Genomic DNA, 55441 nt, shown 5'->3' on the forward strand with positions numbered 1-55441 from the left:
CAAGGCGCGGATGCAGGCCTTCCCCCGTGCGACGCTCTGCGTGGACTGCAAGCAGCGCCAGGAACGCCACTGACCGCCGACCGCTGACCACTGAGCGCGGAAACGGGGAATCGCGGGGCCCGAACCCTCGCAGCCCCGCTGTTCGGACGTATGTGCCGTAACCTCGTCTGCGTCAGGATCCGGACTGGCGCAGATCAGGGCTGAAGGACTCACATGGCGAAGGCACAGGAGACCGCGGCGGACACGGCCGAGGAGCCGACCGGCGGTACGGACGAGGTCACCGGCAAGGGGCCGCGGCGCATCGCCGTGCTCCTGAGCGTCGCGGCGCTCGCGTACGTCCTCGACCTCCTCACGAAGATCTGGGTGGTGACCAGCCTCGAGGGACACGAGCCCATCGAGGTGATCGGCAGCTACCTGCGCTTCGAGGCGGTGCGCAACGCCGGCGCGGCCTTCGGCTTCGGCCAGGGCATGACCATCGTCTTCACGGTGATCGCCGTCACGGTGGTCGTGGTGATCGCCAGGATCGCCCGCAAGCTGCACAGCGTGCCGTGGGCGATCGCGCTGGGACTCCTGCTCGGGGGCGCCTTCGGCAACCTCACCGACCGGATCTTCCGCGCTCCGGGCTTCCTGCAGGGCCATGTGGTCGACTTCATCGCGCCGACCCACTTCGCGGTGTTCAACCTGGCCGACTCGGCGATCGTCTGCGGCGGCATCCTGATCGTCCTGCTCTCCTTCCGCGGTCTCGACCCGGACGGAACCGTGCACAAGGACTGAGCCGGGAGCAGGGCGGCGAGGGGCGCCCCGCGGATCCGGCATACTCGATCAGGTGAGTATGCCTGCCGAAGTTCGATCCCTCCCCGTCCCCGATGGCCTCGAGGGCGAGCGCGTCGACGCCGCCATCGCCCGTATGTTCGGTTTCTCGCGGACCAAGGCGGCCGAGCTGGCCGCCGCCGGGAAGGTGACGATCGACGGCAGCGCGGCGGGCAAGTCCGACCGGGTCTCGGGCGGTGCCTGGCTCGAGGTCGAGATGCCCGCGCCGCCGCGCCCGGTGGAGATCGTCGCCGAGCCGGTGCCGGGCATGCGCATCGTGCACGACGACGAGCACGTGGTCGTGATCGACAAGCCCGTGGGCGTGGCCGCCCACCCCAGCCCCGGCTGGACCGGCACCACGGTCATCGGCGGCCTGGCCGCCGCCGGCTACCGGATCTCCACCTCCGGGGCCGCCGAGCGCCAGGGCATCGTCCACCGGCTCGACGTCGGCACCTCGGGCCTGATGGCCGTCGCCAAGTCGGAGATCGCCTACAGCGACCTCAAGCAGCAGTTCCGGGAGCGCACCGTCGACAAGCGCTACCACGCGCTGGTCCAGGGCCACCCCGACCCGCTCAGCGGCACCATCGACGCCCCGATCGGCCGCCACCCCCAGCACGACTACAAGTGGGCCGTGACCGCGGAGGGCAAGCCCAGCGTCACGCACTACGACCTCGTCGAGGCGTTCCGCGCGGCCTCCCTGCTCGACATCAAGCTGGAGACCGGCCGCACCCACCAGATCCGGGTGCACATGGCCGCCCACCGCCACCCTTGCGTCGGCGACCTGACCTACGGGGCCGACCCCACCCTCGCCAAACGGCTGAAACTCACGCGCCAGTGGCTGCACGCCGTGCGCCTGGGCTTCTCCCACCCCGAGGACGGCCGCTGGGTGGAGTTCGAGAGCACCTACCCGGACGACCTGCAGTACGCCCTCGACACCGTGCGGGCCGACAGTGCCTGAGGACTACGAGGTCCGGGTCGCCGCCGACCCGGACGACCTGAAGGCGTACTACGCGGTCCGGCACGAGGTCTTCGTCGTCGAGCAGCAGGTCCCCGCCGACCTGGAGTACGACGCCCACGACGCCGACGCCGTGCACGTCCTGGCGACCGGCCCCCACGGCGCACTCGGCGCGGGCCGGCTGCTCCTCGGCGAGGACGGCACCGGCATCCTCGGCCGGCTCGCCGTGACCGGCGCCTCCCGCGGGCTGGGCATCGGCGTGGCCCTGGTGCGCGCCATCGAGGACGAGGCGCGGCGGCACGGTCTGTCCGCCGTCGAACTGCACGCCCAGACCCATGCCGTCGGCTTCTACGAGCGCCTTGGCTACACCTCCTTCGGCGCGGAGTACGAGGAGGCGGGCATTCCGCACCTCTCGATGAGGCGCGTGCTCTGACCGGGGCCGGGGCGGCCGACGTGCCACGCTAGGGGCGTGGATCAACTCGCGCTGTTCTTCACCCTGATGCTCGCGGCCATCGTGATGGTGCCGCTGGGCGACCGGATGGGGCTGCCGTCGCCCGTTCTGATGACGCTGCTCGGGGTCGTGCTGGCCCTCCTGCCGTTCGTGCCGAACGTCGAGATCAACCCCGGGCTCATCCTGCCGCTCGTGCTGCCGCCGCTGCTCTACGCCTCCGTACAGCGCACGTCCTGGCGGCAGTTCGCCGCCAACAAGAAGGCCATCTTCCTGCTGGCCGTCGCCCTGGTGCTGATCACCACCGCGGCGGTGGGCGCCATCGCCTCCGTCGTCGTCCCCGGCATCTCGCTGGCCGCCGCCCTCGCGCTCGGCGCGCTGGTCGCCCCGCCCGACCCGGTGGCCGCGACCGCGGTCGCCGGACGGCTGGGACTGCCGCGCCGCATGGTGTCGACCCTGGAGGGCGAGGGCCTCTTCAACGACGTCACCGCGATCGTCGTCTACAACGTGGCCGTCGCCGCGGCCGTGACCGGCTCCTTCTCGTGGCCGGAGGCGCTCGGCGAACTGCTGCTGTCGGCGGTCGTCGCGGTCGCCGTCGGCGTCGTGCTGGGCTGGACGGCCTCCAAGCTGATGGGGGTCGTCGGCGACCCGACCCTGCAGATCGGGCTCTCGCTGCTCGTCCCGTTCGCCTCCTACGCGATCGCCGACGAGGCGCACGGCTCCGGCGTCCTCGCCGTGCTCACCACCGCGCTGTTCCTCGCCGAACACGCCCGCGACGCCGACGACGTGACCGGCCGACTGGTCGGCGCCACCTTCTGGGAGGTCGTCGACACACTCGTCACCGGCGTCGCCTTCGGCCTGATCGGCCTGGAGCTGCACAACGTCTTCGGTGTCGGCGCCGGCCGCTGGGGCACCATGCTGAGCCACGCGGCGATCGTCGTCGGCGCGGTCGTCCTCGTACGGCTGGCCTATCTGATGCCGGCCTCGGCCGTGACCAGGCGACTGCACAAACGGCGCGACCTGGACGAGGACATCCCCATGTCGTGGCGCGAGACCGTCGTCATGTGGTGGGCCGGCATGCGCGGCGTGGCGTCCGTCGCCCTGGCGCTGGCCATCCCGCACACCACGGAGAGCGGCGCGCCCTTCCCGGCTCGGGACGAGATCCTCTTCATCGCCTTCTCCGTCGTCCTCACCACCCTGGTGCTGCAGGGGCTCACCCTTCCGCAGGTCGTCAAGCGGCTCGGGGTGAGCAGCGACACCCAGGTGGAGCACGACATGGAGATGCTGCTCGCGCTGCGCGCCATGGCCGCCGCCAAGCAGCGGCTGAAGGAGGTCGAGGCGACCGAGGACTTCTCCGAGGAGGTCTCCGAACTCCTGCACCGCCGCGCCTTCGACGTCGGGGCCCGCATCTGCCCCGACATCGTCGACGACGAGAAGCGCGACCGGCACACCGCCCGCGTGCGGCGCATCAAGACGGTCGAGCGTGTCCAGCGCGACATGCTCTCCGCCGCCCGGCACGAGGTCCTCGCCGCGCGCAGCGAGCCCGGCTACGACCCCGAGATCGTCGACCGGGTGCTGCGCCAGCTCGATGTGCGCAGCCTGCGCGTGTCCCGGTAGGCGGTGCGGCCCGTCCCCTACCGGGCCCCGGGACCGGGACCGATGTCCTCGGCCCCGGGGGTGGCCTGCTCCCGGTCCGGGGCCTCGGCAAGGCCGGGGGCGGTGGCGGTGTTGATGCGCGGCAGGGCGTACGGGTGCTCGCGGCGCAGCCAGTCGATCATGTGCTCCCGCACCACGCAGCGCACCGTCCAGATGTCGTCCGCGTCCTTCGCCGTGGCCAGGGCCCGCACCTCGATCGTGGACGGCGTGCTGTCCGTCACCACCAGGCCCCAGGCCCGGCCGTCCCACTGCTCGCACCCCTTGAGGACGTCGTGCAGGTGTTCGCGCATCAGGTCGACGGGTGTGGCGTGGTCCAGGTGGAAGTAGACGGTGCCGGTCATCCGGGCGTTGCCGCGGGACCAGTTCTCGAAGGGCTTGCTGGTGAAGTACGAGACCGGCATGGTGATCCGCCGCTCGTCCCAGGTGCGCACCACGAGGTAGGTGAGGGTGATCTCCTCCACCGTCCCCCATTCGCCCTCCACGACCACCGCGTCGCCGATCCGGACCATGTCCCCGAAGGCGATCTGCAGCCCCGCGAAGAGGTTGCCCAGCGTCGACTGGGCGGCGATGCCGGCGACGATGCCGATCACCCCGGCGGAGGCCAGCATGGAGGCGCCGAAGCCGCGCATCGCGGGGAAGGTCAGCAGCATGGCCGCGACCGCGACGACGCCGACGGCCGCGGTGACCACCCGCTGGATCAGCGTCACCTGCGTCCGCACCCGCCGCACCCGCGCCGCGTCCTGGGCGGCGGACGCGTACCGCGAGTAGGACGCCTCCACCACGGCGGCCGCGACCCTGACGATCAGCCAGGCACAGGCCCCGATCAGCACCAGCGTCAGTACCTGCCCGATCCCGCGGGTGTGGCCGCGTGCCAGGTGCGCCTGCTCGTACGAGCCGCGCAGCAGCGAACCGCAGATCACCAGCTGGAGCGGCAGCCGCGCGCGCCGCAGCAGGTTCCACAGCGGGGTCTCCGGGTGCCGGGCGTCCGCCCGGCGCAGAGCGTGGTCCACGGCCCAGCCCACGGCGAGCGTGACGACGAGGGAGCCGCCCACCACGCCGAGCGGTCGTATGACGGAATCCATGTCTTCGACGGTAACGGGCATGATGGAGCCCGTACCCGACCGTGCGCCGATCATGGGAAGTGAAATTGTGAGCTCCGGCATGACCATCGTGCTGTTCCACTCGGCCTACGGACTCCGTCCCGCCGTGCACGCCGCCGCGGACCGGCTGCGGGCGGCCGGCCACGAGGTGCACGTGCCCGACCTCTACGAGGGCCGCACAGCGGACACCGTCGAGGAGGGCATGGCGATCAAGGACGAGATCGGCCGCGACGAACTGCTGATGCGCGCCGTCACCGTCTCCGGACCGCTCTCCGACCGCGGCCTGGTCTACGCCGGGTTCTCGCTGGGCGGTTCCATCGCGCAGAACCTCGCCCTCGCCGACGAGAGGGCCCGCGGCCTCCTGCTTCTGCACGGCACCTCCGACATCGCCGACGACGCGGCCACCGAGCTCCCCGTCCAGCTGCACGTCGCCGAGCCCGACCCCTTCGAGCCCGACGACTGGCTGAACGCCTGGTACCTGCGCATGCGCAAGGCGGGCGCCGACGTGGAGATCCACCGCTACCGCGGCGCCGGCCACCTCTTCACCGACCCCGACCTCGACGACTACGACGAGGAGGCGGCCGAGCAGGCCTGGGCGGTCGCCCTGGACTTCCTCGCGGACCTCGCGGCGGAGGCCGGGGAGGGGTAACCCCGTTGCGCGCGAGGGCCGTTGTCAGTGCCCGCTGAGATCATCCGGGACATGGGTGTTCTCTACGGGTACTACTCCGCCACCGACGACAAGGACGCCGCCCGCGCCGTGGTCCGCGAGTTCCGCCGGGCCGAGTCCGGCGGCCGGGACCAGCACGTGACCCAGGGCATCGACCCGGTGGTGGAGTTGCTCCCCGCGGAGGTCCTCATCACCGGCCGCGCCCCCGAGGACGTACGTTCCGACCCGCGCCGCGGCGCCCTGGTGGGGGTGGCCGGTGAGGGCAGGGTCGTCGCGGTCTCGCTCACCGACAGCTTCCGCGACGCGCTCGCCGCCTTCGACGCGGATCTGCTCGACGACGTCGCCATGGGGTGGTCCCGCAGCTCCGGAGGCCTCCACGGCGTCCACGGCCCCGACGTCCTCGGGCTGTTCCTCAAGGAGCTCGCCGGGCTGGCCGGCCGCGCGTCGGCGGACGGCCGGCGCCTCTACTGCTGGATACGCCCCTGAGCGAGGGCCGCGCTGCGCGGCCCGGCGGCCGCGGCGAGCAGCAGGAGGGCGGCCGAGGGCAGGAACACGTACATCGCGATCACCGCGCCGATGACCGACCAGGAGACCAGCGCCAGCGCGATGACGACGCAGGCCTGGGCGAAGGCCTTGGGGAACCGCCCCAGGAGCGGCGGCAGCACCAACGGCACGACGGTCAGCACGAAGAAGCCGCCGTAGTAGCCGTCCAGTCCGTGGAGCAGCCCGGGCACCGCCGCGGCCGGCGCCCCCACCGCGAGCGCCCACTGACGGCGCCCGATCCCCGACCGTGCGTCCGGCCGCGTTGCCGGCCGCGCGTCCGGCCTCCCCGCCCCAGCCCCCATGACCGCCCCTTCCCCCGTGGCGAACACCGCTTTGAACGCGTTCAACCTAGCGGATCGCGGCCCGGCTCCGTGCCGGCGACCGAACGTGGCGACGGCTGTTGCCGTTCCCGGGACGGCCGGGGTGCAATGGGCGCATGGAAGACCTGACCTCGATCGCCGCCGCCCTGGCCGAGGTCGGCCCCCGTCTCAAGCGCCTGCGCACGCAGCGGGGTGTCACGCTGGCCGCGCTGTCCGAGGCCACGGGCATCTCCACGAGCACGCTGTCCCGCCTGGAGACCGGCCGGCGCCGTCCCAGCCTCGAACTCCTCCTCCCGATCGCCCAGGCCCACCGCGTGCCGCTGGACGAACTCGTCGGCGCCCCCGAGGTCGGCGACCCCCGGGTCCGCCTCAGGCCCCGCCGTGTGAACGGCCGTACCGTCCTGCCACTGACCCGGCAGCCGGGCTCCCCGCAGGCGTGGAAGGTCGTCATCCCGGCGGGCCAGTGCGAGCCCGACCTCCGCGTGCACGAGGGCTACGAGTGGCTGTACGTGCTCTCCGGACGCCTGCGCCTCCTGCTGGGCGACCGCGAGGCCGTCCTCGGCGTCGGCGAGGCCGCCGAGTTCGACACCCGGCTGCCCCACTGGTTCGGCAGCGCCGACGACCGATCCGTCGAGATCCTCAGCCTCTTCGGCAGCCAGGGCGAACGAATGCACGTCCGTGCGAGGCCCGGCCGGGGGAGTGGGGGTGACGACGGTGACGCCGCATCCGCGGGGCACACGGCACCCGGCACCTGAACGGGTGGTGCGGGCGAACGCCCCGTACGAGCGCGACTTGGAGGCGTGACCCGGGGCGTCTTCACGGCGGGGCGACGTCGCCGGACGCTCGTCCGGCGGAGCCGCTAGGATCGGCGTATGACGTCACATCAGGCGGATGCCGCGTAGGTCGCCGCGCGAGGTGCGGGCCGCCGGGTCCGCTGAGCCGGGCCATGGTGCGGTGAGCTCGCTGCTCATCGGCACATGTCCGGGGCAGCCGGTGTGCGTTGCCGTTCACACCTACCTTTTCGTCGACGGTCTCGACGTGGTCGCGCGCAGCGACAGCAGGATGGCGGGCCTCGATCCGCGACGGCTGCTCCGGCCGGGCGGGCCGCTCCACCCGGCGGACATGCCGCGTGAGGTCGAGGTGGCGGCCGAGGAGCGGCCCGAGCCGGGGCCGGACAGGCTGAGCATCCGGGTCCGGCTCCGGGGCGGAACGGTCATCTGGTCCGGTCTGCTGTACCCCGGTGACGACGGCGGGGCCGTCGAGGAGGTGCGCTTCCGCCTGGAGCAGTACCTGGGCGAGATCGAGCGGGCCTACGCGGACGTCACCGCCGACCGGCGGGGCGCCCGTGCCTGGAGGCCGGTAGCGGGGGATTCCTGAACCGCCGGCCGGCCTTCCGACGGTGCCGGTCACCGCGGCCGGGGCGCGCCTCGGCCCATGCCCGGAGCCGACGCTGTGGCCTGTGCAGGTCACCGATGGCCCGACCGGAGGTCACGCAGTCGCCCGCCCCGCTTCGGGACGAAGAAGTCGTGAGCTAAAGGCCTTCGCGCTCGATCAGTGAGCCGTCGGAGCCGAGTGTGAAGAAGCGTGGCGGAGGCATGGCTTCCACGGCTCTGCGCAGCTCCGCCTCCGATTCCGAGGGATCGGGTTCCCGCGGGTTCCGCACATGGAATCCGTACAGCTCGATGGCGTCCGCGTCGACGTCATCGGGCTCGGTACGGCCCTCCTGGATGAAGCCGCAAAGCGCGCGTAGGGCGTCTTCGCCCAGATCCAGGGGGTGAAAGGGCAGGACGTACGGCTCTGCCTCCTCCCCAGGCCACGGGAGGACGTCGGCCGGGCGGTCTCCTGCCCAGTAGGGCAGCTCAAAGGGGAGCGGTTCGCCGATGTTCTCGATGATGCCGTTGTCCGGCGACAGACTCAGGGAGCGGACAAGGTGTCCGTCTTCCCACACCGCGAACGCGAGCCAGTCGACGACGCTGTGCATGGCGTGCAGAACAAGCCGTCGGCCGGCGCTCGCCGCCACGAGGTCTTCGGTGAGCTGGGAAGGGGCGTCGATCATCACCCTCTGATCCGCGATGACCTCCACGCCCGGCCAACTGGCGGCGTACGCCGTGCCACTCGGGGGGTACACGCCGTCCGAGAGGGTCGAGCCCTCGCACTCCTCGATCTCCCGGCCTGGGTAGAGCCGACGCATCATGGCGGCCGTCCGATCCAGGTCCGCCGGCCCTACTTGTCGCAACAACCCCGGTGCATCGCCGTCTGCGTACACCAGCAGCCCTGTCTTGGCTCCCAAAACCCCTCCCTGGAGTGTTGGGCCCATGGTGGCGGACGCAACATAGCCGCACCCACTGACACGCGCCCAAAGCCGCAAGCGGACAGCACCGTTGCCTTTGGCGTGCGGGCCGCACGGGGTGGCATCAGCGGACCGGAAGGCCGGGTGTCCATCAGCGCTTGTGCCGCCGCTGACCGCGATCGAATCCTCGAGCTTGTGTCACCCCGCGAGTCCACCACCGTCGCGGAACCCGTCGGCGTCGAGCGCGGGCGGCGTCAACGCCGGTCGGCGGGGCGTGAGCTCCGGAGTCGCCGCTCAGCGGGCGGCGGCTCGGTAGACCGATTAGAGGGCCCACAAGCAGGCAAGGAGCCGGCCCGATTCGCGGCTGGCGTATGGGCCCCGATCTCTCGCCAAGGCAACTCCAGCCCAGAGCCGTTCCACCGACCTCACGCACGAGTTTCCCCCGGTGCCAGCAGCCGCTGGTAGAACACGCCCATGACGTTCAGATTTGAAGCACTCATCGCGTGCGGGTTCGACGATCCCGAGCAGGACGGCACCATGATCGCTGGGATTGCCGAGTCGGACGACGAGGAGGACTTCTCGCTTACGTTCATGTGTAACTTTGATGAGCCCGACGAACAGGACGTGCGTCTCGGCTTCGACTCGCACTGCGTTGTCACACCCGACCAGAACACCGCGTACGGGTGTGTGCGCCAGGTCGAACTGGACGCCGATGTCTTGCGGATCACCTTGGACCCTGAGTCCGTGGATGCGCTGGGGCTGGAGGCCCCGATAGTCGAAGCTGTCCTACGAGCGCCGGCTCCGGAGGTGGCTCGCATGCTAGAAGTTCTTGCGCGCATCCTGACCTACGGGCGACCCGACGCCCGTCCCTTGGTGATCTCCCTGTCGGAGACGTCGTCAGGGCCGTTCCTGGGCCGTCCGAGGTGAAGCGACGTTGACCAGCGATGACAGCCAACGAGCACGTCTACGCAGGTCAACGAGCCAGGGAGGTGGAAGTGAGCAGCTGAGGGGCTCGCTCACAACTTCCAGACGAACTGATCCGAACAGCCTTGGGAGGTAGGGATGCGCTTCCTAATCAATGCCGACCGGCGCATGGTGGTGGTCTTCGAGCCGACCGCGGCTGAGTACGTGATGGAGCCAGGGAAGCACGTCGTCGTGGAGTGGTTCAATGGCGGCGATGACGGCATGGTCTCCTTTGAGGCTGAGGACTTCGTTGTACACGCGCCGAGCGGCGGCTGCACCAGGGCTTGGGACTACGAAGGAACTGAGATCTACATAGGACCCGAGTCAGGACCAGACGCACGCTGACCGCGCGTGCCACTCTCGCCAGAACGGGCGGGGAGCCAGGGGGAATCGCGGTATGCAGAGGGACGTGTGGCCCGATCCAGCCGAGGCTGGGAACCCAGAGGTCAGGCTCGTGGTGGTCCCACCTCGCTTCTGAAGCGGTGTCGCAAGGTGATGGCCAGCGTGCGTCGACGATGTTGTGGATGCGTCGCTGCCGGGGGGTCGCTGGCCGCCGCGCAGGCTGCTGCTCAGACCGGCGATCAGGGCACCTGGTGCGCCGGCTCTCGCCTGCGCTACCGTCCGTGCCATCGCGGGGGTGAGGTAGTGGGGCGAAAGAGCAAGGTGCCAGGCATCATGCCCTGGTGGCTGTGGCTGATCTTTTGGGCGCAACTCGCGTTTGTGGCCTGGAACGTGATCCGGCCGACGGTTCACCCCAGCCTCGCCCTACTCGCCCCAGCCTTCTCCGGAACCGCACTCAAGTGGCACCAGAGCCGGACTCGGGTCACGTCCGCTGGAGTGGTGTATCGATGCGGCCGGCAGCCTGACCAGTCTTCACCCAGGGCGCGTGCCGCCGGACCCCGCCCGGGCAAGGAAACCCAGGTTGAACTCAGGACGGCCCCACCTCGCTCCTAAAGCGAGTGTCACCCTGCAAGTTGAATGCCGTCGCGGGGTCGTCCCTGGGCCGTGGAAGGTGGACCAGCGCTGACCAAGGTTGACAACCAGTGACAGCGTCAACGCTGGTCAGCGGGCCGTTCCGTCCGGAGCTGCAGCGCAGCCGGGCGGCGGCTCAGTAGACCGATATGTGCACATGGTCGAAGTGGTTCTGCGTGATGGACCCGCGGTCCTCCATCAGCTTCCACCCCTGCTGCGGGAGCCGGCTGGACCAGATGTGCTGCTCGTAGATGACGTACCAGATGCCGTATTCGCCCGCGTGCTCCCGCACCCAGGCCACGATGGCCTCGCCCAGGGCGTCGGGTTTGCCCGTGGCCTTCTCGCCGGCGGGCATCAGCATGAAGTCGCAGGCGCGGCCGAGGGGGTGTTCGCCGCCGCCGGCGATGCCGCCTTCCTCGCGGTAGCAGCCGGGGGCGCCCTCGAGGCCGCGGGGGCCGAACTCCTTGACGACGGCCTCGCGGACCGCCTCCATGCGCGCGGTGATGTGCCGGGGCCCGCGGGGTTGCTCCTTCGGCCAGTTGGCCGCGCGGACCTGCGCGGAGAGTGTGGGCCACGCTATTGCGGCCAGTACGAGGCCGCCGATCAGCAGCAGCCCGAATATGGTGCGCCGCTTGCCGCGGCGCGCGGTGTCCCGCCCCCTGGTGGTGTTCATCGCAAGCCAGAACGCTCGACCCTGGCCGGAAGTGCCCGGTTGAACGCCGGTCGACGGTGACGCGAATTACGCCCCGCCGGGGTTCGTCGCCGGGCACGCGAGCGTACGCTCCTGCGTTGACCCGGCAGACACGGACCAGCCCAGGAGGCACTGCACCGATGGCCACAGGCATGACGACGGACGAAGAGCGCGGCGAGCGGATCCTCGAGGTCTTCGGCACCGCGTTCGGGGAGCTGCTGGCGGCCGATCCGGCCGCGTTCCGGGTCAAGTTCCGCAAGATGGCGGCGTCGGCGTTCGCCTTCTACCGGGGCACCGCGTGCCTTTACTACGCCGACCTCGCCGACGCCAAGGACAGCGGCCCGTTCCTGGACGAGCGCACGTCCCGGGTGTGGATCCACGGCGACCTGCACGCCGAGAACTTCGGTACGTACCTGGACGCCAACGGCCGCCTGATCTTCAACGTCAACGACTTCGACGAGGCCTACGTCGGCCCGTTCACCTGGGACCTGCAGCGCTTCGCCGCCTCGATAGCCCTGATCGGCTACAGCAAGGCGCTGGCCGACGACGTGATCTCCGGTCTGGTGCGCAGCTACGCCACCGCCTACCGCGAGCGCATCCGGGCCCTCGCCCAGGGTGAGGCGGTCCCCTCCCTGGCGCTGGACTCCGCCCAGGGCCCGCTGCTTGAAGCGCTGCGCCACGCCCGCTCGCAGACCCGGGTGGCACTGCTGGACTCGATGACGGAGATCCGCGCCTGGGACCGCCGTTTCACCGAGGGCGGCGGCGCGGTGGACCTGGACGGCGGCACCCGCGAGAAGGTGCTGCGCGCCTTCGAGGCGTACCTGGACACGCTGCCGGAGACCAGCCGGATCAACCCGGAGAGCCACCGGGTCAAGGACGTCGTGGGCCGTCGCGGCGTGGGCATCGGCAGCGCGGGCCTGCCCTCGTACAACATCCTCCTGGAGGGCCACACCGACGCCCTGGAGAACGACGTCGTCATCTACATGAAGCAGGGGCAGACCCCGGCGGTCTCCCGGCACGTCACCGACGCGGCGGTGCGCGACTACTTCCGCCACGAGGGCCACCGCGCCGTGATCTCGCAGCGCGCGCTGCAGGCGCACGCCGACCCGTACCTGGGCTGGACCGAGCTGGACGGCGTCGGCCAACTGGTCGCGGAGGTGTCGCCGTACGCGGTGGACCTGGACTGGTCGGACATCGACGACCCCGAGCAGATCGAGGCCGTCGTCGCGGACCTCGGCCGGGCCACCGCCGGCATGCACGCGGCGGCGGACGACGAGAGCGGGCACTCCCTGGTGCCGTTCTCCACGGAGGACGCCATCGACGCGGCCATAGCGCGGGACGAGGAGGGCTTCACCGAGTCGCTGGTGGAGTTCGCCCACTCCTACGGCGCGCGGGCCCGCGCCGACCACCAGATCTTCGTGGACCTGTTCCGCAACGGCCGCATCCCGGGGCTCTGATCCTGGCCCTGCCCAGGGGCCTTGTTCCGGGGTTTAGGCACTGCTTACACACCGGCATGACACACTCTGCGCCATGGAAGGGACCGGACCCCGGCTGAGGGCACTGCGCGCGGGATGCTTCGCCGCGCTGTGCGTGACGCTGTCCGCGACCGCCCACATCATGCTCTCGCGGGAGCCCCTGCCGATGACGACCACGGCGGGGGCCTTCGCGGGCGTCTTCGCGGTCGCGTACGCGCTCGGCCGCCGCGAGCGCGGCTACTGGCCGATCACCGGCCTGCTCGTTCCGCTGGAACTGGCCGTCGACACCCTGTTCACGGCCGGCCAGAACACCTGTTACGGCCCCGGCGGCGGTCCCGTCACCGGTTCGTGGCGCTCGATCAACGAGGCGCTGGTCTGCCACGGCGACGTCGGCGGCTCACTCACCACCGCGCCGGGGGCGTCCGGCACCGGCACCTCGCCGTGGCTGCTGCTCCTGGCGCACGTCTGCATCGGCCTGGTCGCCGCCGGGTGGCTGCGGGCCGGTGAGGACGCCCTGCACCGCCTGCTGCGCGCCGCCTTCAGGCCGCTGCTCGTCGCGGTGGCCGTCTTCCGGACGCCCGGGCCGCGCGGCACGACCCGCCCCGGCGCGGCCGGGCCCGCTGCCGCCGCCCCGGCGCTGCCCCTGCTCCTGCACTCCGTCGTACGGCGAGGGCCGCCGGCCCGCCTCGGCTTCCGCTGAGCACGGCGCCCCACCCCTCACCTACGTACGTACGAGTCGGAGATCACACCACCATGAGCAAGCGAAACAGCCAGGCCGCCAAGACCGCCGCCCGTGAGCGGCTGCGCGTCGAGCGCGAGCGGCAGGCGAAGCGGGACAAGCTGCGGCGGCAGCTCGTCGTCGGCGGCAGCGTCCTGGGCGTGCTGGCGCTCGGTGCCGGCATAGCCGTGGCCGTCGTCAAGATGAACGCGCCCACCTACTGGGAGAAGGCCGCGGACAAGCCGCTGGTCAAGCCGGCCAACTCCTCGGGCAAGAACGGCACGTCGATCGTCATCGGCGACGAGAGCGCCAAGCACACGCTGAAGGTGTACGAGGACCTGCGCTGCCCGGTGTGCGCGCAGTTCGAGCAGACCTCGGGCGAGACCGTCCAGAAGGACGCCAAGGACGGCAAGTACAAGATCTCGTACACCATGGGTGCCTTCCTCGACGACCGCCTCGCCCAGGGGCAGGGCTCGAAGAAGGCGCTGAGCGCGCTGGGCGCCGCCCTGAACGTCAGCAAGGACGCGTTCGTCCAGTACCACGCGCTGCTGTACTCCAAGGACGTCCACCCCGAGGAGACCAAGGACGACTTCGGCAGCGCCGACAAGCTGATCGAACTGGCGCAGAAGGTCGACGCGCTCAAGGGCAACAAGACCTTCGACAGCGCGGTCCGCAACGGCACCTACGACAAGTGGGCGCTGACCATGGACCAGCAGTTCACCGACGACGGCATCCAGGGCACGCCCACCGTGAAGCTGGACGACAAGCCCATCGAGAGTCCGCAGGCGATGACCGCCGACCAGTTCACGGCCGCGGTCGACCAGATCATCGGCAAGGGATAGCACCGGCCCGAGGGCCGCTTCGCCCTCCGGCCCCCGGCATCGCGCCGGGGGCCGGAGGGCGAAGTCCTTCCGAACTCTTGCGCACGGGGTGCCGGAAAGGGGTTACTGACGCGTAATCTGACCGGCCGTGACCGAGACCTCTGCACCCTCACAGACCTCATCGAGAACACCCAGCCGCCGTTCGGTCGTCAAGGCCGGCGCCGTCGTGACCGGTGCCGCGCTGATACCGCTGACGGCCGGCGCCGGCCCCGCGTCCGCCGCCGCGGAGCCCGCCTTCCTGCACGGCGTGGCCTCCGGCGACCCGCTGCCCGACGGCGTGCTGCTGTGGACGCGGGTGACCCCCGTCCCCGAGGCGGTCCCGGGCTCCGGGCTCGGCCCGGCGGCCGAGGTGGGCTGGACCGTCGCCCGGGACAGGGCGTTCACCTCCGTCGTGGCGACCGGTACGGCCACCGCGACGGCCGCCTCCGACCACACCGTCAAGGCCGACGTGCGCGGCCTGCAGCCCGCCACGGACTACTGGTTCCGCTTCACCGCCGGCGGCGTGACCTCGCCGGCCGGCCGCACCCGGACCGCGCCCGCCGAGAACGCCACCGCGGACCGGCTGCGCTTCGGCGTGGTCTCCTGCGCCAACTGGGAGGCCGGGTACTTCTCCTCGTACCGGCACCTGGCCGCCCGCGGCGACCTGGACGCCTGGCTGCACCTGGGCGACTACCTCTACGAGTACGGCACCGGGGGCTACGCCGCCCGCGGCACCGTCGTCCGTCCGCACGCGCCCGCCCACGAGATCGTCACCCTGGCCGACTACCGCACCCGGCACGGCCGCTACAAGACCGACGCCGACCTGCAGGCGCTGCACGCGGCGGCACCGGTGGTGGCGATCTGGGACGACCACGAGTTCGCCAACGACGCCTGGTCCGGCGGCGCCGAGAACCACACCGAGGGCGCGGAGGGCGCCTGGGCGGCCCGGGTGGCGGCGGCCAAGCAGGCCTACTTCGAGTGGATGCCGGTGCGTGCCTCGATCGCCGGCACCACCTACCGGCGGCTGCGCTTCGGCAGGCTCGCCGACCTGTCCCTGCTCGACCTGCGCTCCTTCCGCTCCCAGCAGGCCTCGATCGGCAGCGGCTCGGTGGACGACCCGGACCGGACGATCACCGGCCGGGCCCAGCTGGACTGGCTGAAGGCCGGCCTGAAGACCTCGGACACCACCTGGCGCCTGATCGGCAACTCGGTGATGATCTCGCCGGTCGCCTTCGGCGCCCTGCCGGGCTATCTGCTGGCGCCGCTGGCGAAGCTGCTCGGGCTGCCCGCCGAGGGCCTGGCGGTCAACGTCGACCAGTGGGACGGCTACACCGACGACCGCCGCGAACTCCTGGCCCACCTGCGGGACAACGGCATCCGCAACACGGTCTTCCTGACCGGCGACATCCACATGGCGTGGGCGAACGACGTCCCGGTGAAGGCGGCGACCTACCCGCTGTCGGCCTCGGCCGCGACCGAGTTCGTGGTCACCTCGGTCACCTCCGACAACCTGGACGACATCCTCAAGGTGGCCCCGGGCACCGTCTCCACGGTCGCCGAGGCCGCCGTGAAGGCCGCCAACCGCCATGTGAAGTGGCTGGACATGGACTCCCACGGCTACGGCGTGCTGGACATCACGGGTGAGCGGGCGCAGATGGACTACTACGCGCTCTCCGACCGCACCGACCCGAACGCCTCCTCCACCTGGGAACGTTCGTACCGCACCCTGTCGGGCACACAGAAGGTCGAGCGGGTCTACTCGCCGGTACGCTGAGCCGCCGAACGTCGATTTCCGGCCGGTCCCCGCGTCGTGCGGGGACCGGCCGTCGCGGGGCGAGTGGCGGGGAGCCCCCGGGTCCGAATCAGGACACACCGCCCGCCCCGCGCTCCGGGGGCGACGCACCGTCCGGCGCGGACCCTCAAGGGACCTTCGTTGTCTAGGGATTACCCTCTGTCCGCCAATGGGCCGGAAGAGGGCTGCACCGGTTCTGGCATGGACACATAACCTCCGGGCGGCGAGGAGGAAATTCCTCCCGTACGTCCCACGAGGAGTGCCCCCACATGTCACGCACCCCCCGTTCCCGCCGTCTCGTCGGTCTCGCCGCCGTGGCCGGAACCCTGGTCCTGCTTCCCCTCACCGGTGCCACGGCCACCGTGAGCAGCGCCTCGGCGCACGCGAGAACCCCCGCCGAGCAGTGCGCGGACAGCGGCGACGCCGCGGCCCGCAAGATGAAGGGCTCCACGGCCCACGAGCCCAACGCCGTCAGCGACGCCACCGCCCGGGCGATGGACGCGGACCTGAGGAAGCGCGTCGCCACGGCCAGGGCCGAGGGCAAGGGCTCCCGGGTCGCCGCCGCCGCGGCGACGACCATCCCGGTGTACTGGCACGTCATCCACAGCGGCAGCACCGGCAAGCTCAGCGCCTCCGCCATCTCCGGCCAGATAGCGGTGCTCAACGCCGCCTACGCGGGCCAGGGCACCGGCAACGTCGACTCCGGCTTCCGGTTCTCGCTGGTCGCGACGGACTACACCGACAAGGCCGCCTGGTACAACCTGACCGAGGGCTCCTCGGCCGAGACCGCGATGAAGACCGGCCTCCGCAAGGGCGGGGCGAGCGCGCTCAACATCTACTCGGCCAACCTCCAGGAGGACCTGCTCGGCTGGGCCACCTTCCCGAGCTGGTACGCCGGCGACCCCAAGGACGACGGCGTCGTGATCCTCGACGCGTCCGTGCCGGGCGGTTCCGCCACCAACTATAACCAGGGCGACACCGCCACCCACGAGGTCGGCCACTGGATGGGCCTCTACCACACCTTCCAGGGCGGCTGCGGCGCCAGCGGCGACTACGTCTCCGACACGCCCGCCGAGAAGACCGCCGCCGGCGCCTGCCCGACCGGCCGCGACACCTGCACGGCCAGTGGCGCGGACCCGATCCACAACTTCATGGACTACACCTACGACTCCTGCATGTACCAGTTCACCGCGGGCCAGGTGAGCCGTATGAAGAGCTCCTGGACCGCCTACCGGGCGAGCTGACGCCACCGTCCGCGTCCGGCCGGTCACGGGGCCGGCCGGGCGCGGCGGGACGCGCGGGAATGGCATCGGCTGTCGGACCCCCGGCGTAGGATTCCATCGCCGCCAGATGACGACCGATGCCGGAGGTGTCGCTTCCCGTGACCACGCCGTTCACCCACCTGCATGTCCACACCCAGTACTCCCTGCTCGACGGGGCGGCGCGACTCAAGGACATGTTCAAGGCCTGCGGTGAGATGGGCATGACGCACATCGCCATGACCGACCACGGCAACCTGCACGGGGCGTACGACTTCTTCCACCAGGCCAAGGGCGCCGGGATCACGCCGATCATCGGCATCGAGGCGTACGTGGCGCCGGAGTCCCGGCGGAACAAGCGCAAGGTCACCTGGGGCCAGCCGCACCAGAAGCGCGACGACGTCTCGGCCTCCGGTTCCTACCTGCACAAGACCATCTGGGCGGCGAACGCGACGGGTCTGCACAACCTCTTCCGGCTCTCCTCGGACGCCTACGCCGAGGGCTGGCTGACCAAGTACCCGCGCATGGACAAGGAGACCATCGCCCAGTGGTCGGAGGGCCTGATGGCCTCCACCGGCTGCCCCTCGGGCGAGGTGCAGACCAGGCTCCGCCTCGGCCAGTTCGACGAGGCGGTGAAGGCCGCCGCCGAGTACCAGGACATCTTCGGCAAGGAGCGGTACTTCCTGGAGCTGATGGACCACGGCATCGAGATCGAGCGCCGGGTCCGCGACGGACTGCTGGAGATCGGCAAGAAGCTCGGCATCCCGCCGGTCGTCACCAACGACTCGCACTACACCTATGCCAGCGAGGCCGACGCCCACGACGCGCTGCTGTGCATCCAGACCGGCAAGAACGTCTCCGACCCGGACCGCTTCCGCTTCGACGGCACCGGCTACTACCTGAAGACGACGGACGAGATGCTCGGCATCGACTCCTCCGACGCCTGGCAGGAGGGCTGCCGCAACACCACGCTGCTCGTCGCGCAGCAGGTGGACACCGACGGCATGTTCCAGGCGCGGAACCTGATGCCCCGCTTCGAAGTCCCCGAGGGCTACACCGAGGTCACCTGGTTCCGCGAGGAGACCATGAGCGGCATGCGGCGCCGCTACCCCGCAGGCATCCCGGACGACCGGATGAAGCAGGTCGAGTACGAGATGGACACCATCATCCAGATGGGGTTCCCGGGCTACTTCCTCGTCGTCGCCGACTTCATCATGTGGGCCAAGAACAACGGCATCGCGGTCGGCCCCGGCCGAGGCTCCGCGGCCGGCTCGATCGTCGCGTACGCCATGGGCATCACCGACCTCGACCCGATCGACCACGGCCTGATCTTCGAGCGCTTCCTCAACCCCGAGCGCATCTCCATGCCCGATGTCGACATCGACTTCGACGAGCGCCGGCGCGCCGAGGTGATCCGGTACGTCACGGAGAAGTACGGCGCCGACAAGGTCGCCATGATCGGCACCTACGGCACCATCAAGGCCAAGAACGCGATCAAGGACTCCGCCCGCGTCCTGGGCTACCCGTACGCCGTCGGCGACCGCCTCACCAAGGCGATGCCCGCCGACGTCCTCGGCAAGGGCATCCCGCTCTCCGGCATCACCGACTCCGCGCACCCCCGCTACAGCGAGGCCGGCGAGATCCGCTCGATGTACGAGAACGAGCCGGACGCCAAGAAGGTCATCGACCTCGCCCGCGGCGTGGAGGGCCTGGTGCGGCAGATGGGCGTGCACGCCGCCGGCGTGATCATGTCCAGCGAGCCGATCGTCGACCACGCCCCGGTCTGGGTGCGGCACTCCGACGGCGTCACCATCACGCAGTGGGACTACCCGAGCTGCGAGTCGCTCGGCCTGCTGAAGATGGACTTCCTGGGCCTGCGCAACCTCACGATCATGGACGACGCCGTCAAGCTGGTGAAGGCCAACAAGGGCGTCGACATCGAGCTGCTGGCCCTGCCCTTCGACGACCCCAAGACCTTCGAACTGCTGGGCCGGGGCGACACCCTCGGCGTCTTCCAGTTCGACGGCGGCCCCATGCGCTCCCTGCTGCGCATGATGAAGCCCGACAACTTCGAGGACATCTCCGCCGTCTCGGCCCTCTACCGGCCGGGCCCGATGGGCATGAACTCGCACATCAACTACGCGCTGCGGAAGAACAAGCAGCAGGAGATCACCCCGATCCACCCGGCGCTCGAGGCCCCCCTCAAGGAGGTCCTCGACGTCACCTACGGCCTGATCGTCTACCAGGAGCAGGTGCAGAAGGCCGCCCAGATCATCGCCGGGTACTCCCTCGGCGAGGCCGACATCCTCCGCCGCGTCATGGGCAAGAAGAAGCCCGAGGAGCTGGCGAAGAACTTCACCATCTTCCAGGAGGGCGCCCGGAAGAACGGCTACAGCGACGAGTCCATCCAGGCGCTGTGGGACGTCCTGGTGCCGTTCGCCGGCTACGCCTTCAACAAGGCGCACTCCGCCGCGTACGGACTGGTCTCCTACTGGACGGCCTACCTCAAGGCCAACTACCCGGCCGAGTACATGGCGGCGCTGCTCACCTCGGTGCGCGACGACAAGGACAAGTCGGCGATCTACCTCAACGAGTGCCGCCGCATGGGCATCAGGGTGCTCCCGCCGAACGTGAACGAGTCGGACGCCAACTTCACCGCGCAGGGCGACGACGTGATCCTGTTCGGCCTCACCGCCGTCCGCAACGTCGGCCAGAACGTGGTGGACTCGATCATCCGCTGCCGTAAGTCCAAGGGGAAGTACACCTCCTTCCCCGACTTCCTCGACAAGGTCGAGGCCGTGGTCTGCAACAAGCGCACCGTGGAATCGCTGATCAAGGCCGGCGCGTACGACGAGATGGGCCACACCCGCAAGGGCCTCACCGAGCACTACGAGCCGATGATCGACAACGTGGTCGCGGTGAAGCGCAAGGAGGCCGAGGGGCAGTTCGACCTCTTCGGCGGCATGGGCGACGAGACCGCGGGCGACGAACCGGGCTTCGGCCTCGACGTCACCTTCTCCGACGTCGAGTGGGACAAGACGTACCTGCTCGCGCAGGAGCGCGAGATGCTCGGCCTGTACGTCTCCGACCACCCGCTCTTCGGCATCGAGCACGTCCTCAACGACAAGGCGGACGCCTCCGTCTCGGCGCTGGCCGGCGACTACTCCGACGGCTCGATCGTCACCATCGGCGGCATCATCTCCGGTCTGCAGCGCAAGATGACCAAGCAGGGCAACGCCTGGGCCATCGCCACCGTCGAGGACCTCGGCGGCTCCATCGACTGCATGTTCTTCCCGGCCACCTACCAGTTGATCTCGACCCAGCTCGTCGAGGACGCCGTCGTCTTCGTCAAGGGCCGGCTCGACAAGCGCGAGGACATCCCGCGCCTGGTGGCCATGGAGCTGATGGTCCCCGACCTCACGGACGCCGGGACCAACGCCCCGGTGACGATCTCCATCCCGACGGTGAAGGTGACCCCGCCGCTGGTCGCCCGCCTCGGCGAGGTCCTCGCCAGCCACAAGGGGAGCACCGAGGTCCGGGTGCGGCTGCAGGGCGCCCGCAAGACGACGGTGCTGAGGCTCGACCGCCACCGTGTCACTGCCGACCCGGCGCTCTTCGGCGACCTCAAGGCCCTCCTGGGCCCCTCCTGTCTCGCCACCGCCCAGCAGCAGGCGGGCTGATCACGCGCCGCGCGAGCGGACGGACGCGCCGAGGGTGGCACCCCTTCCGGAAGGGGTGCCACCCTCGATCATGAGCGACCGGCGCCCGCGCGCTAGTTGTGGCCGAACTTCTTCTGCCGCTTCTGCGACACGTGCGGTTCGGCGCCCGGGACCGTCATCGCCGGCTCGCGTCCGCCTGCGCTCTTCGCGTGCTCTTCGGTGGTCGCGGCGCCGCGGTCGTGCTGCTGGCCGGTACGTTCGCCCCGGTTCTTGTTCTTGCCCACGATTCCTCCTTGGGGGAAATCTCGGATGATGGGCCGCACTCAGGCTTGCACGGGAGTACGAAGGTCGCATTTCGGGCAGTTGCAGAGTGTGGCGCGCCGGTGATCGCGTAACCGGTCACAACGCCCCCGTGTTCGGGCAGACTCGGGGCAACAGTGTTACCGGGGGGTCGGACGGCAGGACTTTCGGAGAAGAGGGTGAGACCGATGGACCGCTGCGTCGTCCTCGTGGACGCCGGCTACCTGCTCGGAGCCGCCGCGAGCCTCCTCGCCGGAGAGCCCTCCCGGTCCCGGATCACCGTCGACCACTCCGAGATCGTCGCGGGTCTGCGCGAGCGCGCCGAGAAGGAGACCGGCCAGCCCCTGCTGCGGATCTACTGGTTCGACGGCGCCCCCGACCGCGTACCGCAGCCCGAGCACCGCAGGCTGCGCGTGATGCCCCGCGTGACGGTCCGGCTCGGCGCGCTGACCCGCACCGACGGACGCTGGGCGCAGAAGGGCGTCGACGCGGCCATGCACGCCGAGCTGTCCGAGCTGGCTCGCAACCGCGCCTGCTCCGACGTCGTCCTGGTCACCGGCGACGGCGACCTCCTGCCCGGAATGATGTCGGCGAAGGAGCACGGCGTCGCCGTCCACCTGTGGGCCGTGCAGGCCGCGGACGGCGACTTCAACCAGTCCGAGGACCTGGTCGCCGAGGCCGACGAGCGGCGCGTCCTGGACCGGGAGTGGATCACCCGGGCCATCCACGTACGGGAGCCCGCCGGGGTGTGCGCACCGCTCACCCCGCGCCCCGAGATCGCGGCGATCCTCTCCGCACCGCTGCCCGAGACCGCCCAGGGGGCCGAGTCGCAGCCCGCGGCCGACCAGCCCGCGGAGCCGGCCGCCGCCGCGCCCCAGGTCGTCACCGCCGAGCGCAACGGCACCCGCCCGAGTCCCGAGGCGCCCGCCGCCACCGCCGGCAGGGGCCTGGTGCCCACCCCCAAGGACGTCGCCGGCATCGTCCACCGCGGGCACTCCTCCCCGCACCCCGCCTCCCCGGCCGCCACCGGCGCCACCCTGCGCTGGTCCTCCGACCGCGGGCTGGTCGGCGCCGCCGAGGGCGCCGACGCGACCCTGCCCACGCTGGCCCAGCTCACCAGCGCCGAACAGCGCTGGGCGGACCGCGAGGAGGACATCACGGCGGTCAGCGGCGACCCGTACGAGGTCGGCCAGGTCTTCGCCCGCCGCTGGATCGGCCGGCTCGCCGACACCTCCCACCTCCAGGTGCTCTCCGCCGAGTACCCGCGCGTCCCGCACCGCATCGACGGCGAGCTGCTGCGCTACGCCGCCCGGTTCGGACTGCTGGCCCACAAGGACGACCAGATCGACGAGCACGACCGCTACGCCATCCGGGCGGGCTTCTGGCGCGAGATCGACGCCCGCGCCGTCGTCGCGAGGGCCTCTCCGGGCGAGTGAGCGCACCCGGATCCGACCCTGCGGCATGTCCCGGCCGGGATGCAGCGTAGGCTCGGTCCTCGTGAGTACGGGCACGGAACAGGGCGCCACCGCGCGGACGGCGGTGGTGGTGACCGTGCGCGGGCTGGTGAAGAGCTACCCGGCCGGGCGGGGCCGGCGCGGCGCCGCGAGCCCCCCGGTACGCGCCAACGACGGCATCGACCTGGACGTCCGGGGCGGTGAGATCTTCGGGCTGCTCGGCCCCAACGGCGCCGGGAAGACCACCCTCGTACGGCAGTTGACGGGGCTGCTGCGCCCCGACGCGGGCAGCGTCGAACTGCTCGGCCACGACATCGTCCGGCATCCGGAGCGCGCGGCGCGGCTGGTGGGCTACCTCGGCCAGGAGTCGAGCGCGCTGGACGAACTGACCGTCGCCCTCGCCGCCGAGACCACCGGACGGCTGCGCGGTCTCGACATCAGGGCCGCGCGCGCCGAGCGGGACGCCGTGCTGGAGGAACTGGAACTGACCGCCCTCGCCTCGCGGCCGCTGAAGCGGCTGTCGGGCGGGGAGCGGCGGCTGGCCTGCTTCGCCGCCGCCCTGGTGGGCGAGCGGCCCGTGCTCGTGCTGGACGAGCCGACCACCGCCATGGACCCGGTCGCAAGGCGCGCGGTCTGGGCGGCGGTCGACCGGCGGCGCGCCGAACGCGGCACCACGGTGCTGCTGGTCACCCACAACGTGATTGAGGCGGAGACCGTGCTCGACCGCGTCGCGGTCATCGACGAGGGCCGGGTCATCGCCTGCGACACCCCGGCCGGGCTCAAGGCGCTCGTCGCCGACGAGGTACGGCTGGACCTGGTGTGGCGGGACGAGCCCCCGCTGGACGTGCCCGGCGTGGCGGCCCTGCGCGAGACCGCCCGCGTCACCGGACGCCGCTGGACGCTGCGGCTGCCGCAGCAGCGGGCCCGCGCCGTGGTCGCGGAGCTGACCGGCGGGCCGGCCTTCACCGCGCTCGACGATTTCACCCTGACGGCGCCGAGCCTGGAGGATGTCTACCTGGCGCTCGGCGGTCGGAGGAAGGGACTGGTCAAGGCGTGAACGGTGGCAACGGCGGAGACCCGACCCCGGACCCGGACCGGAGCGTGGACCGGAACGTGAATCCGGATGAGGCGCACGGCACGGTGCGGCGGGGCGGCGCGGAGTGACGATCATCTCCGCGGACGCGGACACCCGGACAGCGGCACCTGCGGCTCCCGCAACCCCCCTGGGGGCGGAGGCCGCGACGCTCGCCCCGCGCGCCCGGCTGCTGCCGGCGATGGCCGCGGTGTACCGGGCGCAGATGTCCCGGGCGAAGGTCGCCCGGATCCCGCTGCTGTTCGTGGCGACCTTCCAGTCGGTCGGCATCATGATCATGATGCGGGGCGTCGTCGACGGTGGCCCGGCCGCGCGCGCGGTGGTGGCCGGATCGAGCGTGCTGGTCGTCGCCTTCGTGGCGCTCAACCTGCTGGCCCAGTACTTCGGGCAGCTGCGCGCCTCCGGGGGGCTCGACCACTACGCGACCCTGCCGGTGCCCCCGGCCGCCGTCGTGCTGGGCGCGGCCGGCGCGTACGCCTCCTTCACCGTGCCCGGGACGCTCGTGACGGCGGGCATCGGCTGCGCGCTGTTCCAGCTGCCCTTCGCGAACCTGTGGATCCTCGTCGCGGTCATCCCGCTGGCGGGGGCCGCGCTGTCCGGGCTGGGCGCGGCGCTCGGGCTGCTCGCGCCGCGCCAGGAGCTGGCCACCCTGGCCGGCCAGCTCGGCATGTCCGCGGCGCTGCTGCTGGGCGTGCTGCCGGCCGGCAACCTCCCCGAGCCCATCCGCTACGTACGGGACCTGCTGCCCTCCACCTACGGTGTCGAGGCCCTCATCCGCAGCTTCGACGACCACCCCGACTGGCTGGCGGTCACCGCCGACCTGTCGGTGTGCGCGGCCGTGGGCCTGGTGTCGCTGGCGGCGGCAACCTGGGCCTACCGCCGTGCCGCCTGCCGGTGACCCCCGGGTGTGGTGGGGGTGTGTGGCGGTGAGGTGCCGGTGACGCGGGCCACGGACGGACCTGGCACGATGGCAGGGTGACCGCACCCCTGACCCCCCACGACCAATGGCCGCCCGCGCCGCTGCCGCCGTTCCCGGAGCAGGAGAGCCGCATGGACCCTGTCCGGGAGCTCAAGAGCGGTGCGCTGACCGCGGTGCTCGTGGCCGTGGCGGGTGTGGTCCTCGGCCTGCTGTGGCTGTGGCTGGCGCCGCGGATCCCGCTGGTCTCCGACGGCAAGGCGGTCTACCTCAAGGACACCGAGGGGGAGCAGGCGATCGGCGCCGACGGCACCTTCGTGCTGCTCGGGCTCGGCATCGGGGTGCTGACCGGGGCCGTCGTCTTCTGGCGGAACCGGCGCGGCGGCGTCGGAGTCGTCCTCGGCATGGCCGCGGGCGCCGTACTGGGCTCCGTGCTGGCCTGGCGGCTGGGCACCTGGCTCGGCCCCACCAGCGACCTGATCGCGCACGCCAGGGCGGTCGGCGCGAAGAAGGTGTTCGACGGCCCCCTCGAGCTGCAGGCCAAGGGCGCGCTCCTGGCCTGGCCCATAGGGGCCGTCCTCACCCATCTGGTGCTCACCACGGGTTTCGGCCCGCGTGACGAGCAGCCCCCCGCCGTGCACTGGAAGCCGCCGCCCCCGGGCATCTGACCCGGGGCCCGCAGGTCACGCCGGGCGCCTGCCGTGGTTGGCCTTGCGCTTCTTGATCCGCCACTTGCGCTTGCGGGTGCGCTTGGACATCGGGCCTCCCCTGAGCCGGGTGCGCTTGCGGGCAGAGTGCGCCCGTACGGCCCCGGCGTCCAGGGGTCAGGCGCGTCCGATCGGCGCGACGACCGCGTCCGTGAGCCGCACCAGGTCCTGCGGTGCCAGTTCGACCTCCAGGCCGCGCTTGCCGGCCGAGACGAAGACCGTGGCGTGCTCCAGCGCGGACGCGTCCACCACCGTGCGCAGCCGCTTGCGCTGCCCCAGCGGGGAGATGCCGCCCCTGACGTAGCCGGTGGTCCGCTCGGCGGCTGCCGGGTCCGCCATGCCGGCGCGCTTCCCGCCGGCCGCGGAGGCCAGCGCCTTCAGGTCGAGTGAGCCCGCGACGGGGACGACGGCGACGGTCAGCGCCCCGTCCACGTCGGCGACGAGGGTCTTGAACACCCGGTCGGGGGAGGTGCCCAGCGCCTGTGCGGCCTCCTCCCCGTAGCCGAGCTCCGAGGCGGGGTCGTGGGCGTACGCGTGCACGGTGAAGGCGGCGTTCGCCTTCTCCAGGGCGACGGTGGCGGGCGTGCCGCCGGAGGATGACTGCTTCTTCTTGGCCATGGCGCTGCGAGGATACGTCAGTTCGGGCTCGGCACCTGGCGGGTCAGGTCCACGGCGGGCAGGGCGCCCAGCTTGTCGATCACGGCCGCCTCGCGGCGCAGCAGCCGCAGTTCCTCCTCCAGCCGGGCCGCCGTGTCCGGTGCCTCCAGCAGGGCCTGCTTCGCCGGGGTCCCGGCAACGGTCGCGGCCGCCACCAGGTACGACAGCACGGTCGGGTCGTCCGGCAGCTCCTGGCTCCCCGCCAGGCTCCGCTCCCGCGCGCCGGCCAGCCGCTTCTGGTAGGTGCGGAACGCCCGCGCCACGTCGGCCGCCAGCGCCCCCGAGCCGGTGCCGGGCTCCTCCGCGACCTCCTCGACCTCACCGGTCAGGTAGGGCCCCGAGGCGTCCACCGACAGCAGCCGGAAGCGCGTCGTGCCGGTCGCCACGACGTCGAAGCCGCCGTCCTCGCGCTCCCCGACGGTCGCCGCGTCCGCGGTGCAGCCCAGCGCGTACAGCGCCCCGGACAGGTCCGCCGCGTACCCTGCCGCCGCCTCCTCGGCCCCGGCGGGGGCGACCTCGTGGCCGTCGCGGATCGCCACGACGCCGAAGCGGCGCGGTGCGTCCTCCGGCAGGGCCAGCAGGTCGCGGAAGAGCGCGCGGTAGCGCTCCTCGAAGACGTTCAGCGGCAGCACGAGCCCCGGGAAGAGGACGGAGCCGAGCGGGAAGAGCGGAAGACGAGCGGTCACGGTCAGCAAGCCTAGGGCCTGCGACGCCCACCCCCATCGTCGCCCTCGTCCCGCCCCGTCCGCTTTCGCCCCGAACGGGCCGGCCGCGCCCTGTGCGCGCCCCCTCCGGGACCTCGGCCGGGGCCTCAGCCGCGGCGCAGGAGGCGGGAGGCGCCGGCGGCGACCGTCGTGGCGAGGATCCAGCCGAGCATGGTCAGGACCGCGGCGGCCCACTGGGCGCTGCCACCGAGGCGCCAGGCGTTGTCCTGGCCGAGATTGATGACCGGGAGGAGCAGGTCGAGAGCGAAGAGGGAGGGGCTCCAGTGGGGGAAGGCGCCGCCGTCGACGGGATCGGGCTCGCCGTGGACGTTGAAGAAGACCGCGCCGAAGGCCCAGAGCAGCGCCATCCAGATGGCGGCCCGGCCCGGGCGGTAGCCGTAGCCGACGGTCACGTCCTGCAGGTAGCCCCAGAGTTTGCCCGCGAGCGGGAGGGTCTCGCGGCGCCGGCGGTGCTTGGCCAGCAGCACCTCGCGGGCGTCGGCGTCCTCGCCGCTCGCGCGCAGGGCGGCCGACAGGTGCTCGTACGGCTCGGGGCTGTACTCCGGGGTGGCCGCGGCCAGCCAGGCGATCCGGGCGCGCAGCGGGAAGGCGCCCTCGGGGCTGAGGGAGCCGTAGGCGAATCCGGTCAGGTCGAGTCCGCCGGCCTCGGGCCAGCAGGTGCGGCTGTCCGTGAGGTTGCCCACGCGCGCGCCGGCGAGCGAGATCGTCCCGGTCGGCGGCTGATCCAGGGTGAGCCGCAGCTCGGGCGTCTGGATCCGGCGCAGCGAGAGCTGCTGCCCGCCGGTGAGCCGGAACCGCGCCTGGTGGATGATCACCGCGTTGCCGAACCGGCCGTCGTCCAGCCGCACCCCGCCGTCCGAGCTGAAGCGCCGGGTGCGCACGCCCAGCGGCGGGGTGCCGCCGCCGGAGCCGCCGGTGCCGACGTAGCCCGCGCTGAGGTAGAGGGTGTGCTCGACGGTCACCCGGGCCGCGTTGAGCGCGTAACGCCCGTACGGGTTGTGCAGCCGGCTGCCGCGCAGGCTGAGGCGGCCGCCGATGCGGGCGCTGCGCAGGCTGACCTCGCCGGTGGCCTCGATCAGTTCGGCCTCGACGTCCTGGGCGACGCTGAGCCCGTCGGCCGCCAGCGCCCGGCCGTGCCGGTCCTTGCGCAGGGTGATCTGGTTGAGCAGCAGGTCCGTGCCGATGTGGGCGTCGGTGAGCCGTATCCCGCCCTCGATCGTGCACTGCGGCAGGTGCAGGTCGCCCGAGGTGTGCAGCCGGGCCGCCTCCAGCCGCGGTATGGCGCAGCGCACCATGCGCAGGGTCGTGAAGTTGCACTCCGCGAGCAGCACCTGCTGCTCGAAACGGCAGTCGTGCAGCTCCACGTACGGCACCACCGTGCCGCCCGACAGGTTGAGCTGCCCGCTGATCTGGGCCCCGGACAGCTTCACGCACGACACGCGGCCCGAGGCGGCCTGCGGCCCGTCGAGCAGCAGCTTGGCGATCACCTCGGCCCGTACCGTGCGGTCCGGGCCCCAGAAGCGGTCGGCGGCCGGGTCGTCCCGCTCCGGGATGCCGGTGCGCAGGTCGTACAGCTCCCCGCGGCGGAAGGCCTTCCACAGGCCCTGTTCCACGGCGGTCCAGTCGTGCGGCGGCGCGACGTCCGACGGCTCGGTCACCGGTTTCCCTCCCGTGGCTCACAGCGACGACCGAAACGCTATCGGTGGGCACGCCCGCGGGCGACAAGCGGGGGCGATCTCCGGCCTCGGGGCGGTGGGCGTATCACGGACTGATACCCGGCCGAGCCCGCAGGGGCGGTTCTCTACACTTGGGAGGGTGATCTCCCGAATCGATCTGCGCGGCGACGCCTTCCCGGCGGACGGCGTCGACCGCGATCTGCTGCCCCGAGCCGAGCTCGACGTCGAGGCCGCACTGGAGACGGTGCGCCCGATCTGCGAGGACGTGAAGCATCGTGGCACCGCGGCACTGATCGACTACGCGGAGAAGTTCGACGGCGTCACCATCGACCGGGTGCGCGTCCCGGTCGAGGCGCTGACCCGGGCCCTCGCGGAGCTGGACCCGAAGGTGCGGGCCGCGCTGGAGGAGTCGATCCGCCGCGCCCGGCTCGTCCACGGCGAGCAGCGCCGCACCGACCACACCACGCAGGTCGTGCCGGGCGGCACGGTGACCGAGCGCTGGGTGCCGGTGGACCGGGTCGGCCTGTACGTGCCCGGCGGCCGCTCGGTCTACCCGTCCTCCGTGGTGATGAACGTGGTGCCCGCGCAGGAGGCCAAGGTCGGCTCGATGGCCGTGGCCTCGCCGCCGCAGAAGGAGTTCGGCGGGCTCCCGCACCCGACGATCCTCGCCGCGTGCGCGCTGCTCGGCGTCGACGAGGTGTACGCCGCCGGCGGCGCCCAGGCCGTCGCCATGTTCGCCTACGGCACCGAGGAGTGCCGTCCGGTGAGCATGGTCACCGGCCCCGGCAACATCTGGGTCGCCGCGGCCAAGCGCCTGCTCAAGGGCCGCATCGGCATCGACGCGGAGGCCGGCCCCACCGAGATCGCCGTCCTCGCCGACGCCACCGCCGACCCGGTGCACGTCGCCGCCGACCTGATCAGCCAGGCCGAGCACGACCCGCTGGCCGCCGCCGTCCTGGTCACCGACTCCGTGGACCTCGCCGAGGCGGTGGAGAAGGAGCTGGAGCGGCAGATCGCCGCCACCAAGCACGTCGAGGACCGGATCGCGCCCGCGCTGTCCGGCCGCCAGTCGGGCATCGTCCTGGTCGACGGGATCGAGCAGGGCCTGCAGGTGGTGGACGCGTACGCGGCCGAGCACCTGGAGATCCAGACCGTCGACGCCGCCGCCGTCGCCGCCCGGGTGCGCAACGCCGGCGCGGTCTTCGTCGGCGCGTACGCCCCGGTCTCGCTCGGCGACTACGCCGCGGGCTCCAACCACGTGCTGCCCACCGGCGGCTGCGCCTGCCACTCCTCGGGCCTGTCCGTGCAGTCCTTCCTGCGCGGCATCCACGTCGTGGACTACACCCGCGAGGCGCTCGCCGAGATCGCCCCGCACGTGGTGACCCTGGCCGACGCCGAGGACCTTCCCGCGCACGGCGCGGCGGTCCGCGCCCGATTCGATTGGACGGTACCGGGTTCGTGACCGGCATCGACGACCTGCCCATCCGGGACGAACTGCGCGGCAAGTCCCCCTACGGCGCCCCGCAACTCGACGTGCCCGTACGCCTGAACACCAACGAGAACCCGTACCCGCTGCCCGCGGAGCTGGTCGACCGGATCACCGAGCGGGTCCGCGAGGCCGCCCGCGACCTCAACCGCTACCCCGACCGGGACGCGGTGGAGCTCCGCACCGAACTCGCGAAGTACCTGACCCGCACCGCCGGTCACGAGGTGGGCCTCGCCAACGTGTGGGCCGCCAACGGCTCCAACGAGGTCATCCAGCAGCTGCTGCAGACCTTCGGCGGCCCCGGGCGCACCGCGATCGGCTTCGAGCCCTCGTACTCCATGCACGGCCTGATCTCCCGCGGCACCGGCACCGGCTGGATCGCCGGCCCGCGCCGCGAGGACTTCACCATCGACGTGGCCGCCGCCGAGCGGATCATCGCCGAGCGGCGGCCGAACGTGGTGTTCGTCACCTCGCCCAACAACCCCACCGGCACCGCCGTCGCCGCCGACACCGTCGTGGCGCTGTACGAGGCGGCCCAGGCCGCCCGGCCCTCCCTGGTGGTGGTCGACGAGGCGTACGGCGAGTTCAGCCACCGCCCGTCCCTGCTGCCGCTGATCGAGGGCCGCCCCAACATGGTGGTCAGCCGCACCATGTCGAAGGCCTTCGGCGCCGCCGGCCTGCGGCTGGGCTACCTCGCCGCCGACCCCGCGGTCGTCGACGCCGTCCAGCTGGTGCGGCTTCCGTACCACCTGTCCGCCGTCACCCAGGCCACCGCGCTGGCCGCCCTGGAGCACACCGATACGCTGCTGGGGTACGTCGAGCAGCTGAAGACCGAGCGGGACCGCCTGGTCGGCGAGCTGAGGGCGATCGGCTGCGAGGTCACCGACTCCGACGCCAACTTCGTCCAGTTCGGCCGCTTCGAGGACAGCCACCGCGCCTGGCAGGCCATCCTCGACCGCGGCGTGCTCGTCCGCGACAACGGCGTACCGGGCTGGCTGCGGGTCACCGCGGGCACCCCGGCCGAGAACGACGCGTTCCTCGAAGCGGTACGCGAGCTCAAGAAGGAGCAGTAACCACATGACCCGCGTCGGCCGCGTGGAGCGCACGACCAAGGAGACGTCCGTCGTCGTCGAGCTCGACCTCGACGGCACCGGCAGGACGGAGATCTCCACCGGAGTCGGCTTCTACGACCACATGCTCGACCAGCTCGGCCGCCACGGCCTGTTCGACCTCACGGTCAAGACCGAGGGCGACCTGCACATCGACACCCACCACACCATCGAGGACACCGCCCTCGCGCTGGGCGCCGCCTTCAAGCAGGCGCTCGGCGACAAGGTGGGCATCTACCGCTTCGGCAACTGCACCGTGCCCCTGGACGAGTCCCTCGCCCAGGTCACCGTCGACCTGTCGGGCCGCCCGTACCTGGAGCACACCGAACCCGAGAACATGGCGCCGATGATCGGCTCCTACGACACGACGATGACCCGGCACATCCTGGAGTCCTTCGTCGCCCAGGCGCAGATCGCGCTGCACGTCCACGTGCCGTACGGGCGCAACGCCCACCACATCGTGGAGTGCCAGTTCAAGGCGCTGGCCCGGGCCCTGCGCTACGCCTCCGAGCGCGACCCGCGCGCCGCGGGCATCCTCCCGTCGACGAAGGGCGCGCTGTGACCAAGCCGGCCATCCTGTTCATCCTGCTCGGCCTCTTCCTGGCCGGCGGGGTGTACTCCTTCTGGAAGCAGAAGCTGCCCAAGGGCGTCATCGTGCTGCTCGGCATCGGATCCGCCATGTCGCTGGCGGCCGGCCTGCTGCGGCTGTAGGGGGGTTCCGGCAGATGAGCAAGGCCGCCAGGAAGGTCGTGGTCCTCGACTACGGCTTCGGCAACGTCCGTTCCGCCGAGCGCGCGCTCGCCCGGGTCGGCGCGGACGTGGAGATCACCGCCGACTTCGACGAGGCCATGAACGCCGACGGGCTGCTCGTCCCCGGCGTCGGGGCCTTCGCGGCCTGCATGGCCGGGCTGAAGGCGGTGCGCGGTGAGTGGATCATCGGGCGCCGGCTGTCGGGCGGCAGGCCCGTGATGGGGATCTGCGTCGGCATGCAGATCCTCTTCGAGAAGGGCGTCGAGCACGGCGTCACGACCGAGGGCTGCGACGAGTGGCCCGGCACCGTCGAGCCGCTGCGCGCGCCGGTCGTGCCGCACATGGGCTGGAACACCGTCAAGGCACCGGAGGACTCACGGCTGTTCGCCGGCCTGGACGCCGACGCCCGCTTCTACTTCGTGCACTCCTACGCGGTGCGCAGCTGGGAGCTGGAGACCGCCAATCCCACCATCCGGGCCCCGAAGGTCACCTGGGCCACGCACGGCGAGCCCTTCGTCGCCGCGGTGGAGAACGGCCCGCTGTGGGCCACCCAGTTCCACCCCGAGAAGTCCGGCGACGCCGGCGCCCAGCTGCTGACCAACTGGCTCGACACCTTCAAGGACTAGGACGTACGCCGCCATGAGCACGACGCACCGCCTCGAACTCCTTCCCGCCGTCGACGTCCGCGACGGCCAGGCCGTCCGCCTCGTCCACGGCGAGTCCGGTTCCGAGACGTCCTACGGCGACCCGATGGCCGCCGCGCTGGCCTGGCAGCAGGCGGGTGCCGAGTGGCTGCACCTGGTCGACCTCGACGCCGCCTTCGGCACCGGGGACAACCGCGCGCAGATCGCCGAGGTCGCCCGCTCCATGGACGTCAAGGTCGAGCTGTCCGGCGGCATCCGCGACGACGACACGCTGGCCGCGGCCCTGGCCACCGGCTGCACCCGGGTCAACCTGGGCACCGCCGCCCTGGAGACCCCGGAGTGGGTCGCCAAGGTCATCGCGGAGCACGGCGACCGGATCGCGGTCGGCCTGGACGTGCGCGGCACCACCCTGCGCGGCCGCGGCTGGACCCGCGACGGCGGCGACCTCTACGAGACGCTGGCCCGCCTCGACTCCGAGGGCTGCGCCCGCTACGTCGTCACCGACATCGCCAAGGACGGCACCCTCCAGGGCCCCAACCTGGAGCTGCTGAAGAACGTCTGCGCCGCCACCGACCGGCCGGTAGTCGCCTCCGGCGGCGTCTCCTCTCTTGACGATCTGCGGGCGATCGCCACCCTGGTTCCCGAGGGGGTCGAAGGCGCCATCGTCGGAAAGGCCCTCTACGCCAAGGCGTTCACCCTGGAAGAGGCCCTGGAGGCAGTGTCCCGATGACGGAGACCCCCGAGGTGCGGCGAGTGCAGAGCGACAGCCCCTGGGAGGAGCAGTTCGGATTCGCACGTGCCGTGGGGGCGGGGGACCGTGTCCACGTCGCGGGCACCATGCCGTTCGTCGGCACCGTGCTCTACGGCGAGGGCGACCCGTACGAACAGGCCAAGGTCGCCTTCACCAACGCCCTGGCCGCACTGGGGGAGTTCGGCCTGGACGCCGGGTCCGTCGTCCGCGTCCGGATCTACCTCACGCACACCCGCGACGTGGACGAGGTGGGCCGGGCGCACAAGGAGTTCTTCGACGCGGCCCGCCCGGCCACCACGATGGTCGTGGTCTCCGGGTTCGTGGACCCGCGGGTCCTGGTCGAAGTGGAACTCGAAGCATTCCGAGCATCCCGAGGAGCCTGAGCACAATGACCGTGGCGGTCCGAGTCATCCCCTGCCTGGACGTGGACAACGGCCGGGTCGTCAAGGGCGTCAACTTCCGGAACCTGCGGGACGCGGGAGACCCCGTCGAGATGGCCAAGCTCTACGACGCCGAGGGCGCCGACGAGCTGACCTTCCTCGACATCACCGCGTCCTCCGGCAACCGCGAGACGACCTACGACGTGGTGCGGCGCACCGCCGAGCAGGTCTTCATCCCGCTCACCGTCGGCGGCGGAGTGCGCTCGGCCGACGACGTCGACAAGCTGCTGCGCGCCGGGGCCGACAAGGTCGGCGTCAACACCGCAGCGATCGCCCGGCCCGATCTCCTGCGCGAGATCGCCGAGCGGTTCGGCCGGCAGGTGCTGGTGCTCTCCGTGGACGCCCGCCGCACCGAGGCCGGGACCCCGTCCGGCTTCGAGGTGACCACGCACGGCGGCCGCCAGGGCACCGGCATCGACGCGGTGGAGTGGGCGCACCGCGCGGCCGAGCTCGGCGCCGGCGAGATCCTGCTCAACTCGATGGACGCCGACGGCACGAAGGACGGCTACGACACCGAGATGATCGCCGCCGTCCGCAAGCACGTCACCGTTCCCGTGATCGCCTCCGGCGGGGCGGGCCGCCTCACCGACTTCCCCCCGGCCGTCGCCGCCGGTGCAGACGCCGTCCTGGCCGCCTCCGTCTTCCACTTCGGCGACCTGCGCATCGGCGAGGTCAAGCAGACGCTGCGGGACGCGGGCCACCCGGTGCGCTAGCCGCCCCCGGGCGGGCCCCGCGGTTCCCCCGGCTTGCGCTGGGAGGTGTCCCCGGTGCGGCGCATCGCAGGGCGGAGAGTCGTCCTCGTAGGGGGTTGCTCGGACGGTTCGGCGATTTCCCCGGGCCGAGGGCTGGGGGAGGGACTTCGACGACAGGGCCCGGCCGCCTCCGGGCGGCACCCGCGGCACCCGTCAGGGGGCGGGCCCGGTCGTGCCGGGTCGGCGATCCGTTCTAGGCCTGGCCGGCCGCCTGTACGGCGATGCGGCCGCGGGCCAGGAAGGGGCGCGCGGCGGCGAGGGTGAGGGCCGAGAGGGTGACGCCGCCGGCGGCGCTGACGGCGGCCGTGGAGAGGGAGCCGTCGGCGAGGATCAGTCCGCTGACGGCGGAGCCGCCCGCGATGCCCGTGGTGACGAGGGTGACCAGCCAGGCGAAGGCCTCGGTCACCGTGCCCGCCGGGGCCAGTTCGCCGGTGAGCCGGAAGACCACGGTGAGCAGCGGCGCGAAGAACACCCCGCTGAACAGGGCGACCAGCGCCATCGGCAGCGGGCCGGGGACCAGGGTGAAGGGCCAGAAGGCGAGGGCCATCCCGGCGCCGGTGACGGCCGCCTTGGTGGCCGCGTCCGCCCGCCAGGGCAGGGCGGCGATCAGCAGGGCGCCGATCAGGGCCCCGGTGGAGTTCAGCGCCAGCAGGGTGCCGGCGCCGCCGGGCAGCGGGTGGCGCTCGGCATAGGCGACGGCGAAGACGTTGAACGTGCCCAGCGCCCACCCGCAGCCGGTCAGCGCGCACAGCAGAACGACCAGGGCCCGGCTGCGCAGCGGCCCGAGCCAGTGGACGGAACGGGCGGCGGAGGCCCAGGCACGGGAGGGCGCGGAGGTCGCGACGGAGACCGCGCCCACCACCCCGAGGACGGCCGCGGCCACCAGCGCCAGCTGGGCCGGGCCCGCCACGGCCAGGCCGCCGACCAGCAGCGGGCCGCCGATGAAGACCAGTTCCTGCGCGCCCGCGTCCACGGCGTAGGCCGATTCCAGTTCGTCCGGCTCGACCAGATCGGGCCACAGCGCCCGCAGACACGGTTCCAGCGGAGGCGAAGCCGCCCCGGCGACGGCCGGCCCCAGCACGGCCACCGCCGTGCTGCCCGGTGCCGCGGCCAGCGCCGCGAAGCCGGCGGCCGAGACCAGGGACGAGAGGACGAGCACGCGCGGCTGGCCCAGCCGGTCCACCCACCGTCCCAGGAGCGGCCCGCCGATCGCACCGGACAGCGCGTAGACGCCCCCGGCGGCGCCGACCAGCCGGTAGTCGGCACCCGCCGCGCGCAGCGCCAGCGCGATGGCCAGGGCCGCCATGGCGGTCGGCAGCCGTCCGACGAGCGAACCGGACAGCAACCGGCCCACATGGGGCCGGCGGAGCAGCTTCAGATACGGCACACGTCACCCACGGAGGTCGAGCGCTGCGGCGATCACGTCGTGCACCAGGGTCTCACCGGACGCCGGGTTCTCCTTCAGCCGTTCGTAATCTTCCGGGCCGAACCAGCCGTACGCCGTGTGCTTGCCCGGCTCCAGGCGCGGACGCGTGGGGTCGCCGTCCACGTCGACCACGAAGTCCGCCTCATGGCGCAGGCCTTGGCCGTCGTCGCCCTCCCCGGTGGACAGCCCGATCCGCCGCCGTACCGCGCGCAGCCGCCGGCCTGTCCCGGCACCTCGAGATCCGTAGCCGTCTCATCCTGGTTCGCGTCCATGGCCGCGGAGCGCAGCCCGATGTGCAGGATCAGTTGCGCAATTTCTGTTGCGCAAATTTTCTTTCCTGTCTAGCCTCCTGGATATGCCCGAGGAAGAGCCGGAAGAGACCGGCGCGGACCCCCGCAGGATCACCGACCTCGACGCGCTCAAGGTCTTCACGCACCCGCTGCGCATCGAGCTCTACCGCGCCCTGTTCACCGCCCGCACCGCCACCGCCTCCCAACTGGCCGACCAGGTCGACGAGGCGGTCTCACTCGTCAGTTACCACCTGCGCAAGCTCGCCGCGCACGGCTTCATCACCGAGGCCGCCGGGCAGAGCTCGGACGGCCGCGAGCGCTGGTGGAAGGTCAGCTCCGAGCGCGGATTCACCTTCCGCACCTCGGACTTCGCCGACCGCCCCGAGGGCGCCGCCGTCATGGGCGAGGTGACCCGGCAGCTCCTCGCCACCCGGTACGCGCGCTACTCCGCCTATCTCGACCAGCAGCTCGCCTGGGGCAAGGAGTGGACCGACGCCTCCTTCAGCTCCGAGTACCTGCCCCGGCTCACCGCCGAGGAGATGCACCGGTTCGGCGAGGAGCTGGGCGAGCTGATGAAGCGCTGGACCGACTGCGGGCGCGCCGCCGAGGAGGAGGGCGACACCGAGGGCCGCGAGCACGTCGCGGTGCACCTGTACGGATTCCCCTACCGGCCGTGAACCCCGAAGGAGCCGCGACCTCATGACGGCGCCCGCCATCGCCGCAACCGCCCTGACCCCCTCCCGCGCCCCCGCCCACCGCGACCCCAACGTCCTGCGCTGGCTGGCCGCGTTCACCGCCTCGATCGTCGGCGACGCCGTGTGGTTCCTCGCCCTGTCCTGGGCCGCCACCCGCGCCGGCGACCCCGGGCGGGCCGGCCTGGTGCTCGCGGCCGGCGCCGTGCCGCGCGCGGTGCTGATGCTCGGCGGGGGAGTGCTGGCCGACCGGTTCGGACCGCGCCGCATCGTCATCGGCAGCGATCTGACCCGGTGCGCGGTGATGTTCGCGGCGGCCGCGCTGCTCGCCCTCACCACCCCCGGGCTGTGGGCGCTGGCCGTGGTCGCGCTGCTCTTCGGCGCCGTCGACGCGGTGTTCCTGCCCGCGGTCGGCGCCCTGCCGGCCCGGATCACCGGCCCGGACCAACTGGGCAGGCTGCACGGGATGAAGGGCATCGCGATGCGGGTCGGCAACGTGGCCGGCGCCTCGCTCGGCGGCACGGCGGTCGCCACCGGCGGCGCCCCCGTCGCGTTCGCCGCCGCGGGCGTGCTGTTCTCGGTCTCGCTCGTGCTGCTGGTCGCCGTACGCGTCGCCCCGCTGCCGCCCGACGACCGGTCCGCACCGGCGGACGGCACCGCCTGGCGGGACCTGGTGGAGGGCCTGCGCTACCTCCGCGGACGGCGCGTGCTCACCGCGCTCATGGTCGTCATCGCGGTCGGCGAGCTCGGCTTCGCCGGGCCGTTCAACATCGGCCTCGCGCTGGTCGCCGCCGAGCGGGGCTGGGGCGCGGCCGGGCTCGGCTGGATCGTCAGCGGCTTCGGCGCCGGCGCGGGCGCCGCCTCGCTGCTGCTGACGGTACGCGGCCGGCTGCCCCGCGCCGGACTGGCCCAGGCCTGCTGCCTGGGGCTGGCGGCGGTCGCGATGGCCGCCTTCGCCTTCGTCCCCGCACTGCCGGGGGCGGTCGCCCTCGCGGTCGTGGTCGGCCTGGTGGCAGGGCTGAGCGGCGCGCTGTGCGGGGCCCTGCTGCAGACCCTCACCGAACCGGCCTACCTCGGCCGGGTCAGTTCGGTGGCCGCGCTGTTCTCGCTCGGCCTCGCGCCGATGAGCTATCCGCTCACCGGTGCCGCCATCGGGGCCTGGGGCCCGCAGCCGGTGTTCGTGGCGAGCGCGGCGGTCGCGGCCGCGGGAGCCGTCGTGGGAGTCGCCGCGCCGGCGCTGCGGCGGGCGGAACTCGCCCGCCGCCCCGGATAGCCGGGCTCAGGCGGTGATCCCGAGCCTGGCGTCGTACAGCCGGGTCACCGCGTCCTTGTCGCCCTCCGTCTCCACCCGGGCGGAGTCCTGCCGGCCGAAGGCGAACAGCAGGAGCTCGCCGGGCTCCCCGGTGACCGTGACGACCGGTGCGCCGCGGTGCGCCACCGCGGTCTGGCCGTCCGGACGGCGCAGCACCACTCCGACCGGGGACTTGCGGCCCAGCAGACGGGCGGAGCGCTCCAGCCGGGACCAGAGCAGGTCGGCGAAGACGGGGTCCGGTTCGCGCGGCGACCAGTCCGGCTGGGCCCGGCGCACGTCCTCGGCGTGGACGAAGAACTCGACGGTGTTGGCCGCCTCGTCGATCTGTTTGAGGGCGAACGGCGACAGCCGCGGCGGCCCGGTGCGGATCAGCCGGATCAGTTCCTGGTAGGGCCGTTCCGCGAACTCCTTGCGCACGCGCTCCGACCGGTCCGCGAGGAAGGGGATGACCAGGCCGGCCGAGGCGTCACCGCGGCGCTCCCGCACCACGATGTGGGCGGCGAGGTCACGGGTGGTCCAGCCCTCGCAGAGGGTTGGCGCCTCGGGTCCGGCACTCTCCAGCAGGTCGGCGAGGAGCAGACGTTCACGCTGGGCATGAGTCGACATGCCGTCAGCCTACGTCCGGCCCCCGCCGGTGGGCAGCAGCTACGGCAGCGGTTTGGTCAGCTTCTTGCCGTCCGGCCGGTTGCTGAGGGTCAGGGAGCAGGAGACGGTGTTCTTCCCCTGCAACTGGTAGCCCGTGAGCTTCGGGTACAGCGCGTAGTAGAAGTACCCGGGGTTGTCCTTGACGTCCTTCAGGTGCTTGGCGGCGTCCGCCTCGCACAGCTTCAGGACCTTGGCCTTGAGCGCGGCCTCGGTGGCGAAGGTGCCCGTGATGGTCTCGTTGGCGATGACCTCGGCGTCGTGCGGGCCGTTGCAGGAGACCGTGGTGACCTCGGTGACGCCGGTGTCCAGTCCCGGGTCGTCGAAGCACTGGCCGGGGCTGAGCACGACGTACTTGCGGAAGGTCTCCGAGGGGTCCGGCTCCGTGGACGCCGTCGCCGTGTCCTGGGTGGTGGGGGCCGAGGCCGTGGGGCTGCTGCCGGTGGACCCGGTGGCGCCCTTGTCGTCCTCGCCGCCGTTCAGCGCGATCGCCAGACCGCCGACGACGACGGCTATGAGGACGACCGCGCCGATGGCTATCGCGGCCACCTTCGCACCGCCACCGCCGCGCGGCGGCTGCGGCGGGGGCGGGTAGCCGTAACCCCCGCCCTGCTGCGGCGGTCCGGGGAACTGCGGCTGGTTCTGGTACGGCGGCGACGGCTGCGGCTGGTACTGCGGCTGAGGCTGGTACTGCGGCGGGCCGAACCCCCCGGGGGGCGGCCCAAAACCGCCGCCCTGTCCGGAGCGCGGGTCGTCGGGCGGCGACGGCGGAGGAAAACTCATGGACGAAGCATGCCCCATGCGGGTGAGCGAAGTGCGGGCAGGAGCCGAAGTCGTGCCGCTGGGAGCGGGCAGAATGGAGGTATGGAATCCCCGCTCGACCCAGCCGTCGCCGCCCGTCTCAAGCGCACCGCCGACGGCCTCGTGCCCGCCGTCGCGCAGCAGTACGACACCGGCGAAGTCCTCATGCTCGGATGGATGGACGACGAGGCGCTGCACCGCACCCTCACCACCGGCCGCTGCACCTACTGGAGCCGCAGCCGCCGGGAGTACTGGGTCAAGGGCGACACCTCCGGGCACGTCCAGCACGTGAAGTCCGTGGCCCTGGACTGCGACGGCGACACGATCCTGGTCAAGGTCGACCAGGTCGGCGCGGCCTGCCACACCGGCGACCGCACCTGCTTCGACGCGGGCGAACTGCCGCTGTCCTGAAGCGGCCGCGCCCGGGCACTAGGCTGCGGACCATGACCACGGGCACCGTCACCCCCGATCCCGACACCTTCCGCAAGCTGGCGCAGGACCGCCGTGTCATCCCGGTCAGCAGGAAGCTGCTGGCCGACGGGGACACCCCGGTCGGCCTGTACCGGAAGCTCGCGGCCGAGCGCCCCGGCACCTTCCTGCTGGAGTCCGCGGAGAACGGCCGCTCGTGGTCCCGCTACTCCTTCGTCGGCGTCCGCAGCGCCGCCACCCTGACCGAGCGCGACGGCCGCGCCCACTGGCTGGGCACGCCCCCGGTGGGCGTGCCGGCCGGCGGCGACCCGCTGGAGGCGCTGCGGGCCACGATCGAGGCCCTGCACACCCCGCGCGACCTGCACGACGACGCCGGACTGCCGCCGTTCACCGGGGGCATGGTCGGCTACCTCGGCTACGACGTCGTACGCCGCCTGGAGCGCATCGGCGACCACGCCCGCGACGACCTGGAGCTGCCCGAGCTCACCATGCTGCTCACCTCCGACCTGGCGGTGCTCGACCACTGGGACGGCTCGGTGCTGCTGATCGCCAACGCGATCAACCACAACGACCTCGACACCGGCGTCGACGAGGCGTACGCCGACGCCGTGCGGCGGCTCGACGCCATGACCGCCGACCTGGCCCGCCCCGTGGACTCCGCGCCCGCCGAACTGCCGCCCTCCCGGCTCCCGGAGGAGGTCACCTCCCGCTTCGGCGGCGCGGCGTACCAGGCGGCGGTGGAGACGGCCAAGGAGTACATCCGGGCCGGCGACGCCTTCCAGGTCGTGCCCTCGCAGCGGTTCGAGACGCCCTGCCCGGCGAGCGCCCTGGACGTCTACCGCGTGCTGCGGGCGACCAACCCCTCCCCGTACATGTACCTGCTGCGCTTCGACGGCTTCGACGTCGTCGGCTCCAGCCCCGAGGCGCTGGTCAAGGTCGAGGACGGCCGGGCCATGGTGCACCCCATCGCGGGCACCCGGCCGCGCGGCGCGACGCCGCGGGAGGACCAGGCGCTCGCCGACGAACTGCTCGCCGACCCCAAGGAGCGTGCCGAGCACCTGATGCTGGTCGACCTGGGCCGCAACGACCTCGGCAGGGTCTGCGAACCCGGCAGCGTCGAGGTCGTCGACTTCATGTCGATCGAGCGCTACAGCCACGTCATGCACATCGTCTCCACCGTCACGGGCAGCGTCGGCGCCGGCCGCACGGCCTTCGACGTCCTCACCGCCTGCTTCCCCGCGGGCACCCTCTCCGGCGCTCCCAAGCCGCGCGCGATGCAGATCATCGACGAGCTGGAGCCCACCCGGCGCGGCCTGTACGGCGGCGCCGTGGGCTACCTGGACTTCGCCGGCGACTCCGACACCGCCATCGCCATCCGCACCGCGGTGCTGCGCGACGGGACCGCGTACGTGCAGGCCGGCGCCGGCATCGTCGCCGACTCCGACCCGGTCAGCGAGGACACCGAGTGCCGGAACAAGGCTGCCGCGGTGCTCCGCGCCGTCGCCACGGCCGGCCGGATGCGTGCCGGGGCGTGACCGGCGCGGCCGGGCCCCGCGTGCCGGGGCGGCGCGGCGACGGGGGATAGTGGTCGGGTGAGCAGCCCCGCACCTCAGCCCAGCACCGTCGCAGAACCGGCAGCCGAGCCCGCAGCCCGCCGGGCGGGCGGCCGCGGCAGCCTCGTCCTCGCCCTGGCGAGCGGCGTGCTCGGCGCCGCGGTCGTACTCCTGGCCTCGAGCAAGACCTGGCAGGAGGGCAGCGCGCCGTTCGCCGACGGCGGGATGCCGGTCAGGGTCTCCGGCCACCAGGTGACCGGGGTGCCGGGAGCGCTCGCGCTGGTGGGCCTCGCCGCCCTCGTGGCGGTCTTCGCCGTACGGGGAGCGGGCCGGCTGCTCGTGGGCGGGCTGCTCGCGCTGTGCGGGGCCGGGGCCCTCGCGGCGGCGCTGCTCGCGTTCGGCGACACCGCGGCCCTGGACGCGGCCGCGGCGACCGCCAGCGGCCTGTCCCGTACGACCGTCAACGGGTCCTCCACCAGCGCCTGGCCGGGTGTGTCGGCGGCCGGCGGCGTGCTTCTGCTGCTGGCCGGCACGGTCGCCCTGCTCCGCGCGCGGACCTGGCCCGGCATGTCGGACCGCTACGACCGCGACACCCCCAAGGCGGCGCCCCCCGCCCGCACCGCCGCGGGTGGGGAGGAGCGCCCCGAGGACCTGTGGAAGGCGCTGGACCGGGGCGAGGACCCCACCGAGTCGCCCTGACGCGCCGGGCCACCCCCCGCGCGCGGAGCGTGAGCGCAACGGGGGACAATGGCCCCTGACGCGCGCCATCGCGCGGGCGGACGAACTGACGACCCTTTCTCGAAGAACGACTTGGGAGCACTCATGGCGGGCAACAGCCACGGACACACCCCTGCCGCCTGGACCGGCGTGACCATCGCCTTCATCGGCTTCTGCGTCGCGGCTGCCTTCGTCGTCCTGGCGGAGCCGATCGGGATGTTCGCCGGCCTGGCGGTCGCCGCCCTGGGCGGGCTGGTCGGTCTCGGCATGCGCGCCGCGGGCCTCGGCAAGCCGATGCCGGAGCGGCAGCGCGGCTGACCCGGGCAACGGGCGCGCGGAGCCGCCGCCGGCACACCGCCGGCGGCGGCTCCGCGCTTTCCGGCCACCCCGGCTGTTCGGGGCGGCCACGAGGCGGGACAATCACCGGGTGACCGAGACTGCCGCAAGGCCGAAGCCGAGTGACCTCCTCGCCCCCCTGGGCGTCCTCGGCGGTGTCGCCGCCGCCTTCGCCTACGTCGGCACCTTCGACCCGAACGAGGCCGGGCACTACCCCGTCTGCCCCCTGCTGCGCTACGGGGGCGTGTACTGCCCGGGCTGCGGCGGGCTGCGGAGCGCGTACGCGGTCGTGCACGGCGACTTCGGCGCGGCGCTCGGCCTCAACGCGCTGGCCGTGGCCGGTTATGCGCTCTTCGCCGTGCTGTGGACGGTCTGGCTCACCCGGACGCTGCGCGGCAGGTCCTTCTCGCTCCCCCTGCGGGCCGTCCACTGGTGGACGATCGCGGGCGTCGTGCTGCTCTTCACCGTCGTCCGGAACCTTCCGTTCGGGGCCGCACTGGCGCCCTGACCTGCGCCGGGGCGGCGCCCGGACCGTCCGGTCGGCGGGCCCTCGCTCCGCCGGATGCGGGTCCTCCGCCGCCCGGCGGTTACCATCGCAGTGCCGGTGGAACATCTCACTGGCTTGATCGTTTCGCTTTCGGAAGGGGTCCTCTCGCGTGAGTGTGCTCGACGAGATCATCGAAGGCGTCCGCGAGGACCTTGCCGAGCGGCAGGCCCGGGTCTCCCTCGACGAGCTCAAGGATCGGGCGGCGAAGGCGCGCGACGCCAAGGACGGCGTGGCGGCCCTGCGGGGGGACAGCGTCAAGGTCATCTGCGAGGTCAAGCGGTCCAGCCCCTCCAAGGGGGCCCTCGCCGCCATCGCCGACCCCGCGGGCCTCGCCGCGGACTACGAGGCGGGCGGCGCCGCCGTCATCTCGGTCCTCACCGAGCAGCGCCGGTTCGGCGGTTCGCTGGCCGACCTCGAGGCCGTCCGCGGCAAGGTCGACATCCCGGTCCTGCGCAAGGACTTCATCGTCACCGCCTACCAGCTCTGGGAGGCCCGCGCCTACGGTGCGGACCTCGCGCTGCTGATCGTCGCGGCGCTGGAGCAGGACGCGCTGGTCTCCCTGATCGAGCGGGCCGAGTCCATCGGGCTCACCCCGCTGGTCGAGGTGCACGACGAGGAGGAGGTCGATCGGGCGGTCGACGCGGGCGCCCGCATCATCGGCGTCAACGCGCGCAACCTCAAGACCCTCGAGGTCGACCGAGGCACCTTCGCCCGTGTCGCCCCGGAGATCCCGGACCACATCGTGAAGGTGGCCGAGTCCGGCGTCCGCGGCCCGCACGACCTCATCGCCTACGCCAACGACGGCGCCGACGCCGTCCTCGTCGGCGAGTCCCTGGTGACCGGCCGCGACCCCAAGGCCGCCGTGGCCGACCTCGTCGCCGCCGGCGCGCACCCCGCGCTGCGCCACGGGCGGGGCTGACCGGCACCATGACGAGCTACGCGCGACTGGCCCGGGGCTGCCGTCCCCGTGGCTGCCGCGCGCCCGCGCGGCGCGTCCTCGGCCGCCGCGTGCGCTACCACATCGGCTGCGAGCCGGGTCAGATCAACGGGCGCCGATGGCGCTGACGGTGGCGCCGTCCGCCTGAAGACCGGGGCACGGGCGTGCCCACCGGCGTCCCGCCGGTGACCGCCCCTGCGTGCTCCCCGGCCGCGGGCGCGCGCCCATGCCGCGGGCGGCGCCCCATGCGCCGCCGGCGCCGTAACGTGACCATTGGTACGCGAAACCCTGGGGGCCGCCGACGCGCGCCCCCGAAGGAGCCGAGAACGTCATGTCCGAAGACTTCTTCATCCCCGACCCCGAGGGCCGGGTCCCCAGCGCCGAGGGCTACTTCGGCCGGTTCGGCGGCAAGTTCATCCCGGAGGCGCTGGTCGCCGCCGTGGACGAGGTCGCCGTCGAGTACGACAAGGCGAAGTCCGACCCCGCCTTCGCCGCGGAGCTGAACGAGCTGCTGGTGCACTACACCGGTCGCCCCAGCCCGCTCACCGAGGTGCCGCGGTTCGCGCGGCACGCCGGCGGGGCACGGGTCTTCCTCAAGCGGGAGGACCTCAACCACACCGGCTCGCACAAGATCAACAATGTGCTGGGCCAGGCGCTGCTCACCAAGCGCATGGGCAAGACCCGGGTCATCGCCGAGACCGGCGCAGGGCAGCACGGCGTGGCCACGGCCACCGCCTGCGCCCTGTTCGGCCTGGAGTGCACCATCTACATGGGCGAGGTCGACACCGAGCGCCAGGCGCTCAACGTGGCCCGCATGCGCATCCTCGGCGCCGAGGTCATCCCCGTGAAGTCGGGCAGCCGGACCCTGAAGGACGCGATCAACGAGGCGTTCCGCGACTGGGTCGCCAACGTGGACCGCACCCACTACCTGTTCGGCACGGTCGCGGGCCCGCACCCCTTCCCGGCGATGGTGCGCGACTTCCACCGCGTCATCGGCGTCGAGGCGCGCCGCCAGATCCTGGAGCGCGCCGGCCGGCTGCCGGACGTGGTCGCCGCCTGCGTGGGCGGCGGGTCCAACGCGATCGGTCTGTTCCACGCCTTCATCCCGGACGAGGGCGTACGCCTGCTGGGCCTGGAGGCGGCCGGCCACGGCGTGGACTCCGGCGAGCACGCGGCGACGCTGACCGTCGGCGAGCCCGGCATCCTGCACGGCTCCCGCAGTTACGTCCTGCAGGACGACGAGGGCCAGATCACCGAGCCGTACTCGATCTCGGCAGGCCTGGACTACCCCGGCATCGGCCCCGAGCACGCCTACCTCAAGGAGACCGGCCGCGCCGAGTACCGCCCGGTCACCGACGACGAGGCGATGCAGTCGCTGCGCCTGCTGTCCCGCACCGAGGGCATCATCCCGGCCATCGAGAGCGCCCACGCCCTCGCGGGTGCGCTGCAGATCGGCCGGGAACTCGGCGAGGAGGGCCTGGTCCTGGTCAACCTCTCCGGGCGCGGCGACAAGGACATGGACACGGCCGCCCGCTACTTCGGGCTGTACGACGAGGCTGAAGGAGCACAGCGGTGAGCGGGCAGATCGAGCTGCTGGACCGGACCCTGGCCGGCGCCAGGACCGAGGGCCGCGCCGCCCTGGTGGCCTACCTCCCGGCGGGCTTCCCGACCGTCGAGGGCGGCATCGAGGCGGCGAAGGCCGCCCTGGAGGGCGGCGCCGACGTCGTCGAGATCGGCCTTCCGCACAGCGACCCCGTGCTGGACGGCCCGGTCATCCAGACCGCGGACGACATCGCGCTCCGCGGCGGCGTGCGGATCAAGGACGTGCTGCGCACGGTCCGCGAGGCGCATGCCGCGACCGGGAAGCCGATCCTGGTCATGACGTACTGGAACCCGGTCGACCGCTACGGGGCCGAGCGGTTCGCCGCAGAACTGGCGGAGGCCGGCGGCGCCGGCTGCATCCTGCCGGACCTGCCGGTGGAGGAGTCCGAGGTGTGGCGGAAGGCCGCCGAGCAGCACGGACTGGCCACGGTGTTCGTGGTCGCCCCGAGCAGCCGGGACGAGCGGCTGGCGAAGATCACGGCGGCGGGCTCCGGCTTCGTCTACGCGGCCTCGCTGATGGGCGTCACCGGCACCCGTGAGAGCGTCGGCGCCGAGGCGGCGGACCTGGTGCGGCGTACCCGCGCCCAGACCGAGCTGCCGGTCTGCGTCGGCCTGGGCGTCTCCGACGCCGCCCAGGCGGCCGAGGTGGCGGGCTTCGCGGACGGGGTGATCGTCGGCTCCGCGTTCGTCAAGCGGCTGCTCGACGCGCCGGACCTGGAGCGGGGCCTCGCCGGCGTGCGCGAGCTCGCCGCGGACCTGGCCCGGGGCGTCCGCCGGTAGCGGCGCCTCACTCTTCCGGGCGAAACATGGGCCGGGGGCACGCGCGAGCGTGCCCCCGGTTCGTTGTGCCGGGGTGTGAGCGAGAAGAACCGTGAAGGAAAGCGCAACGCCCGGGACCGGCTGCAGGAGCAGCGGGCGGACGACCAGCGCCGGCAGAAGCGCAAGAGGACGGCGATCGTCGCGGGCTCCGTGGTGGGGGTCCTGGTCGTCGGCGCGGTCATCGGGGTCGTGGTGTCCAACAGCGGTGGCGGCTCCGTCGCCCCGGCCGTCGCCCCGGCGGGCGCTACGGGCAAGGACAAGCTGGCCCTCCCCAACGGCGCGAGCGACGCCCCGTCCACCCTGACCGTGTACGAGGACTTCCGGTGCCCGGCCTGCGCGGCCTACGAGAACGAGCTCCGCGACACCATCCACGGCCTCCAGGACGAGGGCCAGCTCAAGGTCGAGTACCACCTCGTCCGGCTGATCGACGGGAACCTGGGCGGCACCGGCTCGCTCGACGCCGCCAACGCCGCGGCCTGCGCGCAGGACGAGGGCAAGTTCCGCGCGTACCACGACGTGCTGTACCAGAACCAGCCGCAGGAGAACGACGACCGCTTCGCCGACAAGAACCACCTGCTGGAGCTGGCGGCCAAGGTTCCGGGGCTGAAGACCCCCGCTTTCACCAGCTGCGTGAAGGACGGTACGTACGACGACTGGGTGAATGCCAACAACAAGGCCTTCGGCGCCGCCGGCTTCAACTCCACGCCCACCATCCTGCTCAACGGCGGCGAGAACCTGCTGGCGAAGGGGCAGCCCAACTTGACCGCGGACCGGCTGAAGCAGCTGGTCACCGAGGCCAACAAGGGCAAGAAGCCCGGTACCGCGACGCAGGGCGCCACCCCGCCGAGCGCGTCCGGGTCGCCGGGAACGGCGAGCGGCTCGGCACCCGCGGGAGGCTCTCCCGCGGCCCCGCAGAGCGGCTGAGCCCCGCTCCCGTTATCCAGCCGTTGCCGGGCGGGTGCCCGTCGTAGCCGCCCGGCACGGTAGCGTCGGGAGTGCCATGGAACTCGAACTCGCATTCATTCCCAGCCCGTCGCGCGGGGTCATCCACCTCGGCCCCATCCCACTGCGCGGCTATGCCTTCTGCATCATCATCGGCGTCTTCGTGGCCGTGTGGCTCGGCAGCAGGCGATGGGTCGCCCGCGGCGGACAGAAGACCACGGTCGCGGACATCGCCGTCTGGGCGGTGCCGTTCGGCCTGGTCGGCGGTCGCCTCTACCACGTGATCACCAGTTACGAGCTCTACTTCGGTGAGGGCAAGGACTGGGTCAACGCGTTCAAGATCTGGGAGGGCGGCCTCGGCATCTGGGGCGCCATCGCCCTGGGCGCCCTCGGTGCCTGGATCGCCTGCCGGCGCCGCGGCATCCCGCTGCCCGCGTACGCCGACGCCGTGGCGCCCGGCATCGCCTTCGCCCAAGCCATCGGCCGCTGGGGCAACTGGTTCAACCAGGAGCTCTACGGGCGCGCCACCGATCTGCCCTGGGCGCTGAAGATCGACAGCGCCCACCGGCCCGCGGACAGCCTGGACGCCGCGACGTACCACCCGACCTTCCTGTACGAGTCGCTGTGGTGCGTCGGTGTGGCCGTGCTGGTCATCTGGGCCGACCGGCGCTTCAAGCTCGGCCACGGCCGCGCCTTCGCGCTCTACGTCGCGGCGTACACCGTCGGGCGCTTCTGGATCGAGTACCTGCGCGTCGACGACGCCCACCACGTCCTGGGCCTGCGGCTCAACGACTGGACCTCGATCCTGGTCTTCGCCGCCGCGGTGGCCTACATGGTGGTCTCGGCGAGGCTGCGGCCGGGCCGTGAGGAGGTCGTCGAGCCGGCGGCCCTCGCCGCGGCCGAGGCCTCCGCTGAGGACACGGACCCCGACGCGAAGGACGCGGACGCGAAGGACGCCGACGCGAAGGACGCGGACGCGAAGGACGCCGACGCGAAGGACGCGGACGCGAAGCCGGCCGACGAGAAGGCGGCGGACGGGGACGGCGAGAAGACCGCATCCGCCGACGAGGCGGAGCCCGGCCCGGACCGGGACGAGGAGGACGGCGCCCCCGTCCCCGTCGAGGCCGAGGCCAAGCCCGCCAAGAACCTCTGACGCGTACGTCGCGCAGCCCGCGGCCGCCGTTCACCACCCGGTGACGGCGGCCGCGGCGTTTTCCCTCCCGGCGAGTTTTCGCAGGTAAGGCAGGCTTTCCTTGCTGGAAACGCAGGGAATTCGAGCGTACGGTCGAGGCGTTCGAGGGAGGGACGCGGGGACCGCCGCCCCGGGGGAAGGAGCACCTTGACCATGTCGTCAGCCGTGGAGCGCAGCGCACTGGGCACGGCCCCCGAGCGGACGCCGGGGGAGGACGGGCAGGCGGCGCCGTACCACGTGGCGCACCACACCCACCGGGACGTGAGCGGCGGCTGGCTGCGTCCGGCGGTGTTCGGGGCGATGGACGGCCTGGTGTCGAACCTGGCGCTCATGACCGGCGTCGCCGGCGGCAATGTGGCCCCCTCCACCATCGTGATCACCGGATTGGCGGGACTCGCGGCGGGCGCTTTCTCGATGGCCGCGGGCGAGTACACCTCGGTGGCCTCGCAGCGGGAGCTGGTCCAGGCGGAGCTGGACGTCGAGCGGCTGGAACTGCGCCGCAATCCCAAGGACGAGCTGCGCGAACTGGCCGCGCTGTACGTCGCTCGGGGCGTCGAGCCGGAGCTGGCCGAGGAGGTCGCCCGGCAGATGTCCAGGGACCCGGAGATGGCCCTGGAGATACACGCCCGCGAGGAGCTGGGCGTCGACCCGACCGATCTGCCCTCGCCCCTGGTCGCGGCCGGTTCCTCGTTCCTGTCCTTCGGTGTCGGCGCCCTGCTGCCCGTGCTCCCGTACCTGTTCGGCGCAACGGTGGTCTGGCCCGCGGTGATCGTGGCGCTGATCGGTCTCTTCCTCTGCGGGGCGGCTGTGGCGCGTGTGACGGCGCGCAGCTGGTGGTTCAGCGGACTTCGGCAGCTCGTCTTGGGCGGAGCCGCCGCCGGGGTTACCTTCGTTCTGGGCGCGCTGTTCGGCACCGCCGTCGGTTGAGCCGGGTGACGGCCACAAGCGACTTGTTACCCGCTCGTTTCAGCGCGACCGACAGAGGGCATCAGTCTGTGGCGCCGTGGGCAGTGTCGCCTGCGTCTCACGTGAGCGATGCTGGCCCAAAACTGCCTGCTCGTAGCGCTGCTCAGTCCACATGATGGAACTGGCTATCCACTTTTCGGCCATCCGGCCATCATGTAACCTGCACGAAATCGCAGAGGGCCAACGTCGTCCCTAGTGCGCATGTCATATGCCAGATGACGACGACGGGAGAGCCGATGCGTTCCGCGTCCACGCACCCCCAGGCCGCCGGCGCCGGTTCCGGCCGGGCCCACATGGACGGGCGTCCCGCCCCCCAGGGGATGTACGACCCCCGCAACGAGCACGACGCCTGCGGCGTCGGTTTCGTGGCCACCCTCACCGGTGAGGCGGACCACGCGCTCGTGGAGCAGGCACTGACCGTGCTGCGCAACCTGGAGCACCGCGGGGCCACCGGCTCCGAGCCGGACTCCGGCGACGGCGCGGGCATCCTGATGCAGGTCCCGGACGCGTTCCTGAGGGCGGTCGCCGGCTTCGAGCTGCCCGCCGCCGGCCGGTACGCGGTCGGCACGGCCTTCCTGCCCGTCGAGGACGAGGACCGCCGCAAGGCCGTCGAGTCCATCGAGCGGCTGGCCGCCGAGGAGGGCCTCGCCGTCCTCGGCTGGCGTGAGGTGCCGATCGGCCCCGACACCCTCGGTGCCACGGCGCGCTCGACGATGCCGTACTTCTCCCAGCTCTTCGTCGCGGACGCCGGGGGCACCCGGACCGGGATCGACCTCGACCGCCCGGCCTTCGTGCTGCGCAAGCGCGCCGAGCGCGAGGCGGACGTCTACTTCCCGTCGCTGTCGGCGCGCACGCTCGTCTACAAGGGCATGCTGACCACCGGCCAGCTGGAGCCCTTCTTCCCGGACCTGTCCGACGAGCGCATCGCCACGGCGATCGCCCTGGTGCACTCCCGTTTCTCCACCAACACCTTCCCCAGCTGGCCGCTGGCGCACCCGTACCGCTTCGTCGCCCACAACGGTGAGATCAACACCGTCAAGGGCAACCGCAACTGGATGCGCGCCCGCGAGTCGCAGCTCGCCTCGGGCCTCTTCGGCGGGGACCTGGAGCGGATCTTCCCGGTCTGCACCCCGGACGCCTCCGACACGGCGACCTTCGACGAGGTGCTGGAGCTGCTCCACCTCGGCGGCCGCTCGCTGCCGCACAGCGTGCTGATGATGATCCCCGAGGCGTGGGAGAACCACGACTCCATGGACCCGGCCCGGCGTGCCTTCTACCGGTACCACTCCACCCTGATGGAGCCCTGGGACGGCCCGGCCTGCGTCACCTTCACCGACGGTTCCGTCGTCGGCGCCGTCCTGGACCGCAACGGCCTGCGCCCCGGCCGCTACTGGGTCACCGACGACGGCCTGGTCGTGCTCGCCTCCGAGTCCGGCGTGCTGGACGACATCGCCCCGGACAAGGTGGTCCGCAAGGGCCGGCTGCAGCCCGGCAAGATGTTCCTGGTCGACACGGTCCGGCACCGGATCATCGAGGACGACGAGATCAAGGCCCAGCTCGCCGCCGAGCACCCCTACGGGGAGTGGCTGGACGCCGGCCTGATCCACCTCGACGACCTGCCCGAGCGCGAGCACATCGTGCACACCCACGCCTCGGTCACCCGCCGCCAGCAGACCTTCGGGTACACCGAGGAGGAGCTGCGGATCCTCCTGGCGCCGATGGCCAAGACCGGCGGCGAGCCGCTCGGCTCCATGGGCACCGACTCGCCGATCGCGGCGCTGTCCGAGCGGCCCCGGCTGCTCTTCGACTACTTCACCCAGCTGTTCGCGCAGGTCACCAACCCGCCGCTGGACGCCATCCGCGAGGAGCTGGTCACCTCGCTGATCAGCGCCGTCGGACCGTCCGGCAACCTGCTGGAGCCCTCCCCGGCCTCCTGTCGCAACATCACCCTGCCGTTCCCGGTGATCGACAACGACGAGCTGGCCAAGCTCATCCACATCAACGCCGACGGCGACCTGCCGGGCCTCAAGGCCGCGACACTGTCGGGTCTGTACCGGGTCTCCGGCGGCGGCGAGGCCCTGGCCGCGCGGCTCACCGAGATCTGCGCGGAGGCGGACGCCGCCATCGAGGACGGCGCCCGCCTGATCGTGCTCTCCGACCGGCACTCGGACGCCGAGCACGCGCCGATCCCGTCGCTGCTGCTCACCTCGGCCGTCCACCACCACCTCATCCGCACCAAGCAGCGCACCCAGGTGGGCCTGCTGGTCGAGGCCGGCGACGTCCGCGAGGTGCACCACGTCGCGCTGCTCATCGGCTACGGCGCCGCGGCGGTCAACCCGTACCTGGCGATGGAGTCGGTCGAGGACCTGCTGCGCGCGGGCACCTTCATCTCGGACGTCGAGCCCGAGGCGGCCATCAGGAACCTGATCAAGGCGCTGGGCAAGGGCGTGCTGAAGGTGATGTCCAAGATGGGCATCTCCACCGTCGCCTCCTACCGCGGCGCGCAGGTCTTCGAGGCCATCGGTCTGGACACCGACTTCGTCGACACCTACTTCCACGGCACCACGACCAAGATCGGCGGCGCCGGTCTCGACGTGGTCGCCAAGGAGGTCGCGGCCCGCCACGCCAAGGCCTACCCGGCCTCCGGCATCGCCCCGGCGCACCGCCGGCTGGAGATCGGCGGCGAGTACCAGTGGCGCCGTGAGGGCGAGCCGCACCTGTTCGACCCGGAGACGGTCTTCCGGCTGCAGCACGCCACCCGCTCCCGCCGCTACGACATCTTCAAGCAGTACACGGAGCGGGTGAACGAGCAGTCCGAGCGCCTGATGACGCTGCGCGGACTGTTCCGGTTCAAGGACGGCGAGCACGCCCCGATCCCGGTCGACGAGGTCGAGCCGGTCTCCGAGATCGTCCGGCGCTTCTCCACCGGTGCCATGTCGTACGGCTCCATCTCGCGCGAGGCGCACGAGACGCTGGCCATCGCCATGAACCAGCTGGGCGGCAAGTCCAACACCGGCGAGGGCGGCGAGGACCCGGACCGCCTGTACGACCCGGCGCGCCGCTCCGCGATCAAGCAGGTCGCCTCCGGCCGCTTCGGCGTCACCTCGGAGTACCTGGTCAACGCGGACGACATCCAGATCAAGATGGCCCAGGGCGCCAAGCCCGGCGAGGGCGGCCAGCTGCCCGGCCACAAGGTCTACCCGTGGGTGGCCAGGACCCGGCACAGCACCCCCGGCGTCGGCCTGATCTCGCCCCCGCCGCACCACGACATCTACTCCATCGAGGACCTGGCGCAGCTCATCCACGACCTGAAGAACGCCAACCCGCAGGCCCGCATCCACGTGAAGCTGGTCTCCGAGGTCGGCGTGGGCACGGTCGCGGCGGGCGTCTCCAAGGCCCACGCGGACGTCGTGCTGATCTCCGGCCACGACGGCGGCACCGGCGCCTCCCCGCTGACCTCGCTGAAGCACGCGGGCGGCCCCTGGGAGCTGGGCCTGGCCGAGACCCAGCAGACGCTGCTGCTCAACGGCCTGCGCGACCGCATCGTGGTGCAGACCGACGGTCAGCTCAAGACCGGCCGCGACGTCGTCATCGCCGCCCTGCTGGGCGCCGAGGAGTTCGGTTTCGCGACCGCGCCGCTGGTGGTCTCCGGCTGCGTGATGATGCGGGTGTGCCACCTGGACACCTGCCCGGTCGGCATCGCCACCCAGAACCCGGTGCTGCGCGACCGCTTCTCCGGCAAGGCCGAGTACGTGGTGAACTTCTTCGAGTTCATCGCGCAGGAGGTCCGCGAGCTCCTCGCCGAGCTGGGCTTCCGCTCGATCGAGGAGGCCGTCGGCCACGCCGAGCTGATCGACGCCACCGCGGCGGTCGACCACTGGAAGGCGCAGGGCCTGGACCTGGCCCCGCTCTTCCACGTGCCCGACCTGCCCGAGGGCGCGGCCAGGCACCGCACCACCGACCAGGACCACGGCCTGGCGAAGGCGCTCGACAACGAGCTGATCGCGCTCGCCGCGGACGCCCTCGACAACGGCGACCCGGTCCGCGCCCAGGTCGCGATCCGCAACGTCAACCGCACGGTCGGCACCATGCTCGGCCACGAGGTGACCAAGAAGTACGGTGGCGCCGGGCTCCCCGACGACACCGTCGACATCACCCTGACCGGCTCCGCGGGCCAGTCCTTCGGCGCCTTCCTCCCCAAGGGCATCACGCTCCGCCTGGAGGGCGACGCCAACGACTACGTCGGCAAGGGCCTGTCCGGCGGCCGGGTGATCATCCGTCCCGACCGCGGCGCCGACCACCTGGCCGAGTACTCGACCATCGCCGGCAACACCATCGCCTACGGCGCCACGGGCGGCGAGCTCTTCCTGCGGGGCACCACCGGCGAGCGCTTCTGCGTGCGCAACTCCGGTGCCACCGTCGTGTCCGAGGGCGTGGGCGACCACGGCTGCGAGTACATGACCGGCGGCCGCGCGCTCGTCCTCGGCCCGACGGGCCGCAACTTCGCGGCGGGCATGTCCGGCGGCATCGCGTACGTCCTCGACCTCGACCCGGACAACGTCAACCCCGGCATGGTGAACGTCGAGGACCTGGACGCCGACGACATCAAGTGGCTGCACGACGTGGTGCGCCGCCACCAGGAGGAGACGGGCTCCACCGTCGCCGAGAAGCTCCTCGCCGACTGGGGCCACACCCTCACCCGCTTCGGCAAGGTCATGCCGAGGGACTACAAGGCAGTGCTCGCCGCCAAGAACGCCGCCGAGCAAGCCGGGCTCTCCGAGTCCGAGACCGTCGCGAAGATGATGGAGGCGGCAAATGGCTGACCCGAAGGGCTTCCTCACCACGCCCCGCGAGACCGCTCCGACCCGCCCGGTCGAGCAGCGCAAGCAGGACTGGAACGAGGTCTACGTTCCCGGCGGCCTGCTGCCGATCATCTCCAAGCAGGCCGGACGCTGCATGGACTGCGGCATCCCCTTCTGCCACAACGGCTGTCCGCTGGGGAACCTGATCCCCGAGTGGAACGACTACGCCTACCGCGAGGACTGGAAGGCCGCCAGCGAGCGCCTGCACGCGACCAACAACTTCCCGGAGTTCACCGGTCGCCTCTGCCCGGCCCCCTGCGAGTCCGCCTGTGTGCTCGGCATCAACCAGCCGGCGGTGACCATCAAGAACGTCGAGGTCACCATCATCGACAGGGCCTGGGACAGCGGGGACGTCACCCCGCAGCCCCCGGACCGGCTCTCCGGCAAGACCGTCGCCGTCATCGGCTCCGGCCCGGCGGGTCTGGCCGCCGCCCAGCAGCTGACCCGGGCGGGCCACACGGTCGCGGTGTACGAGCGGGCCGACCGCATCGGCGGTCTGCTGCGCTACGGCATCCCCGAGTTCAAGATGGAGAAGCGGCACATCAACCGCCGCATCGAGCAGATGCGCGCGGAGGGCACCAAGTTCCGCACCGGTGTCGAGATCGGCCGCGACATGGACGGCGCCAAGCTGCGCAAGCGCTACGACGCCGTGGTCATCGCCGCGGGTGCCACCGCGGCGCGCGACCTCCCCGTCGAGGGACGCGAACTGGGCGGCGTCTACCAGGCCATGGAGTACCT

57 protein-coding genes (2 of these 57 only partly in view) are annotated in these 55441 nt (G+C 72.2%); 45 read left to right on the forward strand and 12 right to left on the reverse strand.

Annotated features, from left to right (window positions below; genetic code table 11):
- From CHF15_RS02610 to CHF15_RS02630, 5 genes are all read left to right on the forward strand, one after another.
- Positions 1–73, forward strand: the 3' portion of a protein-coding gene (locus tag CHF15_RS02610) for a TraR/DksA family transcriptional regulator (RefSeq protein ID WP_089221917.1). 1049 nt of this gene lie to the left of the window's left edge; the window shows 73 of its 1122 coding nt (coding positions 1050–1122); its start codon lies off the left edge, out of view; its stop codon occupies positions 71–73.
- Between the two features lie 140 nt (positions 74–213).
- Positions 214–774: a signal peptidase II gene (lspA, locus tag CHF15_RS02615; RefSeq protein WP_089221918.1), complete on the forward strand. Its 561-nt coding sequence runs from the start codon at positions 214–216 to the stop codon at positions 772–774.
- 58 nt (positions 775–832) lie between these two features.
- Positions 833–1768, forward strand: a complete 936-nt coding sequence (locus tag CHF15_RS02620; protein ID WP_375818352.1) for an RluA family pseudouridine synthase — start codon at positions 833–835, stop codon at positions 1766–1768.
- Positions 1761–2198, forward strand: a complete 438-nt coding sequence (locus tag CHF15_RS02625) for a GNAT family N-acetyltransferase (RefSeq protein ID WP_089221920.1) — start codon at positions 1761–1763, stop codon at positions 2196–2198. Before CHF15_RS02620 ends, CHF15_RS02625 begins: the two co-directional genes overlap by 8 nt.
- A gap of 36 nt (positions 2199–2234) precedes the next feature.
- On the forward strand, positions 2235–3830 hold the full coding sequence (locus CHF15_RS02630; RefSeq protein ID WP_089221921.1) for a Na+/H+ antiporter: 1596 nt from the start codon (positions 2235–2237) through the stop codon (positions 3828–3830).
- Positions 3831–3847: 17 nt separating this feature from the next.
- Here the strand turns inward: CHF15_RS02630 and CHF15_RS02635 are convergent, their stop codons facing one another.
- Positions 3848–4951: a mechanosensitive ion channel family protein gene (locus CHF15_RS02635; RefSeq protein ID WP_089222184.1), complete on the reverse strand. Its 1104-nt coding sequence runs from the start codon at positions 4949–4951 to the stop codon at positions 3848–3850.
- Between the two features lie 79 nt (positions 4952–5030).
- On the opposite strand from CHF15_RS02635, the gene CHF15_RS02640 reads away from it, so the two are divergent.
- Complete coding sequence (locus tag CHF15_RS02640) at positions 5031–5618, forward strand: dienelactone hydrolase family protein (RefSeq protein ID WP_179279626.1); 588 nt, start codon at positions 5031–5033, stop codon at positions 5616–5618.
- 51 nt (positions 5619–5669) lie between these two features.
- Positions 5670–6122 carry a hypothetical protein gene (locus CHF15_RS02645; protein WP_089222185.1) on the forward strand — a complete coding sequence of 151 codons (453 nt, stop codon included), beginning with the start codon at positions 5670–5672 and terminating at the stop codon, positions 6120–6122.
- Here CHF15_RS02645 and CHF15_RS02650 read toward each other — a convergent pair.
- The gene (locus CHF15_RS02650) at positions 6101–6481 is read right to left on the reverse strand and encodes a hypothetical protein (RefSeq protein ID WP_220093269.1); all 381 of its coding nucleotides are present in this window, start codon (positions 6479–6481) and stop codon (positions 6101–6103) included. The two genes, CHF15_RS02645 and CHF15_RS02650, sit on opposite strands and share 22 nt — an antisense overlap.
- A 134-nt stretch (positions 6482–6615) precedes the next feature.
- Here CHF15_RS02650 and CHF15_RS02655 point away from each other — a divergent pair, with 134 nt between their 5' ends.
- Both CHF15_RS02655 and CHF15_RS02660 read left to right on the forward strand, forming a co-directional pair.
- On the forward strand, positions 6616–7254 hold the full coding sequence (locus CHF15_RS02655; protein WP_089221924.1) for a helix-turn-helix domain-containing protein: 639 nt from the start codon (positions 6616–6618) through the stop codon (positions 7252–7254).
- A 199-nt stretch (positions 7255–7453) separates the two neighbouring features.
- Positions 7454–7876, forward strand: coding sequence for a hypothetical protein (locus tag CHF15_RS02660; protein WP_179279627.1), 423 nt, complete (start codon positions 7454–7456; stop codon positions 7874–7876).
- Between the two features lie 154 nt (positions 7877–8030).
- Here CHF15_RS02660 and CHF15_RS02665 read toward each other — a convergent pair whose 3' ends face one another.
- Positions 8031–8789 (reverse strand): DUF6928 family protein, encoded by a 759-nt coding sequence (locus CHF15_RS02665; RefSeq protein WP_089221925.1) that lies wholly within the window; start codon positions 8787–8789, stop codon positions 8031–8033.
- A gap of 474 nt (positions 8790–9263) precedes the next feature.
- On the opposite strand from CHF15_RS02665, the gene CHF15_RS02670 reads away from it, so the two are divergent.
- Together CHF15_RS02670 and CHF15_RS02675 are read left to right on the forward strand one after the other, a co-directional pair.
- Positions 9264–9716: an Imm10 family immunity protein gene (locus CHF15_RS02670; protein WP_089221926.1), complete on the forward strand. Its 453-nt coding sequence runs from the start codon at positions 9264–9266 to the stop codon at positions 9714–9716.
- Between the two features lie 135 nt (positions 9717–9851).
- The gene (locus CHF15_RS02675; protein WP_089221927.1) at positions 9852–10097 is read left to right on the forward strand and encodes a hypothetical protein; all 246 of its coding nucleotides are present in this window, start codon (positions 9852–9854) and stop codon (positions 10095–10097) included.
- A gap of 763 nt (positions 10098–10860) precedes the next feature.
- Here the strand turns inward: CHF15_RS02675 and CHF15_RS44690 are convergent.
- Positions 10861–11397: a hypothetical protein gene (locus CHF15_RS44690; protein ID WP_089221928.1), complete on the reverse strand. Its 537-nt coding sequence runs from the start codon at positions 11395–11397 to the stop codon at positions 10861–10863.
- A 158-nt stretch (positions 11398–11555) separates the two neighbouring features.
- Here CHF15_RS44690 and CHF15_RS02685 point away from each other — a divergent pair, with 158 nt between their 5' ends.
- From CHF15_RS02685 to dnaE, 6 genes are all read left to right on the forward strand, one after another.
- Positions 11556–12872 carry a DUF2252 domain-containing protein gene (locus tag CHF15_RS02685; RefSeq protein ID WP_089221929.1) on the forward strand — a complete coding sequence of 439 codons (1317 nt, stop codon included), beginning with the start codon at positions 11556–11558 and terminating at the stop codon, positions 12870–12872.
- Positions 12873–12945: 73 nt separating this feature from the next.
- Positions 12946–13590: a hypothetical protein gene (locus CHF15_RS02690; RefSeq protein ID WP_089221930.1), complete on the forward strand. Its 645-nt coding sequence runs from the start codon at positions 12946–12948 to the stop codon at positions 13588–13590.
- Between the two features lie 53 nt (positions 13591–13643).
- Positions 13644–14450 (forward strand): thioredoxin domain-containing protein, encoded by an 807-nt coding sequence (locus CHF15_RS02695; protein ID WP_089221931.1) that lies wholly within the window; start codon positions 13644–13646, stop codon positions 14448–14450.
- Between the two features lie 127 nt (positions 14451–14577).
- Positions 14578–16242 (forward strand): alkaline phosphatase D family protein, encoded by a 1665-nt coding sequence (locus tag CHF15_RS02700; RefSeq protein WP_089221932.1) that lies wholly within the window; start codon positions 14578–14580, stop codon positions 16240–16242.
- Positions 16243–16529: 287 nt separating this feature from the next.
- The gene (locus CHF15_RS02705) at positions 16530–17504 is read left to right on the forward strand and encodes a zinc metalloprotease (RefSeq protein WP_089221933.1); all 975 of its coding nucleotides are present in this window, start codon (positions 16530–16532) and stop codon (positions 17502–17504) included.
- A gap of 116 nt (positions 17505–17620) precedes the next feature.
- Positions 17621–21199: a DNA polymerase III subunit alpha gene (dnaE, locus tag CHF15_RS02710; RefSeq protein ID WP_089221934.1), complete on the forward strand. Its 3579-nt coding sequence runs from the start codon at positions 17621–17623 to the stop codon at positions 21197–21199.
- Positions 21200–21291: 92 nt separating this feature from the next.
- Here dnaE and CHF15_RS44695 read toward each other — a convergent pair whose 3' ends face one another.
- Entirely contained in the window at positions 21292–21462 is a 171-nt protein-coding gene (locus tag CHF15_RS44695; protein WP_179279628.1) for a hypothetical protein, read from the reverse strand.
- Between the two features lie 204 nt (positions 21463–21666).
- On the opposite strand from CHF15_RS44695, the gene CHF15_RS02715 reads away from it, so the two are divergent.
- From CHF15_RS02715 to CHF15_RS02730, 4 genes are all read left to right on the forward strand, one after another.
- Positions 21667–22914, forward strand: a complete 1248-nt coding sequence (locus CHF15_RS02715) for an NYN domain-containing protein (RefSeq protein WP_089221935.1) — start codon at positions 21667–21669, stop codon at positions 22912–22914.
- 61 nt (positions 22915–22975) lie between these two features.
- Complete coding sequence (locus tag CHF15_RS02720; protein WP_179279629.1) at positions 22976–23989, forward strand: ABC transporter ATP-binding protein; 1014 nt, start codon at positions 22976–22978, stop codon at positions 23987–23989.
- A gap of 217 nt (positions 23990–24206) precedes the next feature.
- Positions 24207–24923 carry an ABC transporter permease gene (locus CHF15_RS02725; RefSeq protein WP_245938649.1) on the forward strand — a complete coding sequence of 239 codons (717 nt, stop codon included), beginning with the start codon at positions 24207–24209 and terminating at the stop codon, positions 24921–24923.
- Positions 24924–25000: 77 nt separating this feature from the next.
- Complete coding sequence (locus tag CHF15_RS02730) at positions 25001–25609, forward strand: ABC transporter permease (protein WP_245938628.1); 609 nt, start codon at positions 25001–25003, stop codon at positions 25607–25609.
- A gap of 156 nt (positions 25610–25765) precedes the next feature.
- On the opposite strand, the gene ybaK is transcribed toward CHF15_RS02730, so the two are convergent.
- From ybaK to CHF15_RS02745, 3 genes are all read right to left on the reverse strand, one after another.
- Positions 25766–26266: a Cys-tRNA(Pro) deacylase gene (ybaK, locus tag CHF15_RS02735; protein WP_089221937.1), complete on the reverse strand. Its 501-nt coding sequence runs from the start codon at positions 26264–26266 to the stop codon at positions 25766–25768.
- A 17-nt stretch (positions 26267–26283) separates the two neighbouring features.
- The gene (locus tag CHF15_RS02740) at positions 26284–27000 is read right to left on the reverse strand and encodes an LON peptidase substrate-binding domain-containing protein (protein ID WP_375818374.1); all 717 of its coding nucleotides are present in this window, start codon (positions 26998–27000) and stop codon (positions 26284–26286) included.
- A gap of 116 nt (positions 27001–27116) precedes the next feature.
- Positions 27117–28688, reverse strand: a complete 1572-nt coding sequence (locus CHF15_RS02745; RefSeq protein WP_089221938.1) for an oxidoreductase — start codon at positions 28686–28688, stop codon at positions 27117–27119.
- A gap of 157 nt (positions 28689–28845) precedes the next feature.
- On the opposite strand from CHF15_RS02745, the gene hisD reads away from it, so the two are divergent.
- From hisD to hisF, 8 genes are read left to right on the forward strand one after another with little or no spacing between them, the layout of a single operon-like run.
- Positions 28846–30168, forward strand: a complete 1323-nt coding sequence (hisD, locus tag CHF15_RS02750) for a histidinol dehydrogenase (RefSeq protein ID WP_089221939.1) — start codon at positions 28846–28848, stop codon at positions 30166–30168.
- Positions 30165–31265, forward strand: coding sequence for a histidinol-phosphate transaminase (locus CHF15_RS02755; protein ID WP_089221940.1), 1101 nt, complete (start codon positions 30165–30167; stop codon positions 31263–31265). Before hisD ends, CHF15_RS02755 begins: the two co-directional genes overlap by 4 nt.
- Positions 31266–31269: 4 nt before the next feature.
- Entirely contained in the window at positions 31270–31863 is a 594-nt protein-coding gene (hisB, locus tag CHF15_RS02760; protein ID WP_089221941.1) for an imidazoleglycerol-phosphate dehydratase HisB, read from the forward strand.
- Positions 31860–32012: a hypothetical protein gene (locus tag CHF15_RS44700; RefSeq protein ID WP_179279630.1), complete on the forward strand. Its 153-nt coding sequence runs from the start codon at positions 31860–31862 to the stop codon at positions 32010–32012. The genes hisB and CHF15_RS44700 overlap by 4 nt, the downstream gene beginning before the upstream one ends.
- A 14-nt stretch (positions 32013–32026) precedes the next feature.
- Positions 32027–32677, forward strand: a complete 651-nt coding sequence (gene hisH, locus CHF15_RS02765) for an imidazole glycerol phosphate synthase subunit HisH (RefSeq protein WP_089221942.1) — start codon at positions 32027–32029, stop codon at positions 32675–32677.
- Positions 32678–32690: 13 nt separating this feature from the next.
- On the forward strand, positions 32691–33425 hold the full coding sequence (priA, locus tag CHF15_RS02770) for a bifunctional 1-(5-phosphoribosyl)-5-((5-phosphoribosylamino)methylideneamino)imidazole-4-carboxamide isomerase/phosphoribosylanthranilate isomerase PriA (protein ID WP_089221943.1): 735 nt from the start codon (positions 32691–32693) through the stop codon (positions 33423–33425).
- Complete coding sequence (locus CHF15_RS02775; protein WP_089221944.1) at positions 33422–33829, forward strand: RidA family protein; 408 nt, start codon at positions 33422–33424, stop codon at positions 33827–33829. The genes priA and CHF15_RS02775 overlap by 4 nt, the downstream gene beginning before the upstream one ends.
- 5 nt (positions 33830–33834) lie before the next feature.
- Positions 33835–34599, forward strand: coding sequence for an imidazole glycerol phosphate synthase subunit HisF (hisF, locus tag CHF15_RS02780; protein ID WP_089221945.1), 765 nt, complete (start codon positions 33835–33837; stop codon positions 34597–34599).
- Between the two features lie 232 nt (positions 34600–34831).
- On the opposite strand, the gene CHF15_RS02785 is transcribed toward hisF, so the two are convergent.
- Entirely contained in the window at positions 34832–36025 is a 1194-nt protein-coding gene (locus CHF15_RS02785; RefSeq protein ID WP_089221946.1) for an MFS transporter, read from the reverse strand.
- A gap of 3 nt (positions 36026–36028) precedes the next feature.
- A complete protein-coding gene (locus CHF15_RS46560; protein ID WP_179279631.1) occupies positions 36029–36196 on the reverse strand; it encodes a hypothetical protein in 168 nt (55 codons plus the stop codon).
- 223 nt (positions 36197–36419) lie between these two features.
- Here CHF15_RS46560 and CHF15_RS02795 point away from each other — a divergent pair, with 223 nt between their 5' ends.
- Positions 36420–37031: a winged helix-turn-helix domain-containing protein gene (locus CHF15_RS02795; RefSeq protein ID WP_089221947.1), complete on the forward strand. Its 612-nt coding sequence runs from the start codon at positions 36420–36422 to the stop codon at positions 37029–37031.
- Between the two features lie 22 nt (positions 37032–37053).
- Positions 37054–38319, forward strand: coding sequence for an MFS transporter (locus CHF15_RS02800; RefSeq protein WP_179279632.1), 1266 nt, complete (start codon positions 37054–37056; stop codon positions 38317–38319).
- A gap of 6 nt (positions 38320–38325) precedes the next feature.
- Here CHF15_RS02800 and CHF15_RS02805 read toward each other — a convergent pair whose 3' ends face one another.
- Both CHF15_RS02805 and CHF15_RS02810 read right to left on the reverse strand, forming a co-directional pair.
- On the reverse strand, positions 38326–38964 hold the full coding sequence (locus CHF15_RS02805; RefSeq protein WP_089221948.1) for a TIGR03085 family metal-binding protein: 639 nt from the start codon (positions 38962–38964) through the stop codon (positions 38326–38328).
- 39 nt (positions 38965–39003) lie between these two features.
- Positions 39004–39783 carry a hypothetical protein gene (locus tag CHF15_RS02810; RefSeq protein ID WP_143681512.1) on the reverse strand — a complete coding sequence of 260 codons (780 nt, stop codon included), beginning with the start codon at positions 39781–39783 and terminating at the stop codon, positions 39004–39006.
- 81 nt (positions 39784–39864) lie between these two features.
- Here CHF15_RS02810 and hisI point away from each other — a divergent pair, with 81 nt between their 5' ends.
- From hisI to CHF15_RS02875, 14 genes are all read left to right on the forward strand, one after another.
- Positions 39865–40212 (forward strand): phosphoribosyl-AMP cyclohydrolase, encoded by a 348-nt coding sequence (hisI, locus tag CHF15_RS02815; RefSeq protein ID WP_018557174.1) that lies wholly within the window; start codon positions 39865–39867, stop codon positions 40210–40212.
- Positions 40213–40244: 32 nt separating this feature from the next.
- On the forward strand, positions 40245–41765 hold the full coding sequence (locus tag CHF15_RS02820) for an anthranilate synthase component I (RefSeq protein ID WP_089221950.1): 1521 nt from the start codon (positions 40245–40247) through the stop codon (positions 41763–41765).
- Between the two features lie 57 nt (positions 41766–41822).
- Positions 41823–42482, forward strand: coding sequence for a TIGR02234 family membrane protein (locus tag CHF15_RS02825; RefSeq protein WP_089221951.1), 660 nt, complete (start codon positions 41823–41825; stop codon positions 42480–42482).
- Positions 42483–42605: 123 nt separating this feature from the next.
- Entirely contained in the window at positions 42606–42818 is a 213-nt protein-coding gene (locus CHF15_RS02830; protein ID WP_018557177.1) for an HGxxPAAW family protein, read from the forward strand.
- Between the two features lie 109 nt (positions 42819–42927).
- On the forward strand, positions 42928–43344 hold the full coding sequence (locus tag CHF15_RS02835) for a DUF2752 domain-containing protein (RefSeq protein WP_107418523.1): 417 nt from the start codon (positions 42928–42930) through the stop codon (positions 43342–43344).
- 148 nt (positions 43345–43492) lie between these two features.
- Positions 43493–44302 (forward strand): indole-3-glycerol phosphate synthase TrpC, encoded by an 810-nt coding sequence (gene trpC / locus CHF15_RS02840; RefSeq protein ID WP_089221952.1) that lies wholly within the window; start codon positions 43493–43495, stop codon positions 44300–44302.
- Positions 44303–44310: 8 nt separating this feature from the next.
- Positions 44311–44448, forward strand: coding sequence for a tryptophan biosynthesis modulator TrpM (gene trpM / locus CHF15_RS46680; RefSeq protein ID WP_375818389.1), 138 nt, complete (start codon positions 44311–44313; stop codon positions 44446–44448).
- 203 nt (positions 44449–44651) lie between these two features.
- Positions 44652–45896, forward strand: a complete 1245-nt coding sequence (gene trpB / locus CHF15_RS02845) for a tryptophan synthase subunit beta (RefSeq protein WP_089221953.1) — start codon at positions 44652–44654, stop codon at positions 45894–45896.
- Positions 45893–46702: a tryptophan synthase subunit alpha gene (trpA, locus tag CHF15_RS02850; RefSeq protein ID WP_089221954.1), complete on the forward strand. Its 810-nt coding sequence runs from the start codon at positions 45893–45895 to the stop codon at positions 46700–46702. The genes trpB and trpA overlap by 4 nt, the downstream gene beginning before the upstream one ends.
- A 75-nt stretch (positions 46703–46777) precedes the next feature.
- Positions 46778–47665, forward strand: coding sequence for a DsbA family protein (locus CHF15_RS02855; protein ID WP_089221955.1), 888 nt, complete (start codon positions 46778–46780; stop codon positions 47663–47665).
- Positions 47666–47741: 76 nt separating this feature from the next.
- Positions 47742–48836, forward strand: coding sequence for a prolipoprotein diacylglyceryl transferase (gene lgt / locus CHF15_RS02860; protein WP_089221956.1), 1095 nt, complete (start codon positions 47742–47744; stop codon positions 48834–48836).
- A 192-nt stretch (positions 48837–49028) separates the two neighbouring features.
- On the forward strand, positions 49029–49802 hold the full coding sequence (locus CHF15_RS02865; RefSeq protein WP_245938629.1) for a VIT1/CCC1 transporter family protein: 774 nt from the start codon (positions 49029–49031) through the stop codon (positions 49800–49802).
- Positions 49803–50077: 275 nt separating this feature from the next.
- Positions 50078–54664, forward strand: a complete 4587-nt coding sequence (gene gltB, locus CHF15_RS02870; protein WP_089221957.1) for a glutamate synthase large subunit — start codon at positions 50078–50080, stop codon at positions 54662–54664.
- Positions 54657–55441: the 5' portion of a glutamate synthase subunit beta gene (locus CHF15_RS02875; RefSeq protein ID WP_089221958.1), read on the forward strand. 676 nt of this gene lie beyond the right edge of the window; only the first 785 of its 1461 coding nucleotides appear in the window; its start codon is at positions 54657–54659; its stop codon lies beyond the right edge, outside the window. The genes gltB and CHF15_RS02875 overlap by 8 nt, the downstream gene beginning before the upstream one ends.

The sequence above is a fragment of the Actinacidiphila glaucinigra genome (assembly GCF_900188405.1).
Taxonomy (GTDB): Bacteria; Actinomycetota; Actinomycetes; order Streptomycetales; family Streptomycetaceae; genus Actinacidiphila; species Actinacidiphila glaucinigra.

What these genes read in the sequence shown, in the direction of transcription:
- lspA (WP_089221918.1), top strand. Translation starts at nt 214, where the DNA reads ATGGCGAAGGCACAGGAGACCGCGGCGGACACGGCCGAGGAGCCGACC.
- CHF15_RS02620 (WP_375818352.1), top strand. Translation starts at nt 833, where the DNA reads ATGCCTGCCGAAGTTCGATCCCTCCCCGTCCCCGATGGCCTCGAGGGC.
- CHF15_RS02635 (WP_089222184.1), bottom strand. Translation starts at nt 4,951, where the DNA reads ATGGATTCCGTCATACGACCGCTCGGCGTGGTGGGCGGCTCCCTCGTC.
- CHF15_RS02640 (WP_179279626.1), top strand. Translation starts at nt 5,031, where the DNA reads ATGACCATCGTGCTGTTCCACTCGGCCTACGGACTCCGTCCCGCCGTG.
- CHF15_RS02645 (WP_089222185.1), top strand. Translation starts at nt 5,670, where the DNA reads ATGGGTGTTCTCTACGGGTACTACTCCGCCACCGACGACAAGGACGCC.
- CHF15_RS02650 (WP_220093269.1), bottom strand. Translation starts at nt 6,481, where the DNA reads ATGGGGGCTGGGGCGGGGAGGCCGGACGCGCGGCCGGCAACGCGGCCG.
- CHF15_RS02655 (WP_089221924.1), top strand. Translation starts at nt 6,616, where the DNA reads ATGGAAGACCTGACCTCGATCGCCGCCGCCCTGGCCGAGGTCGGCCCC.
- CHF15_RS02670 (WP_089221926.1), top strand. Translation starts at nt 9,264, where the DNA reads ATGACGTTCAGATTTGAAGCACTCATCGCGTGCGGGTTCGACGATCCC.
- CHF15_RS02675 (WP_089221927.1), top strand. Translation starts at nt 9,852, where the DNA reads ATGCGCTTCCTAATCAATGCCGACCGGCGCATGGTGGTGGTCTTCGAG.
- CHF15_RS44690 (WP_089221928.1), bottom strand. Translation starts at nt 11,397, where the DNA reads ATGAACACCACCAGGGGGCGGGACACCGCGCGCCGCGGCAAGCGGCGC.
- CHF15_RS02685 (WP_089221929.1), top strand. Translation starts at nt 11,556, where the DNA reads ATGGCCACAGGCATGACGACGGACGAAGAGCGCGGCGAGCGGATCCTC.
- CHF15_RS02690 (WP_089221930.1), top strand. Translation starts at nt 12,946, where the DNA reads ATGGAAGGGACCGGACCCCGGCTGAGGGCACTGCGCGCGGGATGCTTC.
- CHF15_RS02695 (WP_089221931.1), top strand. Translation starts at nt 13,644, where the DNA reads ATGAGCAAGCGAAACAGCCAGGCCGCCAAGACCGCCGCCCGTGAGCGG.
- CHF15_RS02705 (WP_089221933.1), top strand. Translation starts at nt 16,530, where the DNA reads ATGTCACGCACCCCCCGTTCCCGCCGTCTCGTCGGTCTCGCCGCCGTG.
- dnaE (WP_089221934.1), top strand. Translation starts at nt 17,621, where the DNA reads ATGCCGGAGGTGTCGCTTCCCGTGACCACGCCGTTCACCCACCTGCAT.
- CHF15_RS02715 (WP_089221935.1), top strand. Translation starts at nt 21,667, where the DNA reads ATGGACCGCTGCGTCGTCCTCGTGGACGCCGGCTACCTGCTCGGAGCC.
- CHF15_RS02725 (WP_245938649.1), top strand. Translation starts at nt 24,207, where the DNA reads ATGGCCGCGGTGTACCGGGCGCAGATGTCCCGGGCGAAGGTCGCCCGG.
- ybaK (WP_089221937.1), bottom strand. Translation starts at nt 26,266, where the DNA reads ATGGCCAAGAAGAAGCAGTCATCCTCCGGCGGCACGCCCGCCACCGTC.
- hisB (WP_089221941.1), top strand. Translation starts at nt 31,270, where the DNA reads ATGACCCGCGTCGGCCGCGTGGAGCGCACGACCAAGGAGACGTCCGTC.
- hisH (WP_089221942.1), top strand. Translation starts at nt 32,027, where the DNA reads ATGAGCAAGGCCGCCAGGAAGGTCGTGGTCCTCGACTACGGCTTCGGC.
- priA (WP_089221943.1), top strand. Translation starts at nt 32,691, where the DNA reads ATGAGCACGACGCACCGCCTCGAACTCCTTCCCGCCGTCGACGTCCGC.
- CHF15_RS02775 (WP_089221944.1), top strand. Translation starts at nt 33,422, where the DNA reads ATGACGGAGACCCCCGAGGTGCGGCGAGTGCAGAGCGACAGCCCCTGG.
- hisF (WP_089221945.1), top strand. Translation starts at nt 33,835, where the DNA reads ATGACCGTGGCGGTCCGAGTCATCCCCTGCCTGGACGTGGACAACGGC.
- CHF15_RS02795 (WP_089221947.1), top strand. Translation starts at nt 36,420, where the DNA reads ATGCCCGAGGAAGAGCCGGAAGAGACCGGCGCGGACCCCCGCAGGATC.
- CHF15_RS02800 (WP_179279632.1), top strand. Translation starts at nt 37,054, where the DNA reads ATGACGGCGCCCGCCATCGCCGCAACCGCCCTGACCCCCTCCCGCGCC.
- CHF15_RS02805 (WP_089221948.1), bottom strand. Translation starts at nt 38,964, where the DNA reads ATGTCGACTCATGCCCAGCGTGAACGTCTGCTCCTCGCCGACCTGCTG.
- CHF15_RS02810 (WP_143681512.1), bottom strand. Translation starts at nt 39,783, where the DNA reads ATGAGTTTTCCTCCGCCGTCGCCGCCCGACGACCCGCGCTCCGGACAG.
- hisI (WP_018557174.1), top strand. Translation starts at nt 39,865, where the DNA reads ATGGAATCCCCGCTCGACCCAGCCGTCGCCGCCCGTCTCAAGCGCACC.
- CHF15_RS02820 (WP_089221950.1), top strand. Translation starts at nt 40,245, where the DNA reads ATGACCACGGGCACCGTCACCCCCGATCCCGACACCTTCCGCAAGCTG.
- CHF15_RS02830 (WP_018557177.1), top strand. Translation starts at nt 42,606, where the DNA reads ATGGCGGGCAACAGCCACGGACACACCCCTGCCGCCTGGACCGGCGTG.
- trpM (WP_375818389.1), top strand. Translation starts at nt 44,311, where the DNA reads ATGACGAGCTACGCGCGACTGGCCCGGGGCTGCCGTCCCCGTGGCTGC.
- trpB (WP_089221953.1), top strand. Translation starts at nt 44,652, where the DNA reads ATGTCCGAAGACTTCTTCATCCCCGACCCCGAGGGCCGGGTCCCCAGC.
- lgt (WP_089221956.1), top strand. Translation starts at nt 47,742, where the DNA reads ATGGAACTCGAACTCGCATTCATTCCCAGCCCGTCGCGCGGGGTCATC.
- CHF15_RS02865 (WP_245938629.1), top strand. Translation starts at nt 49,029, where the DNA reads ATGTCGTCAGCCGTGGAGCGCAGCGCACTGGGCACGGCCCCCGAGCGG.
- gltB (WP_089221957.1), top strand. Translation starts at nt 50,078, where the DNA reads ATGCGTTCCGCGTCCACGCACCCCCAGGCCGCCGGCGCCGGTTCCGGC.